This is a genomic window from Cupriavidus sp. 01T418 (assembly GCF_056398885.1).
This window is the reverse complement of sequence record NZ_JBFTQG010000042.1, coordinates 1-56,797: the sequence shown is the minus strand read 5'-3', so window position 1 is coordinate 56,797 and position 56,797 is coordinate 1. Positions and strand designations below refer to the sequence as shown.

54 protein-coding genes and 4 pseudogenes (1 of these 58 cut by a window edge) are annotated in these 56,797 nt (G+C 63.0%); 25 read left to right on the top strand and 33 right to left on the bottom strand.

The window, feature by feature from the left end; genetic code table 11:
* The 13 genes from AC1DQ3_RS28650 to AC1DQ3_RS28590 form a co-directional block, all read right to left on the bottom strand.
* Positions 1–1,250: the 5' portion of an FAD-dependent oxidoreductase gene (locus tag AC1DQ3_RS28650; RefSeq protein ID WP_477123530.1), read on the bottom strand. 322 nt of this gene lie to the left of the window's left edge; only the first 1,250 of its 1,572 coding nucleotides appear in the window; it begins with the start codon at positions 1,248–1,250; the stop codon falls past the left edge of the window.
* 33 nt (positions 1,251–1,283) lie between these two features.
* Positions 1,284–2,333, bottom strand: coding sequence for an aromatic ring-hydroxylating dioxygenase subunit alpha (locus AC1DQ3_RS28645; RefSeq protein ID WP_477123529.1), 1,050 nt, complete (start codon positions 2,331–2,333; stop codon positions 1,284–1,286).
* A gap of 60 nt (positions 2,334–2,393) precedes the next feature.
* Positions 2,394–2,933, bottom strand: coding sequence for a DoxX family protein (locus AC1DQ3_RS28640; RefSeq protein ID WP_477123528.1), 540 nt, complete (start codon positions 2,931–2,933; stop codon positions 2,394–2,396).
* Between the two features lie 56 nt (positions 2,934–2,989).
* Positions 2,990–3,517: a hypothetical protein gene (locus AC1DQ3_RS28635; RefSeq protein ID WP_477123527.1), complete on the bottom strand. Its 528-nt coding sequence runs from the start codon at positions 3,515–3,517 to the stop codon at positions 2,990–2,992.
* An 87-nt stretch (positions 3,518–3,604) separates the two neighbouring features.
* Positions 3,605–4,684 (bottom strand): porin, encoded by a 1,080-nt coding sequence (locus AC1DQ3_RS28630; RefSeq protein ID WP_477123526.1) that lies wholly within the window; start codon positions 4,682–4,684, stop codon positions 3,605–3,607.
* A 319-nt stretch (positions 4,685–5,003) separates the two neighbouring features.
* Positions 5,004–5,699, bottom strand: coding sequence for a GntR family transcriptional regulator (locus AC1DQ3_RS28625; protein ID WP_477123525.1), 696 nt, complete (start codon positions 5,697–5,699; stop codon positions 5,004–5,006).
* A 1-nt stretch (position 5,700) separates the two neighbouring features.
* Positions 5,701–6,552, bottom strand: coding sequence for an amidohydrolase family protein (locus AC1DQ3_RS28620; RefSeq protein ID WP_477123524.1), 852 nt, complete (start codon positions 6,550–6,552; stop codon positions 5,701–5,703).
* Between the two features lie 55 nt (positions 6,553–6,607).
* Positions 6,608–7,711 (bottom strand): zinc-dependent alcohol dehydrogenase, encoded by a 1,104-nt coding sequence (locus tag AC1DQ3_RS28615; RefSeq protein ID WP_477123523.1) that lies wholly within the window; start codon positions 7,709–7,711, stop codon positions 6,608–6,610.
* A 1-nt stretch (position 7,712) separates the two neighbouring features.
* Entirely contained in the window at positions 7,713–8,510 is a 798-nt protein-coding gene (locus AC1DQ3_RS28610) for an amidohydrolase family protein (RefSeq protein WP_477123522.1), read from the bottom strand.
* Between the two features lie 7 nt (positions 8,511–8,517).
* Positions 8,518–9,771 carry a Rieske 2Fe-2S domain-containing protein gene (locus tag AC1DQ3_RS28605; RefSeq protein ID WP_477123521.1) on the bottom strand — a complete coding sequence of 418 codons (1,254 nt, stop codon included), beginning with the start codon at positions 9,769–9,771 and terminating at the stop codon, positions 8,518–8,520.
* Positions 9,772–9,835: 64 nt separating this feature from the next.
* Positions 9,836–10,144 (bottom strand): hypothetical protein, encoded by a 309-nt coding sequence (locus tag AC1DQ3_RS28600; protein ID WP_477123520.1) that lies wholly within the window; start codon positions 10,142–10,144, stop codon positions 9,836–9,838.
* Between the two features lie 23 nt (positions 10,145–10,167).
* Entirely contained in the window at positions 10,168–11,385 is a 1,218-nt protein-coding gene (locus AC1DQ3_RS28595) for an acyl-CoA dehydrogenase family protein (protein WP_477123519.1), read from the bottom strand.
* 101 nt (positions 11,386–11,486) lie between these two features.
* Positions 11,487–12,626 carry a WD40/YVTN/BNR-like repeat-containing protein gene (locus AC1DQ3_RS28590; protein ID WP_477123518.1) on the bottom strand — a complete coding sequence of 380 codons (1,140 nt, stop codon included), beginning with the start codon at positions 12,624–12,626 and terminating at the stop codon, positions 11,487–11,489.
* A gap of 281 nt (positions 12,627–12,907) precedes the next feature.
* On the opposite strand from AC1DQ3_RS28590, the gene AC1DQ3_RS28585 reads away from it, so the two are divergent.
* The 10 genes from AC1DQ3_RS28585 (at position 12,908) to AC1DQ3_RS28540 (ending at position 20,546) form a co-directional block, all read left to right on the top strand.
* The gene (locus AC1DQ3_RS28585; protein ID WP_477123517.1) at positions 12,908–13,870 is read left to right on the top strand and encodes a PDR/VanB family oxidoreductase; all 963 of its coding nucleotides are present in this window, start codon (positions 12,908–12,910) and stop codon (positions 13,868–13,870) included.
* Between the two features lie 23 nt (positions 13,871–13,893).
* Positions 13,894–14,907 (top strand): amidohydrolase family protein, encoded by a 1,014-nt coding sequence (locus AC1DQ3_RS28580; protein ID WP_477123516.1) that lies wholly within the window; start codon positions 13,894–13,896, stop codon positions 14,905–14,907.
* 29 nt (positions 14,908–14,936) lie between these two features.
* Positions 14,937–15,953 (top strand): DODA-type extradiol aromatic ring-opening family dioxygenase, encoded by a 1,017-nt coding sequence (locus tag AC1DQ3_RS28575; RefSeq protein WP_477123515.1) that lies wholly within the window; start codon positions 14,937–14,939, stop codon positions 15,951–15,953.
* Complete coding sequence (locus AC1DQ3_RS28570) at positions 15,950–16,612, top strand: RraA family protein (protein WP_477123514.1); 663 nt, start codon at positions 15,950–15,952, stop codon at positions 16,610–16,612. Before AC1DQ3_RS28575 ends, AC1DQ3_RS28570 begins: the two co-directional genes overlap by 4 nt.
* Positions 16,613–16,615: 3 nt before the next feature.
* Positions 16,616–17,293 carry an RraA family protein gene (locus AC1DQ3_RS28565; protein ID WP_477123513.1) on the top strand — a complete coding sequence of 226 codons (678 nt, stop codon included), beginning with the start codon at positions 16,616–16,618 and terminating at the stop codon, positions 17,291–17,293.
* Complete coding sequence (locus AC1DQ3_RS28560; protein ID WP_477123512.1) at positions 17,290–17,964, top strand: 4-carboxy-4-hydroxy-2-oxoadipate aldolase/oxaloacetate decarboxylase; 675 nt, start codon at positions 17,290–17,292, stop codon at positions 17,962–17,964. The genes AC1DQ3_RS28565 and AC1DQ3_RS28560 overlap by 4 nt, the downstream gene beginning before the upstream one ends.
* Positions 17,965–17,975: 11 nt before the next feature.
* A complete protein-coding gene (locus AC1DQ3_RS28555; RefSeq protein ID WP_477123511.1) occupies positions 17,976–18,701 on the top strand; it encodes a dienelactone hydrolase family protein in 726 nt (241 codons plus the stop codon).
* A 31-nt stretch (positions 18,702–18,732) separates the two neighbouring features.
* Positions 18,733–19,284, top strand: a complete 552-nt coding sequence (locus tag AC1DQ3_RS28550; RefSeq protein WP_477123510.1) for a flavin reductase family protein — start codon at positions 18,733–18,735, stop codon at positions 19,282–19,284.
* A gap of 133 nt (positions 19,285–19,417) precedes the next feature.
* On the top strand, positions 19,418–19,618 hold the full coding sequence (locus AC1DQ3_RS28545; protein WP_477123509.1) for a hypothetical protein: 201 nt from the start codon (positions 19,418–19,420) through the stop codon (positions 19,616–19,618).
* Positions 19,584–20,546 (top strand): porin, encoded by a 963-nt coding sequence (locus tag AC1DQ3_RS28540; RefSeq protein ID WP_477123508.1) that lies wholly within the window; start codon positions 19,584–19,586, stop codon positions 20,544–20,546. The genes AC1DQ3_RS28545 and AC1DQ3_RS28540 overlap by 35 nt, the downstream gene beginning before the upstream one ends.
* A 33-nt stretch (positions 20,547–20,579) precedes the next feature.
* Here the strand turns inward: AC1DQ3_RS28540 and AC1DQ3_RS28535 are convergent, their stop codons facing one another.
* The 4 genes and pseudogenes from AC1DQ3_RS28535 to AC1DQ3_RS28520 all read right to left on the bottom strand — a co-directional run bounded on the left by AC1DQ3_RS28535 (position 20,580) and on the right by AC1DQ3_RS28520 (position 24,305).
* Positions 20,580–21,245 (bottom strand): GntR family transcriptional regulator, encoded by a 666-nt coding sequence (locus tag AC1DQ3_RS28535; protein WP_477123507.1) that lies wholly within the window; start codon positions 21,243–21,245, stop codon positions 20,580–20,582.
* A 15-nt stretch (positions 21,246–21,260) separates the two neighbouring features.
* Positions 21,261–21,602 (bottom strand): hypothetical protein, encoded by a 342-nt coding sequence (locus AC1DQ3_RS28530; RefSeq protein WP_477123506.1) that lies wholly within the window; start codon positions 21,600–21,602, stop codon positions 21,261–21,263.
* Positions 21,603–21,701: 99 nt separating this feature from the next.
* Entirely contained in the window at positions 21,702–22,349 is a 648-nt protein-coding gene (locus AC1DQ3_RS28525) for a hypothetical protein (RefSeq protein WP_477123505.1), read from the bottom strand.
* 392 nt (positions 22,350–22,741) lie between these two features.
* A pseudogene (locus AC1DQ3_RS28520) lies at positions 22,742–24,305 on the bottom strand (IS3 family transposase).
* A gap of 194 nt (positions 24,306–24,499) precedes the next feature.
* On the opposite strand from AC1DQ3_RS28520, the gene AC1DQ3_RS28515 reads away from it, so the two are divergent.
* Complete coding sequence (locus AC1DQ3_RS28515; RefSeq protein ID WP_477123504.1) at positions 24,500–25,282, top strand: helix-turn-helix domain-containing protein; 783 nt, start codon at positions 24,500–24,502, stop codon at positions 25,280–25,282.
* Positions 25,283–25,330: 48 nt separating this feature from the next.
* Here the strand turns inward: AC1DQ3_RS28515 and AC1DQ3_RS28510 are convergent, their stop codons facing one another.
* Positions 25,331–25,888 (bottom strand): carboxymuconolactone decarboxylase family protein, encoded by a 558-nt coding sequence (locus AC1DQ3_RS28510; RefSeq protein WP_477123503.1) that lies wholly within the window; start codon positions 25,886–25,888, stop codon positions 25,331–25,333.
* A 142-nt stretch (positions 25,889–26,030) separates the two neighbouring features.
* Between AC1DQ3_RS28510 and AC1DQ3_RS28505 the strand changes: the two genes are divergently transcribed.
* The 8 genes from AC1DQ3_RS28505 to AC1DQ3_RS28470 all read left to right on the top strand — a co-directional run bounded on the left by AC1DQ3_RS28505 (position 26,031) and on the right by AC1DQ3_RS28470 (position 34,267).
* Positions 26,031–27,356 (top strand): Rieske 2Fe-2S domain-containing protein, encoded by a 1,326-nt coding sequence (locus tag AC1DQ3_RS28505; protein ID WP_477123502.1) that lies wholly within the window; start codon positions 26,031–26,033, stop codon positions 27,354–27,356.
* Positions 27,357–27,383: 27 nt separating this feature from the next.
* Positions 27,384–28,373 (top strand): Bug family tripartite tricarboxylate transporter substrate binding protein, encoded by a 990-nt coding sequence (locus AC1DQ3_RS28500; protein WP_477123501.1) that lies wholly within the window; start codon positions 27,384–27,386, stop codon positions 28,371–28,373.
* A gap of 11 nt (positions 28,374–28,384) precedes the next feature.
* Complete coding sequence (locus tag AC1DQ3_RS28495; RefSeq protein ID WP_477123500.1) at positions 28,385–29,218, top strand: cupin domain-containing protein; 834 nt, start codon at positions 28,385–28,387, stop codon at positions 29,216–29,218.
* A 14-nt stretch (positions 29,219–29,232) separates the two neighbouring features.
* Positions 29,233–30,138 (top strand): VOC family protein, encoded by a 906-nt coding sequence (locus AC1DQ3_RS28490; protein ID WP_477123499.1) that lies wholly within the window; start codon positions 29,233–29,235, stop codon positions 30,136–30,138.
* A complete protein-coding gene (locus tag AC1DQ3_RS28485) occupies positions 30,135–30,908 on the top strand; it encodes an HpcH/HpaI aldolase family protein (protein WP_477123498.1) in 774 nt (257 codons plus the stop codon). The genes AC1DQ3_RS28490 and AC1DQ3_RS28485 overlap by 4 nt, the downstream gene beginning before the upstream one ends.
* Positions 30,905–31,888 carry a fumarylacetoacetate hydrolase family protein gene (locus tag AC1DQ3_RS28480; RefSeq protein ID WP_477123497.1) on the top strand — a complete coding sequence of 328 codons (984 nt, stop codon included), beginning with the start codon at positions 30,905–30,907 and terminating at the stop codon, positions 31,886–31,888. The genes AC1DQ3_RS28485 and AC1DQ3_RS28480 overlap by 4 nt, the downstream gene beginning before the upstream one ends.
* Before the next feature lie 164 nt (positions 31,889–32,052).
* Complete coding sequence (locus AC1DQ3_RS28475) at positions 32,053–33,021, top strand: PDR/VanB family oxidoreductase (protein ID WP_477123496.1); 969 nt, start codon at positions 32,053–32,055, stop codon at positions 33,019–33,021.
* 175 nt (positions 33,022–33,196) lie between these two features.
* Positions 33,197–34,267 carry a porin gene (locus AC1DQ3_RS28470; RefSeq protein WP_477123495.1) on the top strand — a complete coding sequence of 357 codons (1,071 nt, stop codon included), beginning with the start codon at positions 33,197–33,199 and terminating at the stop codon, positions 34,265–34,267.
* A gap of 21 nt (positions 34,268–34,288) precedes the next feature.
* Here the strand turns inward: AC1DQ3_RS28470 and tnpC are convergent.
* A pseudogene (gene tnpC, locus AC1DQ3_RS28465) lies at positions 34,289–34,873 on the bottom strand (IS66 family transposase); the annotation flags it as partial.
* 57 nt (positions 34,874–34,930) lie between these two features.
* A complete protein-coding gene (locus AC1DQ3_RS28460) occupies positions 34,931–35,464 on the bottom strand; it encodes a recombinase family protein (RefSeq protein ID WP_477123494.1) in 534 nt (177 codons plus the stop codon).
* Between the two features lie 1,333 nt (positions 35,465–36,797).
* Here AC1DQ3_RS28460 and AC1DQ3_RS28455 point away from each other — a divergent pair.
* Positions 36,798–37,145: pseudogene (locus tag AC1DQ3_RS28455) on the top strand (IS5/IS1182 family transposase); the annotation flags it as partial.
* Here AC1DQ3_RS28455 and AC1DQ3_RS28450 read toward each other — a convergent pair.
* Positions 37,073–37,267, bottom strand: a complete 195-nt coding sequence (locus AC1DQ3_RS28450; protein WP_477123493.1) for a Mu transposase C-terminal domain-containing protein — start codon at positions 37,265–37,267, stop codon at positions 37,073–37,075. The pseudogene AC1DQ3_RS28455 and the gene AC1DQ3_RS28450 overlap by 73 nt on opposite strands.
* A 1,373-nt stretch (positions 37,268–38,640) precedes the next feature.
* Here AC1DQ3_RS28450 and AC1DQ3_RS28445 point away from each other — a divergent pair.
* Positions 38,641–39,426, top strand: a complete 786-nt coding sequence (locus AC1DQ3_RS28445; protein WP_477123492.1) for a hypothetical protein — start codon at positions 38,641–38,643, stop codon at positions 39,424–39,426.
* Positions 39,427–39,729: 303 nt separating this feature from the next.
* Here AC1DQ3_RS28445 and AC1DQ3_RS28440 read toward each other — a convergent pair whose 3' ends face one another.
* The 4 genes from AC1DQ3_RS28440 to AC1DQ3_RS28425 all read right to left on the bottom strand — a co-directional run bounded on the left by AC1DQ3_RS28440 (position 39,730) and on the right by AC1DQ3_RS28425 (position 44,345).
* The gene (locus tag AC1DQ3_RS28440; protein ID WP_477123491.1) at positions 39,730–40,134 is read right to left on the bottom strand and encodes a nuclear transport factor 2 family protein; all 405 of its coding nucleotides are present in this window, start codon (positions 40,132–40,134) and stop codon (positions 39,730–39,732) included.
* 10 nt (positions 40,135–40,144) lie between these two features.
* A complete protein-coding gene (locus AC1DQ3_RS28435; protein WP_477123490.1) occupies positions 40,145–40,939 on the bottom strand; it encodes an IclR family transcriptional regulator domain-containing protein in 795 nt (264 codons plus the stop codon).
* Between the two features lie 48 nt (positions 40,940–40,987).
* Positions 40,988–41,740 carry a GntR family transcriptional regulator gene (locus AC1DQ3_RS28430; protein WP_477123489.1) on the bottom strand — a complete coding sequence of 251 codons (753 nt, stop codon included), beginning with the start codon at positions 41,738–41,740 and terminating at the stop codon, positions 40,988–40,990.
* Between the two features lie 1,621 nt (positions 41,741–43,361).
* Positions 43,362–44,345, bottom strand: coding sequence for an AAA family ATPase (locus AC1DQ3_RS28425; protein ID WP_477123488.1), 984 nt, complete (start codon positions 44,343–44,345; stop codon positions 43,362–43,364).
* Between the two features lie 728 nt (positions 44,346–45,073).
* On the opposite strand from AC1DQ3_RS28425, the pseudogene AC1DQ3_RS28420 reads away from it, so the two are divergent.
* Both AC1DQ3_RS28420 and AC1DQ3_RS28415 read left to right on the top strand, forming a co-directional pair.
* Positions 45,074–45,229 (top strand): annotated as a pseudogene (locus AC1DQ3_RS28420) (transposase); the annotation flags it as partial.
* Positions 45,229–45,465 carry a hypothetical protein gene (locus AC1DQ3_RS28415; RefSeq protein ID WP_477123487.1) on the top strand — a complete coding sequence of 79 codons (237 nt, stop codon included), beginning with the start codon at positions 45,229–45,231 and terminating at the stop codon, positions 45,463–45,465. The pseudogene AC1DQ3_RS28420 and the gene AC1DQ3_RS28415, both read left to right, overlap by 1 nt.
* A 74-nt stretch (positions 45,466–45,539) precedes the next feature.
* On the opposite strand, the gene AC1DQ3_RS28410 is transcribed toward AC1DQ3_RS28415, so the two are convergent.
* The 8 genes from AC1DQ3_RS28410 to AC1DQ3_RS28375 form a co-directional block, all read right to left on the bottom strand.
* On the bottom strand, positions 45,540–46,796 hold the full coding sequence (locus AC1DQ3_RS28410) for a CoA transferase (RefSeq protein ID WP_477123486.1): 1,257 nt from the start codon (positions 46,794–46,796) through the stop codon (positions 45,540–45,542).
* 23 nt (positions 46,797–46,819) lie between these two features.
* Positions 46,820–48,016 carry an acetyl-CoA C-acetyltransferase gene (locus AC1DQ3_RS28405; protein WP_477123485.1) on the bottom strand — a complete coding sequence of 399 codons (1,197 nt, stop codon included), beginning with the start codon at positions 48,014–48,016 and terminating at the stop codon, positions 46,820–46,822.
* Entirely contained in the window at positions 48,013–48,837 is an 825-nt protein-coding gene (locus AC1DQ3_RS28400; RefSeq protein WP_477123484.1) for an enoyl-CoA hydratase/isomerase family protein, read from the bottom strand. Before AC1DQ3_RS28400 ends, AC1DQ3_RS28405 begins: the two co-directional genes overlap by 4 nt.
* The gene (gene fabG, locus AC1DQ3_RS28395) at positions 48,830–49,579 is read right to left on the bottom strand and encodes a 3-oxoacyl-ACP reductase FabG (RefSeq protein ID WP_477123483.1); all 750 of its coding nucleotides are present in this window, start codon (positions 49,577–49,579) and stop codon (positions 48,830–48,832) included. Before fabG ends, AC1DQ3_RS28400 begins: the two co-directional genes overlap by 8 nt.
* Positions 49,580–49,626: 47 nt before the next feature.
* A complete protein-coding gene (locus AC1DQ3_RS28390) occupies positions 49,627–50,520 on the bottom strand; it encodes a MaoC/PaaZ C-terminal domain-containing protein (RefSeq protein ID WP_477123482.1) in 894 nt (297 codons plus the stop codon).
* A gap of 41 nt (positions 50,521–50,561) precedes the next feature.
* Positions 50,562–51,728, bottom strand: a complete 1,167-nt coding sequence (locus AC1DQ3_RS28385) for an acyl-CoA dehydrogenase family protein (protein WP_477123481.1) — start codon at positions 51,726–51,728, stop codon at positions 50,562–50,564.
* Positions 51,725–53,830, bottom strand: coding sequence for an acetate--CoA ligase family protein (locus AC1DQ3_RS28380; RefSeq protein ID WP_477123480.1), 2,106 nt, complete (start codon positions 53,828–53,830; stop codon positions 51,725–51,727). Before AC1DQ3_RS28380 ends, AC1DQ3_RS28385 begins: the two co-directional genes overlap by 4 nt.
* A gap of 65 nt (positions 53,831–53,895) precedes the next feature.
* The gene (locus tag AC1DQ3_RS28375; protein WP_477123479.1) at positions 53,896–54,879 is read right to left on the bottom strand and encodes a tripartite tricarboxylate transporter substrate binding protein; all 984 of its coding nucleotides are present in this window, start codon (positions 54,877–54,879) and stop codon (positions 53,896–53,898) included.
* Between the two features lie 147 nt (positions 54,880–55,026).
* Between AC1DQ3_RS28375 and AC1DQ3_RS28370 the strand changes: the two genes are divergently transcribed.
* Complete coding sequence (locus AC1DQ3_RS28370) at positions 55,027–55,974, top strand: LysR family transcriptional regulator (protein ID WP_477123478.1); 948 nt, start codon at positions 55,027–55,029, stop codon at positions 55,972–55,974.
* Between the two features lie 101 nt (positions 55,975–56,075).
* A partial coding sequence (locus AC1DQ3_RS28365; RefSeq protein ID WP_477123477.1) for an aminotransferase class V-fold PLP-dependent enzyme occupies positions 56,076–56,797 on the top strand: 722 nt, incomplete at its 3' end.

The window sequence follows — 56,797 nt, the reverse complement described above, 5'->3', positions numbered from 1 at the left end:
GCCACCGTGGCCTTCAACGCCTCGGGGTCGAGGTGCCCGGCGGGCCACGCGCCCGGTTCCGCATCCCACCGGCACTTCAGCGCCAGCTCTTCCAATGTGTCGGCCTGGATGATCCAGCCCTTCTCCAGTTCGACGAGGTTGTCCTGACTCCACGGTGGCGTGCGCGAGTTGAGCGTCGTCATGGCGGCGCCGCCGGCCCGGACCTTCTCGTCGAAGATGTGGAAGGCGGGGACGTTGACGAACTCGGGCATGTCGGGATTGGTGGCAAGCCAGGTGGCGCGGTTGCCCAGCCCGTGGCGCACGTCTGCGGTATCCGTGGTTTCGTTGTGGAAGCGGCGCCCGTGGCGATTCACCCAGATCAGACTACCGCCGTCCTTGAACGCGCCCGAGTTGTAGCCGAAGCCCGCCACCTTGTTGAGATCGTACGTCACGTAGACGCGCCCGCCTTCCACCTTGATGCCCCAGTTGAGCGGCCCGGCCACGGCGTTCATGTGCCAGAGCTGAGCGCCCACCTCTTGCGCCATGCGAATGCCGTCGCCAGTCAGGTTCGGGCTGCCGAGGAAATGAATCGGACACGGCGTGAGGTATTGCCGGCACATCTGCTCGTCGAACTCAAAGCCGCCGCTCGCGAGTACTGTCGCCTTACGTGCTTTGACCGTGATGGTGCGTCCGTCGATGGTGCGCGCGGTCACACCGAGAATGGCGCGCGACACCGGGTGTTGCACGAGCTGCGTCACCCTGGTGTTGCACCGCACGCGGGCGCCATGCTTTTCCGCAACGGCGGCGATGGCGTTGTACAGCCCCGCGCCCCCGGGGGCGGCCACCACGCTCATGCCGTGGATGCTGGCGGCACCGGGTGCGCCCGTAAACTCGGGGAAGAATCCCGGCGCGCTGAAGGGCCTTGGATTGTCCTTCAGCGGCAGTTCCAGCTTGTGCTGGAAGGCGGGGATGTCCTTCAGACCGGCAACGAAGGCGCGCAGTACGGCCTCATCGGTCTGGCCAGCGCACAACCAGTTCATGTAGTCGAACGTGCTGGCCTCATCCGTCGAGGTCATGATCAGCCCGCCCGCGACGCAAACCGAATTGCCACCGCCACGCTCGCCTTTCTCCAGTACCAGCACGTCGGCGCCAGCTTCGGCGGCCGCGAAGGCGAAGGTCGCGCCGGCGCCGCCGTATCCGACCACCACCATATCGGCCTCATCGTCCCAGGCGGGCGGCGACCAGTTCACTGCATGCTCTTTCTGTTCCATCTTCTCGTCTCGAAACTTTGCAGGTGGAAACCGTCAGGCGGGCTCAGCAACCGGCTGCTCTTCGGTCAGCAGGCGAGCGTAGATCTCGTTGTAGCGGACGATCGGCTGGTCCATCGGCAGCAGCACCATCTTGCGCCCGGGCGAGCGGTGGATCATGTCCTGCTGGGCCTGGATGATCGCCTTGTCTTCCTGGAAGGCGGCATCCGCGATGCCGAAGCAGTGTTCCTTGAGATCGCCGGCAGCTGCCCACGGCCCGAAGTTGAAGAAGAACCTCGACTTGTTCTGGCTGATGGGGGTGATCATCTGATTGGTGCAACGCGCGAAGATCGGCGTCTCGGCCACATCGCTACCCGTGTTGCGGTCGAGCACGCCCGGTTCGTAGGAGTGGATGGTGAGGATGAAGACCCCCGGCACCAGGAACGTGCTGACCACCTTGTCGTCCGAGGGGCGCGCCCCGAAGTATGGATTGGACTGGCGCCCCACCTGCCAGCGCTCCGCGCGCACGCCGCGATCGAGCTGGGTGACACCGCGCCGGCTCTCGCTCTCCTTCATCATCTTGAGCGCGATCGGGTCGCTGGCGCCGAAGGTCGCCTCGTGCACGAAGGGGGCGTGGGAAAGGTCGAGCAGGTTGTCGGAGACCAGTTCGGCGTTGGCGTCCATGTCAAAGGTGGAGCACACCATCGCCCACTCCGGGTTGTCTGGGCCGATGATGGGAGGTACCAGCGTCACGTCGGCCTTCTCCGGCTCGCCCATCCAGACCCATGCCGCACCGTGCTTCTCGACAATGGGATAAGCCCGCACGCACACGCGCGGCGAGATGCGCTCCTGGCCCGGCACTTCCGTGCAACGCCCGTCCGGCGCGAACTTCAGGCCGTGGTACATGCAGCGCAGTTCGTCGCCCTCTTTGCGCCCCACAGACAGCGGCGCGAGGCGATGGCAGCAACGGTCTTCCAGCGCGGCCAGGCTTCCGTCGGTCTTGCGATAGATGGCTAGCGGTTCGTCCATCACGGTAAAGGGAACAATGGCGTCCTCGGTGAACTCCGTGGACCATCCGACCATGTACCAGCAATTGCGAAGGAACATTTTTCTACTCCAGACTGTGTTTTGGGGAATGGGGATTCGTGGCACTCGCCTTCGCGAAGATCACACGCTGCGGCGCTCTTCCGGGCAAGAAGCGAAGACAGTCGGCAACTGCTTAAAGTCTTTGAGACTTCCCAGCGATGCTCTGCACGTCAGCATCGGCAGGTAGTAACGCAGGTAGGCCAGGATCAGGATCACGTTCAGGTACAGGCACCACACGCTCATGGACGTGCTGAAGATCATCCCATACCGTAGATTGAGGACAATTGCATTGAAGATAACCATGAAGGAGATCGGCAGCGTCATCGCCAGCGCGAACGGCACGAAGAGGTCGAGCAGGAGAAGCAGTCCAGCCAGCAATTCGCATGCCTTGACGACGTCGAACACGCCGGTCTCGATCAGTGTGACCAACATCGCGTTCGATGCCGGCAGGCTCCCCAGCGGTTGCGGGAAGATCGGCGGATAGCCCCAGTTGGTCAGCCAGTGGCTCAGGCCGCTGTTGATCATCCAGGCCCCGAGCGTGAGCCGCATCAAGGTGAGGATCAGCCGGCCGATCACGGCCGCGTCAATCCTTCCATTCGTCGCATTAGTTTGCGCAATCATTTGTTTTCCCCGTGGAGATTCAGACGAAACATTCAGCTCTGTGCGGACACGAGCCTCTATTGGCGGTTCGCGGCCGCGCCGTCCTTCATGGCGATCCGTGCCGCCGCCGGCCCGGTCGAAGGGGCGGCGTCCGCCACGGCATGACCGCTCGGTGCGGAGAGGATGAATCGCTGCCTTTCGGCGATCCGGCCGGTGTAGGCGCCCGTCTTGAACACGTCGAGCACGTCGATGGCTGGCTCGCCACGCGCCGCTTCCACACGGTGATAGACGGCGACCATGAGACCTTCGGCGATGACCCGCTTGATCTCGTGCCGGATTGGCGGGCCATCGCGCAACTCGGTGGAGCCCGGGTTGTGGTCGACCATCGTTGGCGAGAAATAGCCGCGCGCGGCTTCTACGCCCTTGCCTTCATCGTAGGCCTGTTTCATATAGTTCAGGACGATGACGCGTGGCAGCTTGCCAACACCAGGGCCGTTGTCGCCGTACCAGCGCGGATTGAAATGAAGGCTGTACGTGAACGACAGCGTGATCAGTATCCCCACGCAGATGGAGACGATGTAGGTCTGCTTCGACTTCGATTGCATATGTAAACCTCTGCGGATAATTCGCCGTTGTCAGGAACGCACGGGTCTTGGGAGGCGGCCACAGCCATGGCCGACCCGAGGGCGTGGTCAGAAGCGGTGATAGATACCCGCGCCCACTGAGTTGACGCTTTCATGCAATTGCGTCGGTGCACCCAGCCCGCCGGGAGGAAAGATCGTTTGTTTGGACGATCCCCGGTTATCCAGTCGCTTGAAGAAGGCATACAGCGTCGTACGCTTCGACGCTTGGTAGGTGTAGCCGACCGCCCATGCGCGGACGTCATCTGTCGCGGTGTTTGAGGGCAGACCGTTCACCACGCCGCTATCGCGGGCGCCGTAGCCGAGCTTCAGGTTACCTGATGCGCCGACCGGAATTGTCGTACCCACCTGCCATGCTGAATCGTGCGCAGCACCCAATCGATAGCGCAGTTGGTAGGTGCCGTACAGCGTCGCCCATCGCGTTTCATACGAGGCGGCGAATGCGTGCTCGATCTGACGGCTGGTGTCGGGCGTGAGATTGGTCGTGCCGGTCGCGCGAGCGAAGCCGTAGCCGGCCGTCAGATGGTTGCCTGAATATAGGAACGAGACGATGTCGTAGTTGCGATTGACCGGTGTGCCAACGTTTTCGCTGAAAACATGCGCCGCCGAAGCGGTCACGTCGCCGAACGACGGCGAGTTGTACCGGATGGCGTTATCCGCCCGCGCCGGATCATTGAGCGGATTGAACATCCACGGGTTACTCGACTCGCCCGTGAGCGACGCGGCCACCGAGCCGGGAGCCATCAGTACCGGATCGAAAGTCGCGGCAAACTCGTAACCAGGTGTCGGTTGCCGGCCCGCAGCGATCTCGCCGTAGGTATTGCTGAGCATGCCAACCGTGGCGCGGCGGCCAAACAACCGTCCACCCTGGGCGTTGGTTCCGGTATCGACGTTGAAGCCGCCTTCCAGAACGAATACAGCCTTGAGATCGGAAGACAGATCCTCCATGCCGCGCATCCCCCAGCGGGAACCGGCCAGTCCACCGGAATTCAGGCTGGTGACGCTCTTCTCCGAATTGCGGAAATAGCCGACGAACGAATCAACGACGCCGTAAAGCGTCACGGTGGCTGCCGATGCTGCAGGGGGCAACAGCATCCCGGCTACCGCTACCGCGGCGAGTCTCTTGTCCACGTGGTCTCCTTTTAGTGGTTTAGTTTTTCTTCTCTGCCAGCGTCGCGGGCTGAGTCCTGGGGCTTGCACGCTTTTGTGTCGCTGGCATCAGGGCTGCTGTGTTGGGGGGAACCGCTTCCAACCCACCTGCCTCGTCTCAAAATATTATTTAATTTAGTATTTCCAATCTTATACATCGACGCAGCCGGGTTCAATCTTTTCTTTGGGGTCACGGGGTAAACCCCGTTCCTCGCAGCACCGCGCTGGAAATCCGACGTGCGAACACACCGTCCGCGGGCCGGTGAACGGCTGACGGCACCGCGACGGCGGACGCGTAAATTCAGAGGCCCCGCGCAGCCAGCGACGCCAGCAGGCGTTCCTCTACGGCGTTGCGATCGCGCCGATAGGCCTCTAGCAGCGCGAAGCGGTCTTTGGCGGCAAGCGTCTCTACGAGGTGGTGTTCCGGATCGGCCGGGAAGCGATACCCGGCGATATCCGGTGGGGCCATCGCCCGGTAGCGATCCGTCTGCCGCATCAGACGCATCACTTCACGCCTGAGCGCCCAGTCTGGAGACAAGGAGAAGATGGCGCCATGGAACGCGCGGTGTGCGCGCACCCAGGCAGCGCCTGCCCGCTCCGTCAGGTGGCGATCGAGTTCGGTGAGCCGCGCGCGGAGGTCGGCGAGTTCATCGGCATTGGGCCATCGCACTGTCGACAGCAATTCGGTTTCCAGCAGGTGGCGGATGCGATAGAGCTGACGCGCCTCGCTGCTGGACAGCGGCGCCACGTGGAATCCGCGATTGGGATCATGCTGGACTGCGGCCTCGGCAACCAGCAGGCTCAGCATTTCACGCACAGGCACCCGGCTGATGCCGAAGCGCCTGGCCAGGTCCTGCTGCCGCAATTGCTGTCCGGGCGACAGCTTGCCTTCGTTGATCAGCTCGCGGATTTCGGCCGCGAGCCGCGAAGGAATGTCAGGGTCCGTTGCGCGTGGGGCTGGCGCCGCAGGCGGTGCAAACACCTCACGCCGACCCATCTCAGCGCTCGCCCCAGTACACCGCGCGCGCCGTATCGTGCAGCACCTTGCGCTGCTCCGTCTCCGACAACAGGGACACCGACTCCCTGGCAAGGGTGGCCATCTGCGCATACGTCCCCTTCGACTGCGCGATGTCCGAGCCCCACATCACACGATCAGCGCCGAACTCGCGCACCACTCGCTCGACCATCGGCGCCGCCGACATCTGCTGGGCGGCGAGCTTGCCCAGGTTGATCATGGAGTAGAGCAGGTAGACGTTGGGATGGTCGACCATCTCCAGCAGCGACGCGTCGACGCCATGATCCGGTGCGCCGCCTTCGGCCGCGATATTGGAGAAGTGGTCCAGCACCACGGTGGTTTGTGGGAATGCCACGAGCACCGGCTTCAGTGCCTTCAGGCATGCAAGCCTGTTCCAGCGATAGAAATGCAGCCGCACCGAGCCGCCGAGTTCGGACACCGTCTCCCACGCCGCCATCGCCTCGCGCGACGCGAGCCAGGACGGGTCGGCGCCCTTGAACGGCTCGGTCAGGCGGATCCCCACCGCGCCCCGCTCGCCGACCCAGTGACGCACCTGCCGGCGGATGCCCGGGTCCAGCGCATCCACCATCCCGAGCGCGCGCAGGCGGTCCGGATAACGGGCGGCCGCGTCGCAGACATAGGCGTTGTTGAAGCCGTAGATATGCGCGCGCTGCACGGCAAGCGCGCGTTCGACTCCCTGCTCGTCCATCAGCGCGAGCAGGCGCTCCACCGTCACCGGATTGTCCAGCGCGCCGGGTTCCAGCTCGCCACTCAGCGGGGACGGCGGATACCGCTCCACGTCGGCGGAAATCAGGTGTGCATGACTGTCAATCATCGGGAATGTCTCCTCTGTCTGTCGTTGGTTCTGCCCTCGTCAAGGGGCTGGCAGTTCACTTCCATGGGTCCACCGTGACGTGGATGGCGCCTTCCACGCCGCGCCCCGCCGTGGCAAGAATCGCCTCGTGCGTCTGCGCGAGCCCGAAGGTGTGGGAGCACACCTCGTCGAGCGGGTACCTGCCCGAGGCGATGTAGCGCAGGGCCAGTTCCACCGCCGGATAGCTGCGACCGCGCGGGGCGCGTACCGTCAGGTAACGCTTCTTGATCTCGCCGATCGGCACGCTCTGCTCAAGGCCGTTCAGGCTCAGGTACGCGCCCTTGGCGGCCAGGCCGATAGCCAATTGCGCCACTTCGCCGGTCGGGTCGCCGGTGGTGTCGACCACCACGTCAACGCCGCGTCCCTTCGTCAGGCGCATGACCTCGGCATGGAGATCCTGGTTCTGCACGTCGATGGCATGATCGGCGCCTAGCCGCAGCGACAGGTCGAGGCGGGCGCGGTCGCGGGTCATGCCGGCGAGGATCACGGTGAGCGAACCCGCCGCCTTCGCCGCGAGCACGCAGCCCAGGCCCTGCTGCCCCGGGCCGAACACCAGCACGGTCTTGCCCGGCCCGGCGCCGCCGTCATTGCAGGCCCATTGCACGCCGTTGCCGAACGGCACCGCCAGCGTGGCGTGGACGGCGGGCATGTCGGGCGGGATCACATGCATCACCGTGTTCAGAGGCAGGTGCATGAACTGCGCGTAGCCGCCCCACAGGTGAGGTGCGATCTCGCAGGTCGACATGCCGAAGCGCAGCGTATTGAGCCGGTCCTTCACATTGAAGAAGTCGACCTCCATGCAGAGCCGGAAGTCGCCCTTCATGCACCATTCGCAGTGCCAACACGGCAGGTACTCGTGCAGCGCCACGCGGTCGCCAGCCTTGACGCCCCAGCGCTGCTGCGCGATCGGTCCGAGCTCGACGATCGTGCCGACGTTCTCGTGCCCCATGATGACGGGGGCGTGTCCCGGCTTGCGATACAGCTCCGGATCGCTCCCGCCCACGCCGCTCGCCTCCACCTTGAGGATGCCGGAGTCCGGCTGCACTTGCGGGTAGTCGAATTCCTTCAGTTCGGTCGTCTCGACATCGGTCTTGACGGCCGCCAGTACTTTCCTTGTCATGTCAGGTTTCCTTCCAGAACACACGGCGCGCGGTACCGCCGAGGATGGCCTCGCGAACCGGGGCGGGATGGTCGAGCAGGCATTCGCGCACCAGCGCCAGCGCGTTGCCATAGCCTTCGCGGCTGCTCACCACCGGGAAATCGCTGCCCCACATCAGGCGCTGCGCGCCGAAGGCAGCAATGGCGGCTTCGAGCAGGGCAGCGGCGGCGGCGCCGAATGTCCACCCCCCGCGCAGCGCGGACGGGTCGCGCGGTGCCAGCTCGCCGAAGCCCGGCACCTTGAGGCTGACGTTGTCGAAGCGGGCCAGCCGCAGGACCGTGTAGCGCAACTCACCATCCGATTCGGTCTCCATCGGCTTGCTGGTATCGCCGAGGTGTTCGAGCACGACCGGCAGCGCCGGCACCGCTTCGAGCAGCTCGGCAAAGGTCGGCGCCGTGAACGCTTCGGCGTTGCCGACGCAACTGACCGCCAGTCCGCACGCCTCGGCCGCCTTCCAGATGGCCAGCGGGTCGGCGCCCGGCGAACGCGCGCCGGGACGCAGGCGCACGCCGGCGGCGCCTTCGTCCGCCAGCCTTGTCAGCGTTTCCGGTGCATCGGGCGCCGCCGGGTCGATCCACACCACGCTGGCGAACCGGCCGGGGTGGGCGTGGACGCAGTCCGTCTGGTAGCGGTTGTCCACCTGCCCGATCATCTGCGTCAGCACCGCGCGCGCCACGCCGTGGCGCGCCATCTGGCCGAGCAGCGTTTCGACCGGCTCGTACCACACCGGTGACACGTGGGCGTGACTGTCGATCAGCATCGCCACGTCAGGCCGTCAGCGCCACGTCGGGGTTGAGCGGGACTTCCTGCTTCCAGGTCCGCTCGTTGCTGAAGATCACCGTGGCCGCGCGGATCTGCGTGAACGGGATCGGCGCGGTCAGCACGCTCGGCACCTCGTTCCGCTCGGCCAGCGCGCGCGCGGTGCGGATCATCTGGCGGCGCCAGGCCACCACGGCGACGTCGGACGTGCCGAGGTGCTCCTTGGTGCGGTCCAGGATGCGGCCCTGAGTCTCGCTGACCGCGTGGTCCTGCGTCAGGATGCCCTTGATGCCCGACATCGAGCCGGTCTTCATCCACTCGCGGTCCTGCTGGTACCAGTTGTCGATATTGAGCACCTTGCGGAAGTTCTCGTCGACCCAGTGGCCGCCCTCCTCGATCCTGTAGGCGATGTCCACTGGCTGGCTGTCGTCGAAGAACCACTGGATGTGCCAGGTCGACTCGTCGTCGCGCGGCACGAACGCGTTGGCCATGCGGCGGTTCTTGCGCACGCCGAAGCCGTCGGGCGGGATCAGCGTGAAGAACGGCAGCACCACCTCGGTCACGCGCGCGTGCAGCTTGCCTTCCTCGCGGAAGTTGCGCACGCCGGCGTAGCGCAGGCCGTACTTGGTGTACTCGACCTCGATCTTCGGCTGCAGGTCGCGCTCATGGTCGTACTTGGCGGGCGCGTTCCACGGCTGCTCGCGGTGCAGGACGCCGGCGTGCGCCGAGTCGATGGTGCCTTCGACCGCCTGCGCGTAGTTGCAGTCTTCCAGCACCTTGAACGGCACCGCGTTGACGGCCGGATAGGACAGCCACTCGAACTCCGGGAACTGCGGCTGCTCGGCGGCCGGGCCCATGTAGGTCCAAATCACGCCGCCCACTTCGCGGGTCGGATAGGCCTGCGCGCGGATGCGCGAGCAGAAGGAGGAACCCGACGGCTCGGTGGGCGTGTCGAGGCAGGTGCCGTCGGTGGCGAACTTCCAGCCGTGGTAGAGGCAGCGCAGGCCGCCGTCGGAGTTGTCGCCCAGCGCCAGCGACGCGCGGCGGTGCGGGCATTGCTCGTCGAGCAGGCCGACCTTGCCGTCGGTGTCGCGGAAGGCCACCAGGTCTTCGCCGAGCAGCCGCACGCGCACCGGCTTGCCGCCCGGCTCGGCGATCTCGGACGCCAGCAGCGCGGGAATCCAGAAGCGCCGGATCAGTTCGCCCATCGGGGTGCCGCAGCCAACCTGGGTCAGCACATTGTTGTCTTCGCGAGTGAGCATAAGTCCTCCTATCCTTTGAGTCTGTGTGTCTTTCTCTGTGGGGAAATATCGGTACGCGCCGGTTTCAGTCGAGAAGCGCGATGGTGCGGCCCAGGCGTTCCCGGGCGGCAACGGTGTCTCCGTCGTTGCCGACCAGGTCGTGTGCTTCGATCACCAGGGAGCGCATGGCCTCCAGGCGCTGCAACTGCTGTGCGCTGCGGCCGTCGCGCGCGGCATTGGCGACGTCGGCGTCGAGCAGGCGCCAGACCTCGTCCAGTTCGGATTCCCGGTAGATCATGTGTTCTACCTCGTGGGAAACCGCCATCCGCGCGCAAATGGACGACAGCGTCGCGGCAGAGTAGTCGTTGATGGAAGTCAGGTCGTCGGCGTGCATGTCGCTCTCCACTCGTCGCTCGGTCAGCGGCCCTTGGGGCCGAACTTGGACGGCGGGAGGCCGATGGCCGCGCGGCCGTAGCCGGTCATGGCGCTGTCCCACGTAAAGGCGAAGTGCTGGGCGGCGGAGTTGACGTCGCGCCAGATGCGCTGCAGCTCGGAGGTGTTGTAGATCCCCGAGCCGCCGGCCGCCTCGAACAGCGCGTTCACCGCGTAGCGTGCCTTCTGCACGGCGTACGCCCAGTCGCGCGGGATGCGCGCCCAGTCGAGCTCGCTGATCGACCTGGGATCCTCGGCACTGTCCACGCGGCGGGCATCCTCGCGCACCACGGCCAGCGCGGCGTCGATCTCGGCGACCGATTCCGCCACCCGCGCGAAGGTGGCGGACTGCTCGGCCACCTGTTCGCTGCTGAAGGTGGACAGGCGCGCGGCCAGCCCTTCGTTGAACGAGCGCACCGCGGCGCGCGCCATGCCCAACGGCGCGCCCACCAGCGAGAACGGCGTCACGTTCTGGAACGGCATGCGATAGATCGGCGCGCGCACCGATCCGGTCTCGTCGGCCATGCCCGACATCATGTCCCGGACCGACACCGAGCGATGTGCCGGAATGAAGCTCTCGGTGATGCGGATCGAGCGGCTGCCGGTGCCGCGCATGCCGGCGGTGAACCAGTCGTCGACGATCTCAATGTCTTCACGCGGCACCACGAAGAAGCGCGGTTCGGGCGGCTGGCCTTCGCGCTGCACCGCGTTGCCGACGATGACCCATTGCGCGTGATCGATGCCGGAGCAGAAGCGGCCGTCGCCGTTGACCAGCTTGTAGCCGCCCTCCACTTCGGTGATGGTGCCGCCGAGGCGGAACACGGTGGCGGTCAGCACGCGGTCGCCGCTCATCACCTCGCGCTGCGCCTGCAGCGGGAACAGGTTCAGCATCCAGCTATGGCCGGCGAGCACGCCGTAGACCCAGCCGGTCGATCCGCACGCCGAGGCAATCTCGGCGGTCACGTCGACCAGCGTGGCGAAGCCCAGTTCCGAGCCGCCGAACAGGCGAGGCGTCACGACGCCGAATAGGCCGGCGTCCATCAGGTCGTGGATCGTCTCTGTGGAAACGATGCGCTCGCTTTCCGTGCGGTCGGCGCGGGCGCGGATGCGGTCGTGCAGCGCACGTGCCGCGGCGACGGCGGCATCGTGGCTGGCTAGTACGGGCACGCTGCCGGGGGGCGCTGCCAGGGGGGATGTGCTCACGTCTTGTCTCCTGTGTGAGGACGTAGGCCGCCGCACCGCGCACCGAAGTGCCGCGGCGTGGCAAGGCTCGTCGTTTCTGAATGGTTCCGCTGGCGCGGCTGTCAGGTGCCGGTGCGCATGCGGTCCTCTACCTTCTCGCGCTCATCGACCCGAAGGAACCAGCGGTAGTGGCCGCCCTTCGAGATCGGCGGCAGGTCATCGGCGACCGTCTGCCAATGTTCGCCACCGTCTTCGCTGGCATAAACCTCGCCGGTCGCGGTGCCGGCCAGCAGCATGATCTGTTCGTCCCAGTGATAGAGGCCCATGCCTTCGATGTTGCCGATCACCTCGGCAGGCAGCCCGTCGCGGATCTCTTCCCATGTCACGCCTCCGTCGCGGCTGCGCATCACGCTCGCGGCTGCGCTGCGCTTGGCGCCCCAGTCGCGTGGCGCGTTGCCGGGGCCGCCGAGGTAGAGCACGTTCTCGTCGCGCGGGTCGATGAACATCGCATCCGGATAGCCGATGCGGTCCGCGCGCGTCAGCAGGTGAGTCCAGGTCTCGCCGGCATCCGCGCTGTAGTGCAGGCCTTCGCCGCCGCACATGAAGAGCTGGTCCGGGTTCGACGGGCGGATCAGCACACGGTGGTTGTCGTGATAGAACTTGTCCTGCTCGGATTCGTAGCTGCGCGGCTCGGTCCAGGTCGCGCCGTCGTCCGTGGTCTTCAGCAACGCGCCCTGCTCGATGCACACGTACAGCGTGTCTGGCTGCGCCGGGTGGAAGGCCACGTTCTTGACGTGCGCCACGTGGGGCGGCGGCGGGAAGGTCCACTTGTCCTGGTCCGGCACGGACAGCATCGCCGAAATCTCTACCCAGTTCTCACCCAGGTCGTCGCTGCGGTACAGCGCCGACGGCTCGGTGCCGAGGTACAGCGCCACGCGGCCCTCACGTTGCTGGGCCGCCAGCGTGTAGACGTGCTCGCTCTTCAGGCCGTTGCCGCGCGGCTCCCAGGTGAATCCGAGGTCGCGGCTGCACCACATGCCGCCCTTGCCATGCGCGCCGGCAAAGAGCAGGCCCGACTGCGGCTCGTACAGCAGCGCGCTCACGTGGCGGTCTTCCAGCGCCGAGCGGGTGCGCTTCCATGGCGCGCCCTGCCCCGTCCGCTCGAAGACATGCATGCCACGCAAGGTGGCGACGAAGAGCTGGGTGGCGGGGCCGCTGCCGTGCGTGACCGTACCGCCGTTGCAAGAAAGGACTGCGATCAATTTTTTCTCCATCCATGTGACGCGGAAGGTGCTGCTGCGCTGCACGATGCCGCCGCCTGTTTCCACCAGTGATGTCCCCCTTCGTGCCGATCCGGGGAACCGTCCCTCCAATCGACCCCACCGAGAGGCTTTGACTTTTTTCTTGTTAGTCGAAATAATATGCAAAAAAGAATTTCGCGTCAATGACGAAGCAGCCGGACACATACCGACGGCCTCGAACGCCAGGCGCCGGCAGGCACCCGCCTCGCCGATCCCGTGACTGCTGTAACTGGAGACAACACATGAACGACCAGCCCCCCTCCACGGGCGCCCTGCTGAAGCTGCGCCTGGAGTCGATCCAATACCTGGCCCGCGACACCCTGCTCTACGCTTTTGCCGCGCCGGCCGGCACCACCCTGCCGCCCAGCGAGCCGGGCGCCCACATCGGCCTGCACCTTCCCAACGGGCTGGTGCGCCAGTACTCCCTGCTCGAAGGCGGACGGGAGCAGCGGCGCTACCAGGTCGGCGTGAAGCGCGACCCGAAGAGCCGCGGCGGTTCGAGCTTCATGCACGACCAGTTGCGCCCCGGCGTGGTGATCGACGTGGAACCGCCGCGCAACAACTTCCCGCTCGACGAAGCGGCCGCCCATTCCGTGCTGATCTGCGGCGGCATCGGCATCACCCCGATCCTCTGCATGGCAAGGCGCCTGAAGGCGCTGGGCCGGTCGATGACGCTGGTCTACTCGTGCCGCGACCGCGTCGACGTCGCTTTCCTGGAAGAACTGCGGAGCTACGAGAACCTGCATCTGCACATCGACGCGGAAGCCGGCGGGGTGCTCGACATCGCGGCGCTGGTGGCAAGCCAGCCGGCCGACGCCCATTTCTATTGCTGCGGCCCCGGCCCGATGCTCGCGGCCTTCGAAGCCGCCACCGCGCAACTGCCGCCGGCACAGGTCCACGTCGAGTACTTCACCGCAAAGCAGGAAGCCGCGCTGGACGGCGGCTATACGGTCGAGTTGAGCCGCAGCGGCAAGTCGCTGCAGGTGCCGGGCGGCAAGACGATCCTGCAAGTGCTTAAAGAGGCCGGCGTCGAAGTGGCTCACTCGTGCGAGGAAGGCGTGTGCGGCGCCTGCGAAACGCGCGTGCTGTCAGGCGTTCCCGACCACCGCGACGCCATCCTCTCCGACCCGGAGAAGGCGGCCAACAACACCATGATGATCTGCTGCTCGGGCTGCAAGGGCGAGCGGCTGGTCCTCGATCTCTAATTCCATCCAACCGGAGACACCCCATGATCATTGACTGCCACGGCCACGTCAGCCCGCCCGCCGAACTCTGGGTCTACAAGGCCCACATCCAGTCGCATCGCGGCGAGCACGGCCGCAAAATGCCGGAGGTGACGGACGAGGAAATCCTGCACTACGCCAACCGCAAGGAGATGGGCCCGGCGGGCCACATCGACCTGCTCGACCGTGCGGGCACGACCGTCCAGCTCCTGTCGCCACGTCCGTTCCAGATGATGCACAGCGCCAAGCCGGGCAAGCTGGTGCACTGGTTCACCGAGGAAACCAACAACATCATCGCCCGCACGGTGAAGCTGCTGCCGACGCGCTTCATCGGCGTGGGCGGACTGCCGCAGGTCGCCGGCGATCCCATCGAGGTGGTGCTGCCGGAACTGGAACGCTGCGTGAGGGAGCTGGGCTTTCGCGGCGTGCTGCTCAATCCCGATCCGTTCGAGAACAGCGGCACCGAAGCGCCGCCGCTGGGCGACCGCTACTGGTATCCGCTCTACGAGAAGCTGTGCGAGCTCGACATCCCGGCGCATATCCACGCCACCGGCTCGCATTCGGCCCGCTCGCCGTACACGGTCCATTTCATCAACGAAGAGACCATCGCCGTCTTCGGCCTCGTGAACTCCGACGTGTTCAAGGACTTCCCGTCGCTGAAGATCCTGGTCTCGCATGGCGGCGGCTCGATTCCCTACCAGATTGGCCGCTTCCAGTCCGGCGCCGCGCGCGCGGGCCGCGACTTCCTCGCCGGCATGCGCAACCTGTACTACGACACCGTGCTGTATTCGGAGGAATCGTTGCGCCTGCTGATCAAGACCATCGGTGCCGACCGCTGCCTGTTCGGCGCCGAGTGCCCCGGCGTGGGCTCGCAGGTCAATCCCGCCACCGGCCGCACCTTCGACGACATCAAGCCGTTCATCCAGGGCTTCGACTGGCTGTCGCCGGAAGAGAAGGACATGATCTTCTTCGGCAACGCGCAACGGCTCTTCAACCTCGACCTGGCCGCGTACCGCTAAGAGACCAAGACGAAAAGAGGAGACGAACCATGGCAGAAATCGTACTCGGCATGGGCACCTCGCACGGGCCCATGCTGGTCACGCCGCCGCACACATGGGGCTCGCGCCTGCCCGATGACCGGCGCAGCCTGCATCACTACCAGGGCCGCACCTGGACCTTCGACGAACTGGTCCGGCATCGCGCGCCCGAGATCCTCGCCGCGCAACTCACGCCCGAAGTCTGGGAAGCGCGCCACGCCCGCTGCATGCAGGCCATCGAACGCCTGGCGCAGATCCTTGCCGAAGCTCGTCCGGACGTCGCCGTGATCGTCGGCAACGACCAGATGGAGATCTTCGACGACATGCTGGTGCCGGCCTTCAGCGTGATGTGGGGCGAGACCATCGTCAACAACATGATCAGCGACGAGAAGCTGTCGCGGCTGCCGCCCGGCGTGGCGCACGCCATGCCCGGCTACATGCCGCCCGAAGCGCGCTACGCCGGCGTGCCCGCGCTCGGCCGCCATCTGATCGAATGCGCGATGGCCGACGGCTTCGACATCACGGCGATGAAGCGCCTGTCGGCCACCGAGACGCCGCACGCATTCGGCTTCGTGTTCCGGCAGTTGATGAAGGACCGGGTGATCCCGACCGTTCCGGTGCTGATCAATACGTTCTATCCGCCCAACCAGCCGACTGCCGGCCGTTGCTATGCGCTCGGCCGCTCGCTGTCCCGCGCCATCCGGTCGTGGGACAGCGATGCCCGCGTGGCGATCATCGCGTCGGGCGGCCTGACCCATTTCGTCATCGACGAAAGCGTCGACCAGCTGATCCTCGACAGCATGCACGCGCATGACTTCGCGCCGGTGGAAGGGCTCGGCGAGGCGATCTTCCAGGCCGGCACGTCCGAGGTGAAGAACTGGATTCCGGTGGCCGGCGCCATGGACGAACTCGGCTTCGAGATGGAAGTGGTCGACTACGTCCCCTGCTACCGCAGCGAAGCCGGCACCGGCAATGCCATGGGGTTCGCCTGCTGGCGCCCCGCTAACGAGAAGGAGACTACGCAATGACGACCCCTCAGGAATATGTACGCCGCCTGCGCCGGCTGGATTGCTGCGCGGTATCCGACACCCTCGACAAGCTCGGCCTGCCGGGCGCGGTGAGCGGCGTCCGGCAGGAAGCCGGCGAGGGCCGCATCGCCGGCCGCGCAATTACCGTCAAGCTGGGCACCGGCGCCCCGCCGCCCGGCGAACCGCGCCATCTCGGCACCACCGCCATCGAGGCCGGCGGGCCGGACGACGTGATCGTCGTCGAGCAGCGTAGCGGCGTCGAGGCCGGTAGCTGGGGCGGCCTGCTGTCGCTCGGCGCAAAGGTGAAGGGCATCGCCGGCGTGGTGGCCGACGGGCCCGTGCGCGACATCGACGAAGCGCGCGCGATGGACTTCCCCGTCTTCGCCAGCGCGCTCACGGCCCGCACCGCGCGCGGCCGCATCGTCGAGAAAGGCACCAATGTGCCGGTCAAGGTGTGGGACGTGGAGGTCGAGCCGGGCGACTACGTGCTGGCCGACCGCAGCGCGGTGATCTTCATCGCCGCAGCCAATATCGACCGCGTACTGGAAGCGGCGGAAGGCATCGTCGCGCGCGAGGCCCTGATGGCAAAGGCCGTGCTGGCCGGCACGCCGATGAGCCAGGTCATGGGCGGCAACTACGAATTCATGCTGAAGGAATAAGCCATGTCGGAACAACTCGAAGACCAGAACGTCGCGCGCGCCGCAAAGCTCGACACCGCCACGATCAGCGATGCCATGGACCGCCTCGGCATCGTCGGCCAGTGCCGCGCAATCAAGCCGCGCGACCCCGCGTTCCGCATGGCCGGGCGCGCGTTCACCATCCTCTACGGTCCCGCCGCCAGTCCGCCGGGCACGGTCGGCGACTTCATCGACGACGTGCCCCCGGGTCACGTCATCGTGCTCGACAACGGCGGCCGCACCGACGCCACGGTGTGGGGCGACATCATGACCGAGATCGCCCACCGCCGCGGCATTGCCGGCACGGTGATCGACGGCATCAACCGCGACGTCCACCTGTGCCTGTCGCTCGGCTACCCCGTGTTCTCGCGCGACAACTGGATGCGGACCGGCAAGGACCGCGTCCAGGTCGAGGCGACCAATGTGCCGGTGAACATCGGCGACGTGCGCGTGGCGCCGGGCGACATCCTGCGCGGCGACGCGGACGGCCTGGTGTCGATCCCGCGCGAGCACGAGGAACGTATCCTCGCCGCGGCGGAAGCAATCGAAGCCGCCGAGAGCGCCATCCGCAAGGCGGTCGCCGGCGGCATGCGCCTCGACGAAGCGCGCAAGCAATTCCGCTACCACCAACTCCAGACGCGCACCCAAGGAGCCCCCGCATGAGCCTCCCCATCGACCGCATCGAACCACGCGACACCACGCAACTGGCGTTTGCGCGCACCGCCCCGGAAATCGTCGAAGCCGCCCGCGCTATCCCGACGGCCACCCTGCATGAGGCCGGCGGCAAGGTCGGCGCCCTGCCCTCCACGATCAAGCCGGTGGCACCCGGCTTCCGGCTGTGCGGCCCGGCCGTCACCGTCCACGCCCCCGGCGGCGACAACCTGTGGCTGCACCGGGCCATCTATGCCGCGCAGCCGGGTGACGTGCTCGTGGTGTCGGTCAGCGGCGCCTTCGAGCACGGCTACTGGGGCGAAGTGATGTCCACCGCCAGCCAGGTGCGCGGGCTCGCCGGCCTCGTTATCGACGGCTGCGTGCGCGACGGCGTGCTGCTCGAAGAGATCGGCTTCCCGGTGTTCGCGCGCGGCCTGTGCATTCGCGGCACCGGCAAGGACTTCGGCGCGCGCGGATGGATCAATGCGCCGACGGTGTTCGGCGACGTCAGTGTGCACGCCGGCGACCTGATCGTGGGCGATGGCGACGGGGTGGTCTGCATCCCGCGCGAACGCGCCGGCAAGGTGGTGGATGCGGGCCATGCGCGCGAAGCCGCCGAGGCCGACCAGTGCCGGCGACTCCGCGCCGGCGAAACCACGCTCAACATCTTCGGCTGGAACTGAACGGAGACAACATGAACGAAGACAAGACGATCCGCACCAGCTGGATCAGCATTCCCGCCCCCGATGGCCGCGCGTACGACGGCTACCTCGCCCTGCCCCCGGCGGGCTCCGGCCCTGGGCTGGTCCTGTTCCAGGAGATCTTCGGCGTCAACCGCCACATCCGCGCCGTGGCCGAGCAGTATGCCCAGCTCGGCTTCGTCGTGCTGGCGCCGGACGTGTTCTGGCGCCAGGCGCCGCGCGAAGAGTTCGCCTATGTGGGCGACGACACGGCGCGGGCGCGAGACATACTGACCCGGGCGGACATGGCCGAGATCGTCGCCGACCTGGACGGCACCGTGGGCGCCCTGCGCAGGCGGCCTGAGGTGACGGGCGGCGTCGGCGCGCTCGGCTTCTGCATCGGCGGCCGGCTGGCCTATCTCGCCGCCGCGGCCGGGCTGGTGGACGCCGCGGCCTGCTACTACGGCGGTGGCATCCAGGACCAGTTGCAGAAGGCGGCGGCCGTGCGTTGTCCGATGCTGTTCCACTATGGCGAAATCGACCCGATGATCCCGCTGGCGGCGGTCGAGCGCGTCAAGGCCGCGTTTGCCGACCGCGACTCGGCAAGGTTCTTCGTTTACCCGGGCGCCAGCCACGGCTTCAACTGCTGGGAGCGCGCCAGCTACCAGCCGCTTGCCGCCATGCAGGCGCACGGCCGCACCGTGTTGCACTTCGCCCGGCATCTCGTTCCGGCCGCATGACCCTGCCCACCCGCACGCCGAAGGAATCGTCATGAGCATCGACGCGATCCAGTTCAAGGCGGCCATGCGCTGCCTCGCGGGGCATGTTTGCCTGATCACCACACTCTCGCCCGACGGCGCGCGGGCGGGCCTGACCGCCACGGCGGTCTGCTCGGTATCGGCCGATCCGCCCACGCTGCTCGCCTGCGTCAATCGCAACAGCGCCTCGTTCCGCGCCATCCAGGCGTCGCGCATCTTCGCGGTGAACGTGCTGGCGCTGGAGAGCCGCCACCTCGCCAACCGCTTCGCCAGCCCGATGGCGGCAGAGCAGAAATTCGCGGACGGCGAGTGGGTGCGGGCAATCACCGGCGCGCCGGTGCTGCGGGACGCGCTGGTCAGCTTCGACTGCCGCGTGGCCAGCGCCGTGGACGTCGGCACCCACGGCATCCTGTTGGGCGCCATCGAAGCCGCAAGGCCGCGCGGCGACCGCAGCCGGCCGCTGCTGTATGCGCATGGCAGCTACGGCGAATTCTCGTCGACCGAAGCTGCCGCGGTCCAGGAACTGTTGTGGATTCCGTCATGGGATCCCGAGCCGGCCGGCTAGCCCCTGTCCGCCCATATTCTCCGCGCGCCTCCCTGCCGCGCGGAAGCAACAACTACAACAACGACGACGACATATGGTCTATCAAAGGGCTACGCTGACACCGGCACTTCGCCGCTTGTCATTCGGCATCGCATTGATTGCCGCCACCACGCAAACGCACGCGCAAGGCAGCACCACCATCGGCGGCCTGCTCGATGAGGGGGTCGCGCTTTATCGGGACAACGGCGGGCATTCCCAGGTCCGCATGGAGGATTCCGCCATTTATCCATCAAAGCTCTACTTGCGCGGCACGGAAGACCTTGGGCTGCGGCCTGCAGGCATCGTTCAGCCTTGATTCGACGATTTCGCTCGGTACGGGATCGCTCGATCTCCAGTCGCGCGGGGCTCTGTTCGAGAATTCGGCCTGGGTCGGCTTGCGCAAGGTCGGGCTCGGCGGCTTCCGCCTTGGGCAGCAGAACGATTTCGCGTTCGACTACTTCCTGATCGGCGCCATCGACCCCGCGACCGGTATCGCGGGCGGCATGCTCAACTTTTGCACGGGTAGCTTCGGCGCAGACCTGCTCGGGCTGAAGGGGCCGGCGGAAATCGGCGCAGGCATTTCCGGTTCGCCGTATGCACCGATCACGAACGCCAATAGCGTGCCTACCGGCTTGTCGGCCATCAATTGGGATCGCGTCGGTGGCAAGCGGATGTCCAACGCAATCAAGCTGACCAGTGACGAGATTTCTGGGTTCTCCGCCGGGCTGATGTACAGCTTCGGCGAAGTGGCGGGAGACGTCCCGAACAACTCGGGCAAGAGCGCGGCGGTCGGATATCACCGGGGAGAAACGCGTACGGCGGTGGTCTACCCCGAGCAGAACTTCGGCGCGGTCCAGGGCGGGCACAGCGGCATCGCCAACCTCCTCGCCGGCGCCCGTACGAAGGTGTATGGCTTTGACATCTCCGGCATGTACAGCCAGGCGCGCAACACCTTCACGGGCGCAAAGATCTACGCTCTCGCTGCGGGCTTGAGTTATGAGCTGACACCGGACCTGATCCTCGGTGGCGCCTATACCTACGAGAATGGCAACGCGCAACTGAGGAACGTGGTCATCAACCAAGGCGCACTCCAATTGACGTACACCTTCTCCAAACGCACCGCCGTCTATCTGGTCGGAGTTTATCAACGCACCAACGGCGCCTACGCGGCAGAAATCGGCAACATCCTCGCCAGCGGCAAAATCCGGTCTGTGGCGCAGGTCGGCATGATGCACCGTTTCTGACAAGGAGAACGAGGGGCACGCAAGCGCCCTGCCCTATACGCCCCGTGCCGCCAGGATCTGCATCAGACCGGCGGCCACCATCTGCCGACCTTCATCATAGGCTTCCAGCAGCATTTCCCGGTTCTTGGTACTTAGCGCTTTTACCAGTTTCTGCTCGACGTTCGCCTTCAGATGCTGGTCGCGCAGGGTAATGTCGGCGGCCAGCGCACGATAGCGGTCGGTCAGCCTCATTAGCCGCAACGCCTCCCGCTTGAGGATCTTGTTTGGCGACAGGTCGAACACCGCGTCATGAAACGCGCGATGGCGTTCAATCCACTCGGCTCGATTGCCGGCCGCGAGCAGTTCGTCCAACTCGGCCAGCATCGCCTTAAACTGCTTGAGCTGCGCGGATGCCGGCCACTCGACGGACGAGAGCAACTCCGCTTCCAGCAGATGCCGTATCCGGTAAAGCTGACGGGCTTCATCGGTGGAAAGCGGCGCGACGAAGAAGCCGCGGTTGGGATCGTGCTCGATAATGCTCTCCGCCGCCAGCAGCTTGAGGGCTTCACGCACAGGTACGCGGCTGATGCCGAAGCGATCGGCAAGGTCGGATTGCCTTAGCTGCAACCCGGGCGGCAACTGTCCGCGATTGATCAGCTTGCGGATTTCCTGGGCTATCTGGGCAGGAATGTCGATGCCTTGTAGTTCTGCAGTTGCCACGGTTTTACTTTGGTATTAAAGGTAATATGCAATATTGCATGCAATAATACCCCCAATCGACCTCGGCGAGAAGTAATGCAGGCTGCCCGTAGTGCCCGCACAGCATCGGGCGGAAGAATACATGCCCGGATTGCGGTCGTGCTCCCGCACGATGAAGGCGTTACCGCAACACTGCCAGCCGGCAAGGATCGCACCGGTGCTGAAGTTGCGATCGGCGATCCACAACTGGGCCTGCTCGGCCGACTCGAGCAGGGTTTCCATGATGGCCCGCTCTTGGGCATGCACATCTTTCACAGGGCACCAGACCAAGATCATCGCCGTATCCGGGTCATAAACCGCCAATGAATGCACTGTCAAGGCCGCGCCTCGAAACCCACACAATGGGCCCCAGGCGCCGCACGCTGCCTTGCACCAGGCGTAGAAGAGAGCGTGCAAAAATTGGGGAGGCCGATTTCGTTAGGCGCCCTGGCTTGCGGCGAGGACGTCACGGTTAATTCTGTTCGTTGGCCGATGCCGGTCTGGCGATGCATGTCCGACGCATTGGCTGTGACGGGAGGCGGAGATCTCGAGTGCGGAGATGCGGTCGGGTGAGAGTTCCCCGTTCAAAACCGCGACCCTGACCTGCACCATGCAGTGCGCCCCTCGCGCCGTCGCGGAAGGCAACTTGCACGCAAAATTGATATCGTCGCCGCCATCACAGATGACCGTTACCGGGACCTGCGGGCCGATCCCCACGGACTGCAAGAACGCCTGTTGACGCAATCCTTGCGTGGGGTCGTGCCCGACCGCATAGGCATGCGCATGGGTGTGAGGCGTTTTAGGCCAAATCAGCTTGGAAGCGACCACGGGAATCCATCGCGTTCCGTCGATCTGCCGTGGCGCCTTGACGTAACCCGCATCAATCTGCAGCGCGACCGATGGACCGCTCAAAGGCGGACGTCGAGGTGGCGCAGTCACAGCCGCGGCCACCATCGCCGCGCACCTCGCCTCTTGCTCGATGCGTTGCCCTACATTCCCCACATTCAGCTTGACGCTCCAGCACGGAAGTTCCCGCCCGCCCGGGAATGCATCGCGCAGAAAGATCTGTGCCAATCGATATGACATCACGCTGGCGTACCGGCACTGCAGCCAAGCCCATTGGGGGTGTATGCGTTCCGACAACGCCTGTGCCAGCGGCGAAAGCGTGCACTTGGTGCCTGCGGACCAACCGCATGCACTGCAGTACGAGTAAAAACGAGGACTTCGCAGCTTCTCCTTTCCGAAAGCTGTACGATAGACTAATGACTTCGTGTCCTTGATCCCGAGTCGTCTTCCGCACGTTTGACAGCGGGACGCCGAATCGATGAATTGGTCGACCTGCTCCGTCAAGACTACCGCCTGAAGCTGTCGCACTCGTATGCTCAAACAAGTTTCTCACCCCCCAACTTTAATTCACTGACGCGGGTGTTGCATTTGGGACTTGAAACCGGCGCGCGTCAAGGCAGTTGTCGCCTCATTCATGCAGCCAAACGCTGTTTTTCGGCGCCTGGCTTGATACCGCTGGGCACGGCAACCTCGCGCTCCGGGTTGAGCGTGACCGTGCCGATTGGTGACCAGTTTCGCGTGTGGCGTGACCAGCGGCGTGGGTTGCGCTCGCGGGCCTCGGCATAGAGCGTATGACGAGCGGCGAGAATCCTATCGTCGTGCCCGGCGTGGCGCTGTGCCGGGCTCACGTAGCGGATGCCGCTGTGCCGATGCTCGTGGTTGTACCAGTGCACGAAGTGCGCCGCCCAGGCGCGCGCCTTGCTCAGATCGGCGAAGCCGCTGGACGGGAACTCCGGGCGGTACTTGGCCGTGCGAAACAGACTCTCCACAAAGGCGTTATCGTCGCTCACGCGTGGACGCGAATACGAGGGCTTGACACCCAACCAGTGCAACATCGCCAGCACCGTGGTGGCCTTGAGTGTGGCGCCGTTGTCCCCGTGCAGCACCGGCTTGGCCGCCATGGCGTGGATGCCCTCGGCCAGCGCCGTGCGCTTGACCAGATGCGCCGCGTGGTCGGCGTCGTCGCGGTCGTGGACCTCGAAGCCCACGATCTTGCGGCTGTACACGTCCAGGATCAGGTACAGATAAAACCAGCGGCCGGCGATCTCGGCAGGCAGGTACGTCATGTCCCAGCACCATAGCTGGCGCGGTACGGTAGCCACGTGCGTGGTGGGCGGGCGGCTTTGACGAGGCGCCTTGGCGCGGCCTCGATGCCGGCTCTGGCCATGCGCGCGCAGCACGCGGCCAAAGCTCGATTCGCTGGCCAGGTACACGCCTTCGTCGGCCAGCATGGGCACGATGCGCGCCGGCGGCATATCGGCGAAGCGCGGCTCGTTGGCCACGCGCAGGATCTGCTCGCACTCAGCCTCGGTGAGGGCATGAGCGGGCATTGGCCGCACCGCCTGGGGCCTGCCGTCACCCGATATGAGACCTTGGCCGTCCGTCCAACGCTGCAGCGTGCGCACGCTGATGCCAGCGGTCTCGCAGGCCGCGTGCAGCCTTGCCCCAGCAGCGTGTGCCACTTCGATGTCGCGGGCCAGAGTCTGGCGATCTTCGAGGCCGATCATTCGTCCTCGCCMTTGTTGAAGATCGCCGCGACTTTTTTTGAAAGTACCAGCAACGCAGCAGTCTCTGCCAACGCCTTCTCCTTGCGCCGCAACTCGCGTTCGAGCTCCTTGATGCGACGGCGATCATGCTGGGTCTGCTTCGGACTGGCGCGCACCTCCTCCGGTCAGCCAGCGCCTGCGTGGAGGCTTGGCGCCACTGTTCAAGCTGTTGGAGGTACACACCGTGCTCGCGACACCAAGCACTGCGCGCAGTCTCGTCCATGGCCGCCGTGGCGATTACTGCCTCCAGCCGGGCAGGCGCTGTCCATGCCCGCTCGCGAGCGGGCATGGACAGCGCATCCGCACGCCACCGCTCCAGCGTGGCCACTGCCACACCCAGTTCCCTTGAAACCACTTCTACCGCCACACTCTCCGGCGGCAACAACCGCGCTACTGCACGGTCCTTAAACACTTGTCCGTATCGAGCCACTTCCATCTCTTATCGCCCCCAAGGTTCAGATTCTATATGGGCGACATCTATTCTGACGCGGGGGGAAACCGCCAGGGTAAAATAGGGAGCAGTAAAGCTCCGCTCTTCGTCCGACACGTCAGTCGGATACGGTCTGCGGCTCTTCAGTTCACTATGGCAACAGTCGTGAAAAAAGGCGCATAACACGCTCTATTATGGAAGAAAACCAGATTCGCGCTGTCGCGCGCGCCTTGTCTGTGCTTCGATTGATGAACACCGCGCAACGTTGGACTCTGCATGAATTGCACCAAAGGCTGGCGCTCCCGAAAACCACATTGTTCCGAATCCTGTCGACCCTCCAGTCAGAGGGATATGTTCAAGCCGATATTGCCAGGGGACATTACGCGCTGACCAAGAAGGTCCGAGAATTAGGTGGCGGTTACACCGAGCAGGCTGAGGTTGTCTCTGCCGGAGCATCCATCGCCATCAGGGTGACCAGGGAAATTAAATGGCCACTCGCGATTGGTGTTAGGGATCGCACTATGCTAGTCATCGGATTCAGTACCATGCCCTACAGTCCGGTCGCCGTGCATGCTACGACCATCGGACATAGTTTGAGCCTAGAAAGTTCGGCAATGGGGCTAGCGTACCTCGCCCATTGCAGTAAGCAGGAAAGGAGCATTGTGCTGGACCTATTGCAGACCATGAACCCCATTTACGGTGGCACGACGCAGGCATTGCTCGAGTCCAAAATTGCCGAAGTGGCGGCCCAGGGATATGCCGTGCGCCAACCCAACGAGGCTAGCGATTCAGCAACATTGGCAGTACCGATCTGCCTGAGCGGCGTGGCGATCGCCGCTTTAGGTATGACCACCTTCGGTCGCCTCATGACCGGGCGCACCATAGAACAATTCCTTCCTGTTCTGCGTGAAACGGCGACCGAAATCTCGGCGAACTACAGCAACCGAAATTTCGGAGAATTTCAGCAAACGAACTGAGGCGCCACGACTTCCGTCGGCACCCACATGGCCTTTGTACGCTCAATGTCAAGACATGTCTGGCACCGGTACACGGTAAAAATCGAGCGAGAACGCGACCATCGTGTAAAGCCCGATAAGACCGACAAGATCGGAAACGCCCTGGTGGCCCAACACCTGTACGGCACGTTGATGTAACTCGTCATCTACGTTTCGTTTCTCCATCAGTCCAACCGCCAAATCATACGCGGCTTGTTCGATCTCATTGTCGAAGCGCGTAGATTGTCGCACCTTCAGCATGGCCAGTTGCTCGGACGTAAGCCCCAAGTCACTTCCTAGCCGTTCATGCCAAAACCATTCGAAAGCGGAATTCCAATAGGCCGCAACAACCAGGATGGTGATCTCCTTGACACGTCGTGTCATCGGCGCCAAATGACCTACATATTCGGCAAAGCGATTGGCGACCTCAGCAAACTCAGGGCTATGTAGCCAGATTTCCATGTTTACGGGCAAATCCTTGCGGGGGCCCGTCCGGATGCGGTTTACCAGGTCGGCTTGAGCCGGCGTCATGTCGGCTTCGGCGATCCGGTACGGACGGCCAGGGGTCTCACCGATTTTTAAGGACATTGGAAGTCTCACGAGTCTAAATAACGGTTGACAGTGTGAGGGCACGTGTGGACCTTGACCAGCACTTCGCGTCAAAATTCCGCACAGTGGAACCCATCGCGGAGTCTGAAATTCCGGCAGGCGGAAAGAGGATCCATGCCGATTGAAGTACTACAGCAATTGCCGAAAAATTGTCGTAACCGCTGAAACAGAGAGAACAGAAATGGCCATTTCCAAGGAAGACAACGACCTCCTAACTTGCACCGATAACGGCGCTCCGCTCGGGGAGATGCTTCGGCAGCATTACTGGATTCCCGTTGTTCCCTCCGCTGCACTTGAAGCCGGCGGAGCACCGCTTCGGACCAAACTGATGGGGACCCAGTATGTGACATATCGCGCAGGCAATGGGACGGTCGGCATCGTGGATGAGATGTGTCCGCATCGTGGGGCATCCATGGCTTTGGCAATGAATGAACACGATGGGTTGCGTTGCATCTTTCACGGCTGGAAGTTCAGCGTGGATGGCAACCGGCTGGTCGAAGCTCCTAACCATGGTGGTGATGAGAAGGCGTTTTGTAAATCGATCAAATCACCGTCTTATCAAGCTCGTGAAGCAGGCGGCATGGTTTGGGGTTGGTTTGGGCAGGGCGAGGCACCGGTGTTCCCGGATTTCCCGTTCACCTACCTGCCTGAGTCTCATCGCTTTGTGACTTCGACTCTGGTGCCGTCCAACTGGGCGCAAGGCGTGGAGGCCACGATGGATACCACCCATGCGGGCGCACTGCATCAGAGTTTCGTGGCACTGGTCAGCGGCAACAACGAACGGGCCAACCTCAGCAAGAGTTCCAAGCCGAGGTTCGAGTTCGAGGACAGTCCCTACGGTTTCCGCTACGCCGCAGTGCGAACCCTGCCTGACGGCAACCAGTATGCTCGTGTCAACAATTTCGTGATGCCCTGGTACGGGATCATCACCGCACCAGAGCAATATGGACCCTCGACCGTGTTTTTGTCAGTTCCGGTGGACGACAACACACACCGCGCTTGGTTCGTGCATTTCAACCTGCACGCCCCGCTGGGGATCACGCAGTTTACGATTTCTCCGGACGTCATGAACTTCCCCCCGCTTCCGCCTGGTGACGAAAATAATAATTGGGGGCAGAACCGCAGCGTGATGAAGCGCGGCTTTTTCTCTGGCTTCCCCCAGCATTTTGCAACGGAGGATTTTGCGATTTTCTTGAGCCAGGGCCCACGGCTGGATCGCACCAAGGAAAACTTGTGTTCGTCCGACATGGCGGTGGTACGTCTACGTCAGCAAATTCTCAAGTCAGTCAAGGAGTTCATGGCCGGCCAAGAGCCCCGATTGGCGCGGAATCCAGACCTTCAATACAAAAACATCGTCTCATTCGGTGGCGTGTTTCCGCAGGGTAGAAACTGGCAGTCGTTGCTAGATGACCGCAGCCTTCTAGGCATCCTAGCCAGTCAGAACTGACCCCACATTAGTCTGAGGAGACAATCAATGAAAATAATCACACGCCGCCATATTCTGCTGTCAGGACTAGCGCTCGTGATGGCGCAAGTGGCACACGCGGAGCCACTGCCGGCGGCTGACAAGAGCGTTATCCGCTTTCTTGTGGGGTTCTCAGCGGGTGGTGGCACCGATATGGTGGCTCGTCTGGTCGCGGAAAAATTGCGTGACGTGCTGGGCCAGACCGTGATTGTGGAAAACAGGGCTGGCGCAGGTGGACGAATTGCAGCAAATGCCTTGGTCTCGGCAAATCCCGACGGCGATACGTTCATGGTGGCAAATAACGCGGTTCTTACGTTCCAGACTCTGGTGTTTGGTAAGCAGATCAAGTGGAACTATAAGCATGACTTTGCACCGGTAGTTGGAATCACCTCTTACCCACTGGGATTGGCTGTTCCGAGCTCGTTAGGTATCAGAACCTTGCCTGAATTCATAAAATGGCTGAAGACGCATCCGGCGCAGGCCACGTTCGGCACCACTGGTCTAGGGGGGCAAACTCATTTCCTTGGCGAGGCTCTGGGAGAGAGCATCGGCGTTGATATGAATGCCGTGCCATACAAAGGTGCAACTGCAATGGTGACTGATCTTGTGGGGGGGCAATTACCGGCCGCCGTTGGTCTGATGGATGACATGTTGAAGTTCCACCGGGCGGGCAGCATTCGTGTGATTGGGATTTTCAGTGCCAAGCGTTCTCCTCTTATTCCGGACATCCCAACTGTCAACGAGCAAGGCTACAAGCTGATGGTCAGCGAAGGATGGCAAGGCATTTGGGCTCCGGCCAAAACACCGAGGGCAAAAATCGAACGCATGCAAAACGCTGTCAAGAAGGTGTTGGAGATGCCGGATGTACAGCAAGCGATGATGACACGCCTCAATGTACAGCCAACCTATCGCAGTGCCTCAGATGTTGCTCTCTTGTTAGAAGCAGAAATGAGGCAATGGGAGCCAATTATCAGAGCCTCTGGCTTCAAACCCGATTGAAATCTACAACCATGAACATGCAAATCCCAAACGCCAGCCTTTGCACCCCGTATGACAGCCCTGCTCACCTTACCAGTCCAGATGGCAGCGCCACGTGGCTGACACGCGGCCGTACGTTCGTGGTGGCCATTTCGAGTGTTGTTGCGAACTCTCGTCTCGATCGCAGCGACAACCCAGACGAATACATGTTGCTCGTCCCCAAAGGGGTCCAAGCCACCGTACAGGCAGGTAACGATACTGTGACTATCGATGGTGAGGGGGACGCGCTTACAATCGTACCGCCCGGGGCCAGTTGCGTGACCCTTCATGACGATGGATATGTCACGCGAATCTTCTCACACCGGGCAGTCGACTTGATGGCTGCGGCGGGCAATGCTACGGACCACCCCGCGAATGAGGCTGACGAGGCGCCACCTGCGCCTCCCGGCGGATTTCGGCTGCGGCATTACCCACTGGATCAATATAAGAAGCCAGACAGTCCGGCTCGTCCCTTTCGCTCGACCAACATGCTGATTAATGCCTTTGTGCCACGCGACTTCCGACGCGACACTCGTAAGATGACTCCACATGCGCATGATGATTTTGACCAGGCATCCCTCGCGCTGCAGGGGAACTTCATCCATCACCTGCGCTATCCCTGGACCACTGACATGACGAAATGGCGTGTTGATGGGCACCACGCGGTGAGTAGTCCATCGCTCATCGTCATTCCGGCACAGTCGCTACATACCACACAGGACGTCGGCGAGGGCTGGGTGCAATTGGTTGACATTTTTTCGCCGCCGCGCCCCGATTTTGTTGAGAAACCGGGCTGGGTTTGCAACGAAGCCGACTATCCGACATGATTTGGGGAACTGCAATGGAGGTCCAACGCGACAATGAAATTCTCCAGCTTGGCTACATGCGGCTCGGCATTAAGGATCGTGAGTGGTGGCAATCTTTTGCCGACCTGGTAGGTTTCGACACAGTGACTGATGCACCATCGGGTGAGTTGCAATTGCGCACAGATGCGGAGCGAGAGTACCGCTTCGCGCTAGTGACGTCGGGCGAGCCTGGCGTGCAAACGGTAGGCTGGGAAGCCGCAAGCGCTTCTGCGATGGAGTCAGTACGAAAACGCCTGAATGCGAATGGCGGGCACTTCATAGAGGTGTCGCGCGATGAGAAGAATGCCCGCAAGGTGGAGGACATGTTCGCGGTGCTTGGTCCCGATGGCCTGCGCATCGAAGTCTATTGGGGTCCCAACTCCGCGCTGCGCAAGCCGTTTCGCTCCCCGCTTGGCACATCCTTCGAGTCGGGTCAATACGGCAATGGCCATGTGACTATGAACGTAGCCGATGCATCGGCTACGCTGAAGTTTTACCTGGATGCCATGGGCTTCAGGCTCAGCGATGCAGCCTGGATGGAGGGACACACACGCGTTTACTTTTTGAGGTGCAATCCGCGTCATCACAGTTATGCCTTTGCCCAGATGTCGCAACACCCAACTGGCACAGTGCATGTGATGGCAGATATCGCCAGTCTGGACCATCTCGGCGTAGTGCGCGATCGATTGCTCAACGCAGGCATCACGCTCAGCCGGGATCTTGGATCGCACCCTCTTGACGGCGTAGTTTCAATCTACGTTCCCACTCCGGAGGGTTTCGACTTCGAATTGGCCTGCGGCACGCGTTTCATCAACGAATCGACCTGGGAAGCTGACAAGTTCAAGCGCGATGGTCTGGCCTGGGGGCATCGAAAGCCCATTCTTACAAAAGATCGCTCATGAGTCACGAGAGTTTTGTTCACCGTCTGAAGAATGCCGAGCGCTGCTTGTTCGGCACTTGGGTCAAGTTGCCGACGCTGGAGACCCTGGAACTGCTGGCGCGTGCCGGCTTTGACTTCGTCGCCATCGATACCGAGCACGCGCCTCTGAGCCTTGAGTCCGTGTACCGGCTGATAACCCACTCTCAAGGTCTTGGTATTTCGGCCTTGGTGCGCATCCCTGACCAGAACACCAACGACTACCAGAGGCTTCTCGACAGCGGCGCTGACGGTTTGATGGTGCCGCGTGTGCGCAATCGCGCGGAAGCCGAGAGCGCGATCGGTCGCATGGTATTCAGCCCGGTGGGACAACGAGGCCTGGGCATAACTTCGCGCGCAGGTCGCTGGGGGATGATGCCTTTGAGCGACTATTTGCGCACTGGCAGTGAGGAGGTTCTGCGCTGCGTGCAACTCGAAGACCGTCAGGTGCTTGAGGATGTCGAGGGGGTGCTTGACGTGCCTGGCCTGAACGCCGCGTTCCTAGGTATGGGCGACCTTCAGTTGACCACCGGTCTGCCGGCTAGTCATCCGGAGTTGCAGTCTCTAGTCGAGCGTTTGCTTGCGGGATGTGCTAAGCGGAGCTTGCCGTGTGGTGCCGCGGCACAGGATGCCGTAGCGGCGCTGAAGGCCGCCGAACGTGGCTTCAAGTTCGTCATGGTCAGCAATGACGCCATGATGTTTGGCAAGGCCGCATGGGCTGTTGGCCAGCAACTCAAAGCCGGAGAGACTGTATGAAGCTGGTTACATTTGAAGGCGCGGATGGTAGCCGAATTGGCGTATTGAGCTCGGATACCAAACAGGTCATTGATCTCGCCAAAGCATTTGGTCACATGTATGGCGCCTCATATACAGGCTTTTTGGACATGCTGGCTCTGATGCACGCAGGCGAGCGGGGCCTTGACATGGCGCGCAAAGTTTTCGAGCACCAGGTTGTCGAAGCCATGTATCCCGTGTCCTCGGTTCGCCTGCAAGCTCCGGTGCCAGTGCCAACGCAATTGCGAGACTTCTCGGTCTTTGAAAAGCATCTGCTGCAATGCGGAGAAACGGTATCACGTCTTAATCTGACCGGCAATTCAGGCGGCCCAAAAGCAGGTCCGTTGCCCAGAGTGTGGTACGAGCAGCCGCTGTACTACAAGGGTAATCGCTTCTCGGTGATCGGCACTGACACCGATGTTCAGTGGCCCCCTTATTCGAACCTGATGGACTATGAGCTCGAATTTGGGGTATTCATCGGCGTCTCCGGTCGCGACATCCCTCGCAGTCGGGCTTCACAGCACATTTTCGGCTACAGCATTTATAACGATTTCAGTGCACGCGACGCTCAGCTCCGGGAGATGCCCGGCCTGCTTGGGCCTGCCAAAGGGAAGGACTTCGACAAGGGCAACGCAATTGGACCATGGATCGTCACACCCGATGAATTGCCTGATCCTTACGCGCTGGAGATGGTGGTACGTGTCAATGGTGAGGAGCGTGGCAGCGGCCACTCCAGCGCTATGCAGCACCGGTTCGACGCCATGATAGAGCACGTCTCGGCCTCTGAGACGCTGCATGTCGGCGAATTCTTGGGCAGCGGCACCGTAGGTAATGGTTGTGGGCTGGAAATCGGCCGGTTTCTGGATAACGGCGATGTCGTCGAGCTGGAGGTACAAGGACTGGGTGTGTTGCGCAATCGGGTACTCCAGACTACGCCCGGAAGTTCAACCGCTCCGAATTAGAACAACCTGCTGTTCCACTCTATTTTCCACGTCTGCCAGCCGGATGAAGTCAAACGCACGTACGGGGCGAGGCAGCCACGGGCTGAAGCTCAAAGACATTCACGTTTGTCGACATCTAGTCATCATCCACTAACGGACATTGGCACCCGCCCCGGGAGACACCCATGAGCATTACTGAGACGCTGCAAGTCAGGGTCAAATCCATTATCTGGGAAGCGGAAGGCATCCTCAGCTACGAACTCTGTCCAGTGCCCCTACACAAGGAACTGCCGCCGTTCGAAGCTGGTGCAAACATCGACATGCATCTGCCCAATGGTTTGATTCGTAACTATTCCCTGTTCAATTCACCGCAGGAACGGCATCGCTACCTGATCGGCGTCAACAAGGACCCTCAGAGCCGAGGTGGCTCGCGCTACATGCATGAAGTACTGCGTCCGGGCGATACGCTGTCCATCAGTCTGCCACGCAATAACTTCCCGCTCGAGGAATCGGCGCCACTGAGCGTCTTCATTGCCGGCGGTATCGGCATCACGCCGATTCTCAGCATGATCCGCCGGTTGCGGACGCTGGGCCGGCCCTGGAAACTCTTCTATGCGGCGCGCACGCGCAAGAATGCTGCCTTCGTGGACGCTTTGCAGGCATTACGGGACGAGTCAGGCGCCAGCGTCCAGTTCAGCTTTGATCGCGAGCCAGGGGGGAGCATACTGGACATTGCTGGCATTGTCGCTGCATTGCCGGCCAGCACTCATGTTTATTGCTGCGGCCCGCTGCCCATGCTCGAAGGCTTCGAGCAAGCCACCGCCGGCCTGCCGCCGGAGCAGGTGCACAGGGAATATTTCGCCGCGCGCGAAAGTGCTGCCACCGCGGGCGGCTTTGCCGTCGAACTGGTACGCAGCGGAAAGTACATCGAGGTCGCTCCCGGACAGACCATTCTCGACTCGCTGCTCAATGTCGGCATCGAACCGCCCTATTCGTGCCAGGAAGGCGTTTGCGGTACCTGTGAAGTACGCGTACTTGAAGGCGTGCCGGACCACCGCGATCTGGTTCTCAGCGAAGCGGAAAAGGCTTCAAACCAACGCATGATGATTTGCTGCTCAGGAGCCAAGAGCAGCAAGCTAGTGTTGGATCTTTAGCCTCAACAAAAGCCACATTACCTGGACGTACAGACTCTGTAGCAGTAGACGTATTGTCGCGACATACAAGCCGCCGTGGGCCGGGACACGAGATCGGCTGCGCCCACTCACGTCTCGCGGTCCGGGAAACGGCACTCTGTATTGCTATAACAATTAACGTGGAGGAGAGGGTTCAATGAAAAACAAGCTTGCCGGTATTGGATGTGCCATCGTCAGCATGGCGGCATCGGCCCAGGCATCGGTGACCCTGTATGGGGTCGCTGATGCCAATATCGAGTACACCAATCACAACCTGGGAAGCGGTCCCAACGGACATTCGAAGGTAGCGCTGAATTCGGGAGGGCTCTCCCCGAGCCGCTGGGGCTTGCGCGGCGCCGAAGATCTCGGCGGCGGAAACAAGGCGATCTTTGCCCTGGAGAGTGGCTTCAACATCGACGCAGGCACATCCGGGCAGGGCGGCTTGCTGTTCGGACGCCAGGCATGGTTGGGGCTTGCGTCCGGCAACCATCAGGTGACGCTCGGACGACAATACACGTCGCTCTTCCTGATCATGGCGAACTACTCGCCCACGGCATATGCCACGCTGTATGAGCCAGTGACTCAAATTACCGGCGCGTCGCTGCGGGAAAACAATATGGTGAAGTACCACGGCAATTTCGGCCCGCTCACGACCGAAGCGCACTGGAGCTTCGGCGAGCAACCCGGTTCTACGCAAGGCTCCGCCGGCTATGGCGCGGGCGCTGATTACTCGTTCGGATCAGGCGGCATCGCCGTCGCTTACGACGCTGTGAACGGCCCTGCGACCGGCGGCAACTATACGCGAGCCCAGAAAGCAGCAATCGGCGTGCGTTACCAGATCACGCCGAAATTGCTCGCCCAGGCCGCCTACCGCTACGGCAAAAACGGGGCAACGGCTGCAGGCACGGTCGCACGCGACGATATCTGGTGGCTGGGCTTGAACTACCAGGCAACACAGGCACTCGTACTGACGGGGGTGCTGTATTACGACAACCTGCGGGCGCTGCGCAGTGCCACGGGTAGCAGCAATCCGAACAACCCATGGCAACTCACATTCATCGCGGACTACAACCTTTCCAAGCGCACCGACGTGTACCTCAGCACCGCTTACACGAAAAATGCCGCCCTGAATTTCGAGAACCTGAACGGTGCCATTGCTGCGTACCAAATCGCGTCCAACGAGCACAATCAGTTCGGGATGGCCGTCGGCATGCGTCATAAGTTCTGAGCGAGGAGCCAGTTTCCCACACGCTGGCGCGGGGTCTGCCGATGGCCGGTCGTCACGCACATAGGTCCATAGCCGCGCCGTCTTCGTCTTGCCATTGCCCGGCGCCAGTACCGGGATCGGCGTATCGTCGCCATGCACCTTGCTGCCACCCATCACATAGCGCTGCACGGCCGCCACCAGCGGGCCGAGCAATGCAGCGCAACCGCCGACCCAGTCGCCCAGCGTCGATTCCGGGAGATCGATCCCTTCACGTTCCCAGCGAACGCGCTGACGATACAGCGGTTGGTGGTCGCAGAACTTCGAGACCAGTACATTGGCCAGCAGTCCCGGGCCGGGGATGCCACGATCGATGGGCCGGCTGGGCGCGGGAGCTTGCACGATGCGATCACAACCGGTGCAGGCGAGCTTCACACGCCGATGTCGGATGACTCGCAGTCGGGCAGGGACGAGTTCGAGTTGTTCGCAGACATCCTCACCAAGTACTTCGAAGGCGCCACCACATGGGCAGCACGTCGTCTCTGCCGGCGTGTGAACGATGTCCTCGCGTTCCAGGTGTGCCGGAAGCGGGTTGCGTCCACTGTTGCCATTGCCACCGCGCGAGCGAGGCACGCTGACTGCGGCGACAACCATCTAGGTATCATGAGCCAAAAGCAAAGAAGCCGGCTACATAGGCGGCTTCTTTGCTTTTGGCCTTGGGAACTGGGGCAGGCACTTTCGAGTTTTTCCGACCGCGGTTCGGACCACACCAGTTTCAAAGTTGGTACCTGTTCCGCTCCGATTCTCCGTATTTGGGGGTCTCCGCGTCGCGAGCTGCTTTTGAACCGCATTAAATACGGCCTTATCCAAAATCGGCGGAACTTTGGTTGTAATCCATGCGGACTGGGGATGGGGAGATTTTGTCTGTGAACTTCTTCGGAAAGTGACTAGTTTCCCGACGCAGACTGAATTTTTAAGGACATTCTCCACGTGGCGAATGGTCCATTTGGCGCTACGACGCAAGATTCCCTGTTCATTTAATTCCTCCGCAATTTCCTTCGCCCCCATTACTATCCCATTCTTTCCAAACTGAGCGAGTTCAAAAACTCTGCGCACAATTGGGGCCTCGTCTTCATCGACAACAAGAATTTTCTTTACTCCGGTGCGCGCTGGAATATTGGTCGCTTCGATTTTGTATCCGTACGCCGGTATCGAGCCCATGCGCAGTACCACCCCCAGCCTTGCCCGGCGCCATCTCGGCGCATGATCAGCGATTTCGGCAACGTGATCACTCGTTTCGGGATCGTGATCACCGATTTCGGCGTCACCGCCAAAGTGATCACGTTCAGCCGAAACCGGCGATCACCTTCCGGCCGAAACAGGTGATCACGTTGCGCCGAAATCGCTGATCACGGGCCCCGAAATACGCAGTCTGCTTGACGACCGGTCGATACACGAACATATAAGACGAGTTTCATTTCGTTCTCCAAAAAGGACGCGGCATATCGCTCAGGGTCACTTGGACGTAACTTTCCGGTCGCCCTTGAAACGTAGTCGATTCGTGAGCTGCTGGGGCGGCCGGCCGATCAAGAAAAAATTCGACGTTTAGAGATACGCTTCCTTGAATATTTTCGGAAAGAAGGCGGGTACTGGAATACTCACTAGACGCAAGACGATTCGCGCCCTCGATACGACAAAGTAATTGTTTGCCGGCGGGGCATATTGACTTCATCAGTGCATCAGTGCATCAGTGCATCAGTGCATCAGTGCATCAGTGCATCAGTGCGGGTTCTAGTCCTGCGGCAGCAGCATCAAATCAAGAGGCTACGCGCGTTGAGCGCACAAGCCCTTGTCCATCGGCGAAGCAACTGTGCAGTCGCAGCTCACTGGCCGGTCCGAACGGCAGCCCACCAGCAGCAGCAGCGGGACACGCCTTTTTGCAGCCTAGGCCGGGCTAGCCAACATGGGACACAAGCGCGATCGCGCCTTCATATTATTGGCCTTCGGGTGAAGACACTTGGGCCACACTTTCAGCTTGGATCGGAGTATTTCCATTTGAGCGGATCGGCCAGCGTACTGACCGATGTCGCGCATGAGTTTTTTGTCGAGGTCCCTTGGTGCTGGTGAACTCGTTCATGGAGTTGACGCTCCGACCTGCCCGCGGCGCACTCCTAAAGTGACGATACATCCATGATTACAACGCAAACATCGGCAGCATCTGCGTTGTAGGCGCATGATATGTAACCTTCATATACAATGCGCCTGCGTGAGCGAGCTGCACCGCTAGTCACTTTAGGCCAGCGCATTCCACTACGAACGCGCCTTCTTGTCGGCGCTGGCCAAAGCACAATTACCTCCCAGTGCCCAGCCACCACGTCCTGGGCTGGCGTGGGAACGGGTGGACTTCGAGCGGCGCACGGTGCGGCTTGTGATGACGAAGAACGGCGAGGGGAGAGGCGTCCCTGTGTCGTCGCGGGCCGAGGCGGTTCTACGCGCCCGTAAGGGGGACAACGACGCCGGCCCCGTGTTCGTCGGTGTCACGGCGAGCATGGATGTACCGGCGGAGATCGCACGGCGCGAAGCGCGACTGAAAGCGTTGGCCGAAGCGAAGGCGAAGATCGAGGCGCGGGCGCAGGAACGGTTCGAGCAAGAGCAACAGGAGTATGAAGCCAAGGTGGCGCGTCGCGAGGCGCAGCGCAAAGACGGCAAGAAGCCGCGGGGCAAGGACCCGAAGCCGCCGCAAGGCGGTGCCAAGGAACGCGACCAGATCAACGTGACGGACGAAGAGTCGCGCATCATGCCGGTGTCCAGCGGCGGCTTCGAGCAAGGCTACAACGCGCAGGCGGCGGTGGATGTCGAGACGATGTTGATCGTGGGCACGACAGTGACCCAGCAAAGCAACTCTTCCGGGTGAAACCGTGTAATGACCTTCTGCTTGGTTGCCCGCCACGCAGTAAAGATTGGGTGCCAGTATCGAATGTAGAATAGCGTGAGGCCATCCGCCTGGACCGTTCGATCGGTCATCGGCAGGAACTGGCAACTTCGGTGGCGTCACGCCGCCAAGAGTGGCCCACATGGAGTAGGGAGTGGCTCCGCGCAACCCCCGGTGCGCATTATGGTGATAGCGCTGCGCAATCTCCAGGACCAGCCACCGCTCGAACTCTCGGATAGTCAGGGATGCCTCTCGTTCAGGCGCCCTAGCCTTGCGGCCCTTTGGAGAGGATCCAGTCGACCCCGGCAAGCTGTGGACGCGCTCCATGAGGGTCCGGTTCAATCGCTCGATATGTCCGCCAAAGTATGGGCGTCCGGCGGGACGATACATCAACTCCACCCCGTACTGGCTACACCCGGAACGCAGCGCCCTGCTCTTGAACTCGGCCGCATTGTCGAGGTGAAGAACCTTCGGGATGCCGTGCATCGGCCATTCGGCACTGACCTCGAGGCTGGCGAGCCAGCTTACCTTGGCGAGCACGACGCGCGTCAACAGGAGAGCGACTGTGGCCGCACTCGGGCGGTCCATCCCCACATACACTCCCACGACACATCGTGTGGCAACGTCAACAGCGAGGCTAAGCCATGGCCTACCTATGGGACGCCGATATAACTCATCCACCAAGATCACATCGGCCAGCGTGTGATCGACCTGAACGATGTCCATCGGGTAACGCGCCACGAGACTGCCAGGCGGAATTGCTGCCGCCGGTAACGCCGCCTGCAGAACCTCTTCCTTCCGATGAGCGGCCCAGCGCCGTGAAATGGTTGACCTGGCTGGTGCGGTGATGCCGGCATCTGCACAACGTTTGCGGATTTCAATGGTCAGCTCAAACAGCGGATGCGCCAGATAACGCTGCTGCGGCAGCCATGTGGTTAGTACATCGTTCACGATGTTCTCGACTTGCGCCGGCAGTCGCCCCTTTCCGGGTCTCGGACCGCGGTCATACGGGCTGAGCGCGCTCGCGACTGGATCAGCAAGAAACCGTTGCCGAAGACGATAGACCGTGGACCGATGCATTCCGAGCAATTTGCCAGCGTACTCTGCTTGCTTGCGCGAGAGCGGTCCCCTTCCAAGAGGACGCAGGACTCGCGCAATGGCAAGTTCACGCTCCGTAGGCTCAGTCATGGATGTACGCAGAACACTAACCTTCAACGCTCGCACACCTAAAGTTGTGACTCTGGTCAATCGACACCGAGACTCGAGAAGTCCCATCAAATCAGGGCGCTGCTAGGCTCTACCTCGCTAGGTGTGTTGCCTTTCCCACGGAAAGTTGTGTTCCGGGGAAGCGATTTCACCTAATGTTGTGTCTAGTTGGAGCGGGATGGAGGACCGTAGAGTGCACGCTAGATTACGTCTGCGAGCCCGAACCGTTGCTGCTGATGCGTCAGACGTCGAGATCAACTTGGCGACATGGCCCGCGGTCGACGACCAAGCCTTGCCCGAGGCTCAGCGTGCCAACTTCCGCGCACGCGTTTGCGCGGTGCGGCTCTATTTGGATGGCGCTAGTGGCAGGGACATAAGGACCAATGCGGGAATTGGCCGCGGCCAGGTGTACCGCCTGATCACTGAGCGTTGCCTTGCACCGCATCCTGACGGACAAATCTACGGCTGGCGCGGATTGTTGCCGCACGCACGCATCCGGCCTTACACGCGTACTGCTCCAATTGCAGTGAATCCCTGGGGCGGCGGTGCAGCCGGAGCGCTTCAAGCCGTGTTCCGAAGCGCTGCAGGTCAAGGCCTGGAAGCTGAGTTTCGCCAGCAGATCCTTGGTCATCGAAAGACGCTCGAGTCGACCCGACAACCTCGGGCAGTGCTCTACCGCTGGTTTCTTAACGCGTTGCGGGAAAGAGGCTTCGAGCAGCGCGGTGAATGGCCGTTCAACGTTGCGAAGCAAGGTTACAAGGCCATATGCCATTTCATCGCCGACGTCATTGCGGCCGCGCCGCTACGGACCCGTAGCGCATTACTTGGAGGCCCGGAGGCCCAGCGCAAGACACGCACAGGCGATGGGACACGCCGTCCAGCATTGCGGCTGTTCGAGCGAGTTGAATGCGATGCGCACAAGCTCGACGCGCGGATACGTGCCACGAGGACCAGTGCTTCCGATCCCCTCGTCTGTCACGAGGAGTCCGAATTCGCGCGTGTAGAATTCGACCATCGTTCTCAGGTCTCGGACGTAAATTCCTAAATGGGTAAAGCGCATTGAATCTTGTTTGAACATTTCTCCTCCGGAGAGAGTGATATGAGGAACAGAGTGCAGCGCACTGTAGAACAGTTTCCTTTCGTCCGACGCACGGATGCAGCGCGAATTGATAACCACACTTCGCAACAGCATCTATGCGACGCGGCCGCGTACGCCTGCACCAATTTTATGGAAATTTCCGCCGTTGCAAACACTGTGCACTCAGTGCACTGTTGACGGCGTTTGTGCGCGGCTACGCCGCATTGAGGAACTGCTTAAGGCTTTGAGCGATGACTAGTGACGCTACGCTCACTCTGGCAAACGGGTCGCGTGAAACGCATACTGCTGCCAACGCTCCCCCGACCTTATCCAGACCTGCGTAGCGATGCCCCGAAATCGCTTAACCTCTTCTTGGCCATTCACACGTGCTACGTGTTCGAGGACACCGGAGACAATGACAGTTTCACCTTCCACAATGAAATTCAAATTTCTGCGTGCGATATCGAGAAATTTCACGCGCTTCTGTATGTTTTCGAGATACGAGATTCTGTCTTCGACCCTTCCATTCGCGTGTGTGTGAACAAGCTTTTCGGAAATCAAAGTGCGGAGAGTGACAATGTCCCCCTGGACGAGAGATGCACAGCGTAGCGTCTCGAGCCTCTTGATTTCTTCGATAACAGCCGCCTTCAATGAGTCATTTTCTTTATTTTTCAATTTTCGTTCTCTAAAAAATTGAGCCGCGAATCCGGATGGATTCGGCTACACCTTCTAGCTTTTTGCGGAAAACTTCCTTCAGCGCATCGTGCGAGACGGATCCGTTCGGGAAGATAAGGTTAAGCGCTCCTATGGCGCAATCGCCACGAAACAGGGGCACCGCAATAGCCGAGAAGTCTGGCTCCTCATCCCATTCGCCTAAATTCATCGCAAAGCCGCGATTCCGAGTCTCGGATAGCAGATGCTCAATGGCGACAAGATCGCGAGCTTTCTCGCCGATGTCATCGTTACGGGAAGACAGGATTGCCAGGTGCGCAGCGCGCTGATCCGGAGTGCAAGCGGCAAGGTAAGCACGTCCCGCTGCGGTGGCAAGCATAGGGAGTTGCTCATCGATTCTCGCTTGATGCTGGGACAGCATGCTCCAGCGATGAGTGGACTCTTTTATGACCATGAATCCGGCACGAGCCACAGTCATATCGGTGGGCCACATCAAGTCCCGGACAGATTGCCGCATGATTGGGCTTGCCACCTGCTCGATCCACGCCTCTTCGCGGAAGCCGTCACTGAGCTTGCGGACTTTCGCAGAGAGCCTGTATTGGCCGCCTCTGTTTCCGTTGTCGACCAGACCTTCGATCTTGAGCGTCTCGAGCAGCCGCTTCGCCGTCGTCCGATGGATGTTGCAAGCCTGAGCCAACTCGCTGGTCGACGCGAGCCCGTTCGGCATCCGGTTAAGCGCTATCAGTAGCTCCAATCCCCTGGAAAGCCCTCGCACTTCCTTGTACTGGAGAGAAGATTGGCAATCCATTTGGCGCTCCCCTAGCGGTCGGTTTTGAGTATGTGCCCTCGGCCCGCTCTAAGACGGATTCTGCGAGAGCAGCGAAGCGGGTAGCTTGGCGAGAAATTCCGAGAATCCCGCGCCACCCGATGGCAAATGCCGCTCCATCAATTGCGCTGCACGCAGTTCATCCCCGGCCTTGATGGCTTCAACGATCTGCCTGTGTTGTTCGAGGGATTGATCAATATGGCTTTGGAGCTGCAAGTCCTTGATGCGGTAGCGTTGAAGCTTGCTGCGTGCAGAGCGGATCTGCATCGCGAGGTACGGGTTTCTGCTGCCCTCATAGATAGCCTCGTGAAATCGGACATTTGCCTTGGAATACCCCTCGGCCGCCACCGCCGCGCACCCGCAGTCTTCCAACGCCGCATCAAGCGCCCGCGCCGATTCGGCATCGATCCTTCGGGCGGCCAGTTTTGCACAAAGCGCCTCACCTTCGGTAATGAACTCTAGAAGCGCCCGGACTTCACCGACCGAGAGATGCGAAACATGTGCGCCCACGTTGGGAACGATCGTGATCAGGCCGCTTGCGGCGAGCTGAGGCAACACCTCGCGAATCGGCGTCCTTGAGACACCGAAGCGCAAGGCCAAAGCCCGCTCATCCAGGGCCTCACCCGGCTTCAGCACGCCACGCTGGATTTCGTTCTCGAGAACCTCGCGGATCTCCGAGGGCTTGCGCGGACGCGGCCTCTCCTGAGGCCCTGGAGGCACTTCCCCTGATAGCGTGGGGATCTCTGGATCCGTTTCGTCGGCGGCTTTCTGAACGTTGTTCATTGTTGGAAATGGTTGGTGTAGCGGCATCTGGGTGTAAGCCCCGCAGTTGTGGCAATGAGGGCAGCCGGACGATTGAATTCCGATTGACCGGCTAGTCGCCTCCAGTGCGATGCGCAAATTATGCAATTTATGATGAATGGTGTGCAATTATGGTTTACATATATGCTATATGCAATACTAGGCACATAGGAGGAGATGTGCCGGCGCCCGGCGTCTTCACCAGTAGCAGGCCATCGTGATGGCTACACGAGCGCTCCTCACTGACCTTTCCGAGGAATCCTGCGCCCAAGGTAACGCTCAAGGGCCGCATACCTCGTCCAGCACACTAGCCCTGACGGTGCCGGTATTGCGCGATGCAATCCAGGCCTAGTGCCGCGGTATCCGCTACTGAGCCTGCCTGGTGGAAGCTGCTCCGCGCGTGGATTTGACGGGGCAGGAGGCCAGACACGTTTCACAGGCCGATTCGAACCGGGCGCAGCGCGCTGCAATCCCATTGCAGCGCGAGCGTTATCTCGACCCTCGACTACGCCTGAGTCCAATTGGTTTGTGATGGGGGTGCCGTGCCGTCGCCGTCGGCGTGGGTGTTGTCGTGCGCGGGCGCTGCAAGCCCACGTGGTCGCCGAGGTGGCGGGCGGCTGACGATCGGGTGGCGTTGTCACATTGCGGTGACCGAGCACCTTGCGTGCATGGGCGACACGTTGCTCATGAGAAACAAATGGGAACGGCCGTAGAACAAAGGAAAGTTGTCACTGTTTCCGAGGTAATGTCGTCAATCCGCGTGACAGCGGCATCGCAACCGGACGCAACATCAATAAAATCAGCGACTTACACCCAGCGAAGTAAAATTGTCACCGGCTGAGGGGCGCGAACATGTCAATCGAGGGCATGCGATCGCCTCCACAGCCCCAAAACTCTGCGCCGACTCCATCTGGCGACCGCGACCGGCAACCTGCGGGAAACGTGGCTCGCGGTATGCAAATCGAGCCCGTGGAACCTCTARCCAAGGCTCCTGCATCCCATGCCATGCTCAAAGTACGAGCGTGCCAACGCCTTGCGGTACTCCGGCTTCATGGGCCGAACASTGCCGGGTCGCCACAGATTCTGACCGTAGCGTGCTCGGCAATGCGCGCAACGATATGGCGCCTCGAGAAGCTGCACGTTCACGCGATATGGCGCTTCATGCCCGCACYGTGGACATGTCGACTCAATGGGGCAACGATGCGCAGGACATCGAGTCGCGCTCTCCATTTGGTGCAAGAGGCAGTGGTAGCCGCGTGTCATGCAGGAGCGACAGTAGCGGAACACTTCGCAATAGCGTCGCTGCTCGCCTGCCTCGATGAGTGCCATGTGCAGCGCTTTTGTTGGCAAGCCCAGTGCTTCGTTCAGCCGAACGATATCAATCAATCCCCGCTGCGGCGGAATGCTCCCGTAGGGATCGAYGTCCGGTCTTACCAGCCGCATCATAGCCGCACCAGACAACGCATTCGCCATCTTGAGTTTCCACAAGATCGAGACGAGCGACTCCCATGGCTCGATCCACTTCTTGTCGAATACGTAGCCCAGCKCCGGTGTGAGCTTTGCCTCGTCGAGCGTGAGGATAGGAAAGCGCGGTGCTCCCACCTCACAAGGCGGCGGCGACGAGGACACGTCCGGTTGCATGGCGTGACTGGACATAACCGCAATGCCGTACCGCATGAGCCCRCAACGCTGGCTCGGGACAGTAGCCCGGGCAATCCCTGATCTCGCTGTCTTTCAGCAGGATCTCAACGGCACGCGCAAACGACTCCATCGGGATCTCGAGTTTGCCTGGCAAACTGGCCTTGTGGTGCGCCGCCTCGAACGCCTCCCACAGCGCGTCGGCATCRCTGACCAGCCGATAACCAGCATCAAASGCTTGCGGAACGTAGAATCGGGTAAAGYTCCATTGGCTACGCTCAGGATAAGCCGTCTCGTCATAGCCGCTCARACACGTCGCCACGTCCTTCGCATTTCGAATGCCGTAGAAAGCCAACTCCTCGACCATCAGTCGCGCGACGATCTGAGTTTTCCCTGCCAAYTGCATGGCCGTTTTCTGAGCGAGTAATTCCTGCTGCCCGACGAGGAACGTGAACAGCTTAATCTGTTGTCGATCCAACGCATCGTGAACATCGCGCAGCCATTCSTATTCATTGTCGTTGTAGCGCTGCGCCTCATCACAGAAGAGCAGAACCGTGCCACTACCTGCCCGAGCGGCGGCCTCGCGTATCCTTAGAGCGAGGCGCATACGTTTGGCCGGGTTGGCGCCAGCGTTAGGATCCTGATCACCAACCGCTTCAAGCAGGTTTGCGAAGAACGGTCCCTCGGCATGCCTCGGTTTGTGTTCGCATCGTGCGTGGTAGCTGGTCATACGTGGATGATTGCGTGCCAACAGCAATCGCACGTACTCGATCGCCCGTGTCTTACCGATGCGCGACGGGCCGTAGATCAGCGCGCCCATCATCCTGTAGCGCAGACATCGAGTGACCAGTTCGTAGAGTTCTTCGATGGCTGGCGTGGCGATGCGATAGTTGCCGGTGACCAGGGGGTGCAGCGATGGATCGATCGGACGCGGTATTTKAATCGACATGATGACTCCCACGCGAATGTCAGGGTTAAAAGACTTGGCCAGTACCGATAGACAGTTTCTTCGGACGTGTTGGTGTTTGCGGCTCGGAGGTCTTGTCTAAGGTCGGCGCTGATGCTGCGTTCRCTGTGGGCTGCGCAGCAGATGCGCCCCGCCCCAGCGCAGTTCGCACCGTCGGCGCAGATGACAGAATTCGCTTTGCCTCCGCCAGTTCGGATGCRGCCTTCCGTGTCTTCTTTGCCTGAGCCAGCTTTCCGTGGACGTATTCCTCGATGGGATTCGCCTCGACTRGCACACGTGACCGCTTCTTGTCTTTCCTCTCCTTATCGATTTGCTGGCGTAGTTTCAGGTTGTGCCGCATCACGCCCCAGCCCCCYTGCGCCTCCAAGAGCCCCAACTCAACGCCGTCAGGTTGGAACGCACGGACACAGCGAAGATCATCGGCGTTCAGATAGATAAGCAGGCTCTTTCCGATCAGATCCGTGCTGCAGGCCAGGACGCTGCTTGTGTAGCGCACGCCATACAGCAGAGGATTTTTTGGTTAGCGGTCGCGGGCTGCTCTCCCCAGGTGCTCTTCATATGCATGCGGCCGCGACCGCTAACCAAAAAACCCTCTTCTTTATGCTCTGCAGCGCATAATCACGAATCTTGGCATGACCCCAAGTTAGGCCGATCAGCTACCTCAAGGCCAACGCTGCCGAGGGGACGCATGAAGGCAAAGTCAGCGGGTCGCGCCCAAAGACGTGAAGCCGGTGGAGTGGCGCTTGCTGAGCAATCGGGAGGCAACGGAGTTGCCGGAGCTTCTCAGCTTGATTGACTGGTACCGGGCGCGCTGGGAAGTCGAAGTCTTCTTCCATGTGCTCAAGAATGGCTGCCGGATTGAAGCGTGGGGCAAGGCTGGCAGAATCAGATCTACAGCGACGACCAGGGGCCGCTCGACGTACGCTTCACGCAGGGCAGCTACTCGGTCGTTGACCTGATGGCGCGCTACGCGTTCACGCCGACGATCTCCGCGACGCTGAACCTTTACAACCTGTTCGACAAGCAGTACTACACGAGCACGAGTTCGTCGTACTACGGTCGCCCGCACAGTGTGAGACTAGGGTTGAACGTCAGCTATTGAGCGAACCCGGTGCAATGGCTGGGCAAGCCGGCCGTTGCACCGGGTTCGCTCAATACGCATTCCCGGGGCGCCCGTCACGCACTGCCGCCGGCAGTGGGATCGCGCTCCGGGCCCGCCACCACGCCGGCATCGTGCAGCCGGCCGACGGCGGCACCGTCCAGCCCCAGGATTTCATGCAGCACCTGGTCGGTATGCGTGCCCAGCAACGCTGCCGGCAAGGTCGCCTCGCGCGCCATCGAAGGCACGCGCACTGCGGCTCCTGCCGCAATATGCTCGCCGATCCCCGGCGTCGCAATTCGCTCGAATACCGGGTTGGCAAGGCTCACGCGCGGATCGCCGGCCAACAGCTCGCCGACCGTGCTGTAACGGCCCCAGCAGACTTTGCGCGCCTCCAGCAAGCGCCCCGCCTCGGCCTGCGTGCGGGTGGCAAACCACGGCGCGACCAGTTCGGCAATGGCCTCGCGGCAGGCAAAGCGATCGGCCTCGTCGCCCAGGTTCAGGCCAGTGCGCTGTTCCAGCGCTGCCACCTGCCCGGCAATACCGCAAGCCTCCACCAGCGCCTTCCATTGACCGGCCGAGATCGCGGCTACCATCAGGCGGCCGCCGTCCCGCGTGCCAAAGTCGCGGCCAAAGGCGCCATATAGGTGGTTGCCGACCGAAGGCCGCTCCTGCTGCAGCAATTCGGCCTCGGCGAGCAGGCCGAGATGCGACAGCATGGTGAAGGCCATGTCGGACAAGGCCAGCTTCAGCTCCGCGCCTTCGCCGGTGCGCCGGCGCTGCTCCACCGCGGCGACCACGGCAAAGGCTGCTTGGTAGGCGCAGGCAATGTCCCATGCCGGCAGCACGTGGTTGACCGGCCGCTCGCGCGAGCCCCCGCCGGTCACCGCGGGATACCCGGTGGCGCAGTTGACGGTGTAGTCCACCGCCGTGCTGCCGTCGCCGTTGCCCTGGATGGTGCAGCTGATCATGTCTGCACGCCGCGCGGCCAGTGTCTCGTGCGCGAGCCACGGCGTGCCGATATTGGTCAGCAGCGCGCCGGCGTCCGGCCCGGGGGCCGTCGCCAGTGCCTGCACCAGCTCGCGCCCTTCGGGCATGCGCAGGTCGACCGCGATGGAGCGCTTACCCTTGTTCAGTGCGGTCCAATACAGGCTGCGCCCTTTGCCGTCGGCCTGCGGCATGCGCGGCATGCGCAGGTAGTCGATGCCGCCGCCGATCATGTCCACGCGAATCACGTCGGCGCCGAACTGGGCCAGCGTCAGGCCAGCCAGCGGCGCTGCGATAAAGGCCGAGCTTTCGATCACGCGCAGCCGGTTGAGGAAGGGGTAGGTCATGGGAGCGATCCGTGATTGCGGTGTCAGGCGCGTTCGAACACGGCGGCGATGCCCTGGCCGCCGCCGATGCACATGGTTTCCAGCCCATAGCGCGCGCCGCGCCGGCCCAGTTCGTGCATCAGCGAAGTCATGATGCGCACGCCGGTGGCGCCCACCGGATGCCCCAGCGAAATGCCGGATCCGTTCACGTTGAAGCGCTCCGGATCGTTCCAGCCCCAGCCCTTGGCGCAGGCCAGCGCCTGGCAGGCAAAGGCTTCGTTCAGCTCCACGAGGTCCATGTCATCGAAGCCGAGCCCGTTCTTGCCGAACAGCTTCTTGACCGCGGGCACCGGGCCGATGCCCATGTGCGACGGCTCGCAACCGGCCACGGCCCAGCTATGCAGGTAGCCGACGGGCTCCAGGCCCAGCTCTTCCAGCTTGTCTTCGGCCACGATCAGGCAAGCCGCGGCGGCATCGTTCTGCTGGCAGGCATTGCCTGCGGTGACGATGCCGTCCTTCATCAGGGGCTTGAGCCGCGCGAGCTGCTCGATGGTGAGGTCGGCACGGATGCCTTCGTCCTCGCTCACGATCAGCGCATCGCCCTTGCGCTGCGGCACGCTGACCGGCACCACTTCCTGTGCGAACTTGCCGCTGGACCACGCGGCGGCGGCGCGCTGGTGGCTGCGCAGCGCAAAGGCGTCGGCCTCCTCCCGCGAGATGCCGTAGTCGCGCGCCAGGTTCTCGGCGGTCTCGATCATGCCGGAGATGCGGCCAAAGCGGGGTTCGGGCTGAGAGCGCTCGCGCCCGCGCTCCAGGCGGTCGTGGAACTTCACCGTGCCGGCGCGCTTGCCCCAACGCATATCGGTGGTGTAGTACTCCACGTTGCTCATGCTCTCGACGCCGCCGGCCATCACGACATCGGCGGCGCCGGTCTGCACCATCATCGCGGCCGTGGCGATGGCCTGCAACCCGCTGCCGCAGCGGCGGTCAAGCTGCATCCCAGCAACGCTGATGGGAAAGCCGGCCTGCAGCGCCACCCAGCGGCCGGTGCAAGGCACCTCGCCGTTGGCGTAGGAATGGGCGAACACCACGTCCTCGATGCGGGCCGGGTCCAGGCCGATCCGCTCGACCACGGCGCGTGCGACGGTGGCGCCGAGTTCTTCGACGGAGATGCTGCGCAGGCTCCCGCCGAACGCGCCGATTGGCGTACGCAGGGGGGAGACGATTGCGGCTCGTTTCATGATGGCATCCTATGTTCTTGATGCAGTTCGTCGGTGCCGAACTGCGGGGTTTCCCGGGCGAAGAAGGCACGCACGCCTTCCTGCGCTTCCTTGGAACTGAAGACGCGGTCGGACAGCGGCAGCGCCCGCCGCATGGCCTCGTCTTCCGTGGTATCAAAGCTCAGGTCGATGGCCTGCTTGCATAGCGCCAGCGCCAGCGGCGGGCGCTGCGCCAGCGTGGCGGCCAGCGCCAGGGCCGCTTCCAGCGCCTGGCCCGGCGGCGCCACGCGGTTGACCAGGCCCCAGGCCAGCGCGGTGGCCGCGTCGATGGGCTCGCCCAGGAACATCAGCTCCTTGGCACGGCCCTCGCCCACCCGGCGCGTGACGCGCACCGGGCCGCCACTACCGGGGAACACGCCGAGCTTGATCTCGGGCAGCGCGAAGCGCGCCGCCCCATCCGCCACGATCAGGTCGCAGCAGACAGCGATTTCCAGTCCACCACCAAACGCCAGGCCGTTGACCGCCGCCACCGTCGGCTTCGGAAAATCGTCCAGCCGCCCGAACACCGCATGCTGCAAGGCCAGCTTGCCGGGCACGATCAGCCCCGGCTCCATCAGCGGACGAAACTCGGTAATATCGGACCCCGCGCAGAAGGCACGCGTGCCGGCCCCCGTAAGGACCACGGCGCGCACGGCAGGATCGCGCTCCAGCGCATGCAGCGCACGGTCCAGCGCCTCGGTCAGGCCGCGGAAGACTACGTTCAGCGGCGGGTTGTCCAGCGTCAGCGTGGCGATGCCGTCCTTGACCAAGCAGCGCACCGGCCCTTCGTCGATCTCAGCCATAGCGCCCACCAGTGACGTGCAGGACCTCGCCGGTAATAAAGCTGGCGCGCTCCGAGGCGAGGAAGGCAACCGCATCGGCGATGTCGCCCGGCCGGCCCATCCGCTTGATCGGCTGCGCGGCAACGGCGCGCTCCTTGATGGTCTCGTAGGTGGGCAAGGCCTGCACCATCTCGGTTTCCATAAAGCCCGGGGCCACGCAATTGACCGTGACGCCGTAGCGCCCCTCCTCCAGGGCAAGTGCCTTGGCCATGCCGATCAGCCCCGCCTTGGCCGCCGAATAGTTGGCTTGCGTGGGATTGCCGAAGTGCGCGCGCGAGCTGATGTTGATGACCCTCCCCCAGCCCTGCTCGATAAAGCACGGCATCAYGGCCTTGCTGGCCAGGAAGGCGCCCTTGAGCATCACCTCCATCACCAGGTCCCAGTCCTCCTCGGTCATCTTGACGAGGTACTTGTCGCGCGGGAATCCGGCGTTGTTCACCAGGATGTGGACCCCGCCGAAGTGAGCGACGGTTTCATCTACCAGCCGCCGCACCTCGCCACCCTTGGTAATGTCGACGACGATGCAATGCGCCTGCAAGCCGTCTGCGCGCAGCGCGGCAGCCGTGGCTTCAGCCTGCTCCCGCAGGATGTCCGTGATGACGACCTTCACGCCTTCTTGCGCCAGGTGGCGTGCCGTGGCGGCGCCCAGGCCGCGGGCCGAGCCCGTGACGATGGCGACTTTATCCTTGATCTGCAGATCCATTCGATTCTCCTCGGATTACGTGTACTGGGATTGCTGCGCTGGCAGCGTCAGATTGGAACGGGCGACTGGCTGAGGTCGACGCGGCCGGCATTGAGCACCTCCACGCCGCGTTCCAGCGCCGTGGTACGCAGCGACACAACCTGGCCATCGACCCACAGCGCGGTGCGCAGCGTCTCGCCGGGCAGCACCGGCGCGGTAAAGCGCACCCGCATGCCACGTACCGTCGTGGCGTCGTAGGCCAGTACGGTCTTCAGCACAGCGTGCATGGCGATGCCCATCGTGCACAGGCCATGCAGGATGGGCCGCGAGAACCCGGCCGCCTGTGCCACCGCCGGATCGGCGTGCAAGGGATTGAAGTCCCCGTTGAGGCGGTACAGCAGCGCGGCCTGCGGCAGTGTCGCCAGATCGCACACGGCATCCGGCTCGCGCTCGGGCATGGCATGCGGGCGCGGCGGCGAGCCCGCCGCGGCGCCGTCCGCGGCAAAGCCGCCGTCGGCACGCAGCATGGTGGTCTGGGTCACGGTGGCTAACAAGTCGCCGGTGGCCCCGTCATGCACCCGGCGTTCCTGCATCATCAGCGCGCCCTTGTCCGGGCCCTTGTCGTACAGCGCGGTGACCTTGCTCCTGCCAACCACCCGCCCCTGCGCCGGCAGCGGCTGGTGCAGCACGAACGCCTGCTCGGCGTGCACCAGCTTCTGCCAGGTGATGCCGGTGTCGGGCTGGTCGGCCCAGAAGCCGCTGTAGCCCAGCACGTTGACCAGCGTGGGCAGCGCCTGCAGGCCGCCGTGTGCGCGCTCGAAGACGTAGCGCAACTGGCCCGCGTCCAGCGGATCGGCGCCCAGGCCAATGCCCAGCGCGTAGAGCATGCTGTCGCGCGCGCTGTAGGATTGCTCGACGGGCGCGAATTGGCGGTTAAGGAGGTGCTTGGGATCGAGGGGCATGGCAGGCTCCGCTATGGTTGCTGGATCGATGGCGATGCGTGTCAGGCCTGCGCCACGGCGTCGCGGATCATGTTGCGGGCGATGACGATCTGCTGGATCTGCGTGGTGCCTTCAAAGATCCGGAACAAGCGCACATCGCGGTAGAAACGCTCGATGCCGCTGTCGGCGACATAGCCGGCGCCGCCGAAGATCTGCACCGCGCGGTCGGCCACGCGGCCGCACATCTCGGAGGCAAACAGCTTGCAGCAGGCCGCGTGGGTGGAGACGTTCAGGCCGTCGTCGCGCTTGCGCGCCGTGTCCAGCAGCATGCTGCGGGCGGCGTACAGCTCCGCCTGGCTGTCGGCCAGCATCGCCTGCACCAGTTGGAAGCTGGCGATCGGCTGGCCGAACTGGCGGCGCTCCGTGGCGTAGCGCAAGGCATCGCGCAGCATCCGCTCGGCCACCCCCACGCAGACAGCGGCAATATGGATGCGGCCCTTGTCCAGCACCTTCATCGCGGTGCGAAAGCCCTGTCCCGTGTTGCCGGCGCCGCCGATGATGCGGCTGGATGGCACCCTGACGTTGTCGAAGATCACATCACAGGTATGCGAGCCGCGGTGGCCCATCTTGCGGTCCCGCTTGCCGAAGCTGATGCCCGGCGCGCCGGCATCCACGACAAAGGCGGTGATGCCGGCCGGGCCCGGGATGGTGCTGTCGGTCCGCGCCATCACCGTGAAGATGCCGGCATAGGGTACATTGGTGATGTAGCGCTTGGTGCCATTGATCACGTAGTGATCGCCATCAGCGCGCGCGGTGGTACGCAGGGACGCAGCGTCGGAGCCAGCATCTGGCTCGGTCAGGGCAAACGAGGCCAGAATCTCGCCGCTGGCCAGGCGCGGCAGGAATTCGTGCTTCTGTGCCTCCGTGCCGTCCATCAGGATGCCCTGCGAGCCGATGCCGATGGTTGTGCCGATCAACGAGCGGAACGCCGGCGAGGTCTGGCACAGTTCGATGGCGGCCAGCGCTTCTTCCTCGGTGGTGAGCCCAAGCCCACCGTATTCCTCCGGGATGGTCATGCCGCACAGGCCCAGGTCCTTCATGCCCTGAACGATATACGGCGGGATCTCGTCGGTCTCGTCGACCTGATGCTCGGCCGGCACGAGTGCCTCGCGCACGAAGCGCCGGATGCTGTCGAGCAGGGCTTCCAGGGTTTCGGCGTCGCGGATCATTGGGACAGCTCCGTCACCTCGATCACCGCGTCGACGGCAAACACGCCCTGTCCTTCCGGCATGGCGAGCACGGGATTCAGGTCGACCGACTGCAAGCGCGGACCGGCCTGGTGGGCAAACACCGACAGCCGCGCCAGCATGCCCGCCAGCGCCGTGATATCCACCGGCGGCCTGCCGCGCGCGCCCAGCAGCAGCGGTGCGCCCTTGATGGAGCGGATCATCTGCTCCGCCACGTCCTCGCCGAACGGGCAGCGGTGCAGCACCACGTCCTTCATCACTTCCACAAAGATCCCGCCCAGCCCGAACATGGCCACTGGGCCAAAGACGGGATCGCGCTGGATGCCGAGAATGCATTCCACGCCGCCGCTGAGCTGTTTGGCGACCAGCACGCCTTGGAGACGCGCGCCGGGCGCGGCTTGCTTGCCGCGCGCCATCAGCAGGTCGAAGCCGGTGCGCACGCTCTCGCTATCGGTGACGTTCAGTAGCACGCCGCCGATCTCGGACTTGTGCTGGATATCGGGCGACAGGATCTTGAGGACCACGGGATAGCCCAGTGCCTCAGCTGCCGCTATTGCCTCGTTAGCCGTGGCGCAGGCGCGTTCCGGGGCCACGGCGATGCCCGCCTGCGCCAGCACTCGCTTGGCCTCAGCCTCGCTTGGCGTGCTGCCGGGCAGTTCCACCGGGAGCACCTCAGGCGGCGGCAGGCCGGGGCCGCGCGCGAAGGCTTGCCCAAACCGGCCCATGGCTTCGATGGCCACCACGGCGCGGGTGGGATCCTCGAACACGGAGAAGCCATCGGCCTCGTACTCGCGCACGCGCTCGGGCGATGCCAGCACCGACAGCAGGTAGAGTCGGTCCGGATGCTTGTCGCGCACGGCCTTGAGCTGTTCGCGCAGGCGCGGCGCAATCGACGCGGCGCCGCCGGTGTAAGTGAAGAAGCCCAGCACGGACTGGTAGCCGCCCTCGGCCACCACCGCTTCCGTGAAGCGGCCCGCGATGGTCATGTCGTTCAGGAACTGCGCCGTGCAGTCCACCGGGTTGCGCGGTGCCGCAAAGGGCAGCAACGCCTTCAGGCGTTGCTGGGTGGCGGTCGGCATTTCCGGCATCGGCAAGCCAGCCACTTCGGCTGCATCGGAAATAATTACTCCGGCGCCGCCGCTGACGGTGATCACGCCCAGGGAATTGTTGGCCGGATAGATGCGGCGCGTGGCCAGCCGTGCCACGTCGAGCATATGCTCCGTGGAGCGGGCGCGCACCACGCCGAACTCGGCGAGCACGGCATCGGTCACGGCGTCGTTGCCCGCCAGCGAGGCCGTGTGCGACTGCGCCGCGGCGCTGCCCACCGCGCTGGTGCCGACCTTCATCATGACCACCGGCTTTCTGGCCTTGCGCGCGGCCTCCAGCGCCTGCAACAGGCGCTCGCCGTCGCGGATGCCTTCGGAATAGACCGCGATCACATCGGTGTCCTCGTCGTCCACCATGGCTTGGACGATGTCGCCCAAGGTGATATCGCTCTCATTGCCGCTCATCACGCAGGCCGACACGCCAATGCCCGCGTCGCGCGCAATGCCAAGAATGTGGCTGCCATATGCGCCGGACTGGCTGGCGATGCCGACGCGGCCGGCCACCGGAAAGCCCATCTCCACGACCGAGGTGAAGCTGCCGTAGAAGCCGGTGCCAGGGTTGACCACGCCCAGCGAGTTGGGGCCAAGCAGGCGCATGCCGTATTCGCGCGCCGAAGCCACCATGCGCTGCTGGATGTCGGCGCCCTCCTCGCCAGCCTCGGCAAAGCCGGCGGAAAACACGATTGCCGCCGCCGTGCCGCGCTCCGCCAGCTCCGCCACCACGGCGGGCGCCAGCTTGGCGGCCACCGCCACGATGGCCACGTCCGGCGTTTCCGGCAGCTCGGCCACGCTGGCGTGGGCTTCCAGGCCCTGAATGGTGGCGCGATTGGGGTTGACCGGCATCAGGCGGCCCTGGTACCCCTGGCTGCGCATGTAGTCGATAGACCGACCGCCGATGCGCAGCGGATCGTCCGACGCGCCGATCACAGCAACGGAACGCGGGCGAAGGAGACGGACAAGGGGATTACGGTCTGGCATGGCGAGATCGCTTGCAAAAGAAATGATGGCGGGAACGCGTCGGGGCTAAGGTGAGCCGCTGCGGCTTATTCGACCTTGGCGCCAGAGGTCTTGACGACCTTCGCCCAACGGTCGATCTCGGAACGGATCAATGCGCTGAACTGCTCGGGCGTGCCCGGCGACGGCTCGAAGCCCTGCGCGCGCAGCCGCTCTTTCATGTCCGGCGCGTCCAGCGCCTTGTGGATCTCGGCATTGAGCTTGTCGATGATTGGCTTGGGCGTATTCGCGGGCGCCATCAGGCCATTCCACGCCAGGGTCTCGAAGCCCTGCACACCGGATTCGGCCACGGTCGGCACACCAGGCAGCAGCGGCGAGCGCTTGGCGCCGGTGATGGCGATCGCGCGCAGCTTGCCGCCATTGACCTGCGGCAGCGCCGAGAACATCAGGTCCATCACCAGTTGGGCATTGCCCGCCATCACGTCCGCCATGGCGGGCGCGCTGCCGCTATACGGGATGTGGGTCATCTTCACGCCAGCCATCGAGCTCAGCAGCTCGGTCGCCAGGTGCGTGGACGAACCGTTGCCCGCCGAGCCGAAGTTGATCGAGCCGGGCTTGGCCTTGGCCGCGGCAATCACGTCCTGAATGGTCTTGTAGGGCAGCGACGGCGTCACCATCACCAACATCGGGCCGCGTGTGAGTTCGCTCACCGGGGTGAGATCGGTCTTGATGTTGTAGCGCAGGTTCTTGTAGAGCGAAGGATGGATCGAATGCCCCGTCGTCACCAGCAGCAGTGTGTAGCCGTCCGGCGCCGCGCGGGCCACCTGCTCCGCGCCCAGGTTGCCGGAGGCGCCGGGCTTGTTCTCGACCACGAAAGGCTGGCCCATGCTGTCGCCCAGCTTCTGCGCCAGCAGGCGCACCACGATGTCATTGGTGCCGCCCGGCGGGTATGGCACGACGATCTTGACGGGCTTGGCCGGGAAGGCCTGCGCCAGGGATAGCGCAGGCAGGGTTAGCGCGGCGGTGGCCGCAATTGCAGTGGCAGTGGCAAGCCAGCGTTTCGTGCTGATCATCGATTGTCTCCGGTCTGAGGTTAGGCGCGGCTGAATCTGTGTCCCGCGCCCTCGGCTTCTTTGTGCCTGTTTCAGAAACAATCGTAAGTAATGCCATATACTTAATCCAATACTTTACATGCACCGAGCTATACACGAGGTATATGGATGGATCTGCGTCAACTCAAGCAATTCGTGGCCGTCGCCGAGACCAGCAGCTTCAGCCGGGCGGCCGAACGGCTCTTCATGGCACAGCCCCCGCTCTCGGTCGCCATCCGCAAACTGGAGGAGGAACTCGGCACGGCCCTGTTCGAGCGCACCGCCCGCGGCGTACGCCTGACCGCCCCCGGCGAGTCCGCCTTGCAAGCCGCCAGGAAATGCCTGCAAAACGCCGAAGAAGTGACCGCGGCCGCGCGTGCCACTGCCAGCGGCGAAGCCGGACGGCTGCGCATCGGATTTATCGGATCGGTCACGTTCGGCTTGCTGCCGCGGCTCATACAGGCGTTCACCAAAGGCCACCCACAGGTCAAGCTGGAGTTGCGCGAAGGCACCAACCTCGAACTGCTATCGATGGTGGAAAGTGGCGAGCTCGACGTAGGCTTTGTGCGCGTGCCCACCGCCCGCCCGGAGAACGTCCGCTTCCAACTGATCCAGACCGATGTATTCTGTGCCGCGCTCCCGCGCGGCCACGCCCTGGCCAGGCAAAAGCAGATCGCCTTACACGACCTCGCCGACTGCCCCCTGATCGGCTACACGCCCTCCCGCGTGGGCGGCTTGCAAGCCGCGGTATCACACCTGTTCGCGCGCGCCGGCATCAGCCCCTACATCGCGCAGGAGGCCGTTCAGGTGCAGACCGTGGTGGGGCTGGTGGAAAGTGGGCTCGGCGTCGCGCTGGTGCCATCCGTCAACGCATCGCACGCATCGGGCCGCGTGGTATTCCGCCCGATCTCCGATTTGCCGCCGGATGCGTCAATCGGGATTTCGCTGGCGTATCACGCGCAGGCCGAAACCGCCGTTACGCAGCGCTTTCGCGAGAGTATCGAGGTGCCGGCGGCGAAGGAGCCTGTGGTTGGGCKCCAGGCAGTTAAGCGCAGTGGCGGCAAGCGGCTGGGGTAGCGCTGTAGAGCTACGCGCTGGCGTGGGCACCTCGCGAGCAAGACGCACATGTTAAGCTTGGCCCTGGCGGATGTCTGCCCAACTGCCGGTGGTAATCGTTCATGCCCTCGCTGGCCAAGGTGGTGGCAGCGCTGAACCAGAACGTCGTGAAGCTCGAGACGTCGGGCGCGCTGACAGGGCTCGAGCGCCAAGTCATCGGCATGCTGCACAAGCTGGTGTTTGCCCAGGACAGCGCGTTCTATGCGAGATGGCTGCACGATGCCGACCACGCGCTCGGCGCGATCTGTTCTGGCGGCACGGTCGCCAACCTCACCGCGTTATGGGCGAGCCGCAACAACTTGCTGGGCGCGCGTGATGGCTTCGCCGGCATCCATCGCGCCGGACTGGTGGCTGCGCTACGCCATTACGGCCATGACGGGCTTGCAATCGTCGTCTCGGAGCGCGGGCACTACTCGTTGCGAAAGGCAGCCGATGTCCTTGGCATTGGGCGCGACAATCTCGTGCCGGTCGGGGTCGATGCAGACGGTCGCATGCGCATCGACCTGCTGCGCGACACCATGCGTGACCTGCAGCAGCGCAACATCCGGCCGATGGCGATCGTCGGCATAGCGGGGACGACGGAGACGGGCGCGGTCGATCCGCTCGACGCGATTGCGGATGTTGCGCACGAGGCCGGCTGCCATTTCCACGTGGATGCCGCATGGGGCGGCGCAACACTGCTGTCGGAGCGCGAGCGCTGGCGCTTCGCGGGCATCGAGCGTGCCGATTCCGTCGTCATCGATGCGCACAAACAGTTCTACGTGCCGATGGGTGCCGGTGCCGG

Excerpts from the sequence above, each read along its gene's own strand:
- AC1DQ3_RS28645 (WP_477123529.1), bottom strand. The coding sequence starts at position 2,333 with ATGTTCCTTCGCAATTGCTGGTACATGGTCGGATGGTCCACGGAGTTC.
- AC1DQ3_RS28640 (WP_477123528.1), bottom strand. The coding sequence starts at position 2,933 with ATGATTGCGCAAACTAATGCGACGAATGGAAGGATTGACGCGGCCGTG.
- AC1DQ3_RS28635 (WP_477123527.1), bottom strand. The coding sequence starts at position 3,517 with ATGCAATCGAAGTCGAAGCAGACCTACATCGTCTCCATCTGCGTGGGG.
- AC1DQ3_RS28625 (WP_477123525.1), bottom strand. The coding sequence starts at position 5,699 with ATGGGTCGGCGTGAGGTGTTTGCACCGCCTGCGGCGCCAGCCCCACGC.
- AC1DQ3_RS28620 (WP_477123524.1), bottom strand. The coding sequence starts at position 6,552 with ATGATTGACAGTCATGCACACCTGATTTCCGCCGACGTGGAGCGGTAT.
- AC1DQ3_RS28615 (WP_477123523.1), bottom strand. The coding sequence starts at position 7,711 with ATGACAAGGAAAGTACTGGCGGCCGTCAAGACCGATGTCGAGACGACC.
- AC1DQ3_RS28610 (WP_477123522.1), bottom strand. The coding sequence starts at position 8,510 with ATGCTGATCGACAGTCACGCCCACGTGTCACCGGTGTGGTACGAGCCG.
- AC1DQ3_RS28605 (WP_477123521.1), bottom strand. The coding sequence starts at position 9,771 with ATGCTCACTCGCGAAGACAACAATGTGCTGACCCAGGTTGGCTGCGGC.
- AC1DQ3_RS28600 (WP_477123520.1), bottom strand. The coding sequence starts at position 10,144 with ATGCACGCCGACGACCTGACTTCCATCAACGACTACTCTGCCGCGACG.
- AC1DQ3_RS28585 (WP_477123517.1), top strand. The coding sequence starts at position 12,908 with ATGAACGACCAGCCCCCCTCCACGGGCGCCCTGCTGAAGCTGCGCCTG.
- AC1DQ3_RS28580 (WP_477123516.1), top strand. The coding sequence starts at position 13,894 with ATGATCATTGACTGCCACGGCCACGTCAGCCCGCCCGCCGAACTCTGG.
- AC1DQ3_RS28575 (WP_477123515.1), top strand. The coding sequence starts at position 14,937 with ATGGCAGAAATCGTACTCGGCATGGGCACCTCGCACGGGCCCATGCTG.
- AC1DQ3_RS28570 (WP_477123514.1), top strand. The coding sequence starts at position 15,950 with ATGACGACCCCTCAGGAATATGTACGCCGCCTGCGCCGGCTGGATTGC.
- AC1DQ3_RS28565 (WP_477123513.1), top strand. The coding sequence starts at position 16,616 with ATGTCGGAACAACTCGAAGACCAGAACGTCGCGCGCGCCGCAAAGCTC.
- AC1DQ3_RS28560 (WP_477123512.1), top strand. The coding sequence starts at position 17,290 with ATGAGCCTCCCCATCGACCGCATCGAACCACGCGACACCACGCAACTG.
- AC1DQ3_RS28555 (WP_477123511.1), top strand. The coding sequence starts at position 17,976 with ATGAACGAAGACAAGACGATCCGCACCAGCTGGATCAGCATTCCCGCC.
- AC1DQ3_RS28550 (WP_477123510.1), top strand. The coding sequence starts at position 18,733 with ATGAGCATCGACGCGATCCAGTTCAAGGCGGCCATGCGCTGCCTCGCG.
- AC1DQ3_RS28525 (WP_477123505.1), bottom strand. The coding sequence starts at position 22,349 with ATGTCATATCGATTGGCACAGATCTTTCTGCGCGATGCATTCCCGGGC.
- AC1DQ3_RS28515 (WP_477123504.1), top strand. The coding sequence starts at position 24,500 with ATGGAAGAAAACCAGATTCGCGCTGTCGCGCGCGCCTTGTCTGTGCTT.
- AC1DQ3_RS28510 (WP_477123503.1), bottom strand. The coding sequence starts at position 25,888 with ATGTCCTTAAAAATCGGTGAGACCCCTGGCCGTCCGTACCGGATCGCC.
- AC1DQ3_RS28500 (WP_477123501.1), top strand. The coding sequence starts at position 27,384 with ATGAAAATAATCACACGCCGCCATATTCTGCTGTCAGGACTAGCGCTC.
- AC1DQ3_RS28495 (WP_477123500.1), top strand. The coding sequence starts at position 28,385 with ATGAACATGCAAATCCCAAACGCCAGCCTTTGCACCCCGTATGACAGC.
- AC1DQ3_RS28490 (WP_477123499.1), top strand. The coding sequence starts at position 29,233 with ATGGAGGTCCAACGCGACAATGAAATTCTCCAGCTTGGCTACATGCGG.
- AC1DQ3_RS28485 (WP_477123498.1), top strand. The coding sequence starts at position 30,135 with ATGAGTCACGAGAGTTTTGTTCACCGTCTGAAGAATGCCGAGCGCTGC.
- AC1DQ3_RS28480 (WP_477123497.1), top strand. The coding sequence starts at position 30,905 with ATGAAGCTGGTTACATTTGAAGGCGCGGATGGTAGCCGAATTGGCGTA.
- AC1DQ3_RS28475 (WP_477123496.1), top strand. The coding sequence starts at position 32,053 with ATGAGCATTACTGAGACGCTGCAAGTCAGGGTCAAATCCATTATCTGG.
- AC1DQ3_RS28470 (WP_477123495.1), top strand. The coding sequence starts at position 33,197 with ATGAAAAACAAGCTTGCCGGTATTGGATGTGCCATCGTCAGCATGGCG.
- AC1DQ3_RS28460 (WP_477123494.1), bottom strand. The coding sequence starts at position 35,464 with ATGGGCTCGATACCGGCGTACGGATACAAAATCGAAGCGACCAATATT.
- AC1DQ3_RS28450 (WP_477123493.1), bottom strand. The coding sequence starts at position 37,267 with ATGACCGATCGAACGGTCCAGGCGGATGGCCTCACGCTATTCTACATT.
- AC1DQ3_RS28435 (WP_477123490.1), bottom strand. The coding sequence starts at position 40,939 with ATGGATTGCCAATCTTCTCTCCAGTACAAGGAAGTGCGAGGGCTTTCC.
- AC1DQ3_RS28430 (WP_477123489.1), bottom strand. The coding sequence starts at position 41,740 with ATGAACAACGTTCAGAAAGCCGCCGACGAAACGGATCCAGAGATCCCC.
- AC1DQ3_RS28410 (WP_477123486.1), bottom strand. The coding sequence starts at position 46,796 with ATGACCTACCCCTTCCTCAACCGGCTGCGCGTGATCGAAAGCTCGGCC.
- AC1DQ3_RS28405 (WP_477123485.1), bottom strand. The coding sequence starts at position 48,016 with ATGAAACGAGCCGCAATCGTCTCCCCCCTGCGTACGCCAATCGGCGCG.
- AC1DQ3_RS28400 (WP_477123484.1), bottom strand. The coding sequence starts at position 48,837 with ATGGCTGAGATCGACGAAGGGCCGGTGCGCTGCTTGGTCAAGGACGGC.
- AC1DQ3_RS28390 (WP_477123482.1), bottom strand. The coding sequence starts at position 50,520 with ATGCCCCTCGATCCCAAGCACCTCCTTAACCGCCAATTCGCGCCCGTC.
- AC1DQ3_RS28385 (WP_477123481.1), bottom strand. The coding sequence starts at position 51,728 with ATGATCCGCGACGCCGAAACCCTGGAAGCCCTGCTCGACAGCATCCGG.
- AC1DQ3_RS28380 (WP_477123480.1), bottom strand. The coding sequence starts at position 53,830 with ATGCCAGACCGTAATCCCCTTGTCCGTCTCCTTCGCCCGCGTTCCGTT.
- AC1DQ3_RS28375 (WP_477123479.1), bottom strand. The coding sequence starts at position 54,879 with ATGATCAGCACGAAACGCTGGCTTGCCACTGCCACTGCAATTGCGGCC.